The following is a 57671-nucleotide window of genomic DNA, read 5'->3' as shown; positions in this document are numbered from 1 at the left end:
GTCGGCGGTTTGCTCGCCGTTGCCGGCGATGATGGCCTGTACTATGCCGTCGTGCTCCTGAAAAGAGACCTTCAGGCGATCCCGCACCCTCAGCTGCAGGCGCCGGTAAGGCCGCAGCCGGCGTTGCAGCGAACGCGCCTGAGTGACCAGGAAGGCGTTGTGGCTGCCTTCATAGATGGCGTCATGGAAAGCTTCGTTTTTGTAGAAATAGCTGTCCGGATCCTGCGCGTCGCGGGCTTCCATGCAAGCCTGGTGCGCCGTCAGCAGATGTGCATGCTCCTCGCTGGACATTCTGCGCGCCGCCAGGCGTCCGCACATTGCTTCCAGTTCCGCCATTACCTCGAACATTTCTATCAGCTGGCGTGGGCCGATCTCTGCCACCACCGTGCCGCGCCGTGGGCGGGTTACGACGATGCCCATGGACGCCAGTTGGATCAAGGCTTCGCGCACCGGCGTGCGGGAGACGCCGAATTTGATGGCGAGGTCGGTTTCGTCCAGATGTTGACCCGGGCGTAGTTCCCCAACTGCGATCATCTCTTCGATGGTTTCGCGCAGGGATTCCGAGCGATTTTTTGTCGTCAGCATAATTAGACCGTTTCTGGGATTATGTGTATTCGAGATTTGATTGTAAGGCGTATTTATTCGTTGACATAAAAATGTTTTATGGAATACTGTGTATACAAGGAAATGAAAAAAGAATACATAGCATCTATCTTCAGCAATAACTGTATGAAATGTAGCTAAAATTGTATCGATAGTTTTTCCACCAGAGGAGAGGGGATATGTCTTTAGTCAGCAGAAGAACGGTGCTGGGTGCACTCGCGAGCACGCCGTTCTGGTCTATGTCGTCAGTCTGGGCGCAATCCAGCGCTCTTAAAATTTCCCACCAGTTTCCCGGCGGCAGTATCAGCGAAGGTGACTTCCGTGACCGCTTGACTCGCATGTTTGCGGCAGAAGTCGGCAAGCGCACCAACGGCAGCCTGAAATTCGAAATCTATCCCGGTTCTTCCCTGATGAAGACCAACTCACAGTTCTCCGCGCTGCGCAAAGGCGCACTGGATTTCTCTCTGGTGCCGCTCAACTATGCCGGCGGCGAAGTGCCGGAGGTTAACATCGGTCTGATGCCAGGTCTGGTGACTTCCTATGAGCAGGGCGCAGCTTGGAAGAATGCCGAAGTCGGCAAGGAATTGTCGCGCATCCTGCTGGAAAAGGGCGTGATTATCGTCAGCTGGATCTGGCAGGCCGGCGGCGTTGCTTCACGCACCAAGCCGATTGTCGATCCGTCGGACGCCAAGGGGCTGAAGGTGCGCGGCGGTTCGCGCGAGATGGACATGATTTTGAAGGAAGCCGGCGCCGCCGTGGTGACGCTGCCATCCAATGAAATCTATGCCGCGATGCAGACCGGCGCGATGGACGCGGCCATGACTTCCTCGACTTCGCTGATTTCCTTCCGTCTGGAAGAAGTGTCGAAGAGCCTGACCAGCGGCCGCGATAAAGCCTACTGGTACATGCTTGAGCCGCTGATGATTTCCAAGGCGACTTTCGATCGCCTGACCAAGGAGCAGCAAGTAGCGGTCATGGCGGTCGGTGCAGATATGGAAAAATTTGCCGAGAACGCCGCGCGGCTGGATGATTCCGGCGTCGCCGCGGTCTATCAAAAGGCTGGCGCCAAGGTAGTCGATCTGAACGCCGCCACCGTCAAGAAGTGGCAGGATATCGCGCGCAACACGGCGTGGAAGGACTATGCGGCAAGAAACGATAATTGCGCCAAGTTGCTGAAACTGGCTGAGAAACTCCTATGAGCCACGGCTTCGATACGAAGCCGACCGCAGGGCCTGCATTACCCGCCACGCCGGACAATCCGGTGGTGGCAGGGCTGGCCGGCGTACTTGACCGCTTCAATAAATTCGCTTTGTACCTGTCGATGGTAGCGCTAATGCTGACTGCGCTGATCATGACCTATTCGGTGGTGGCGCGCTATTTTTTCCATACGCCGACCGATTGGCAAGATGACGCCACCGTTTTTATGCTGGTCGGCGTGATCTTCCTCTGCGCCGGCTACGCGCAATCGTATCGCGGCCATATCGGCATCGAAGCCCTGTCTTCGATATTGCCTGCCGCGGTGAACGCAGTACGCCTGCTGCTGGTCGACGTGGTTTCCTTTTTGTTCTGCGCTTTCTTTTCCTGGAAATCGTGGACTCTGTTTCATGAAGCCTGGTCCGAAGGCCAGACTACCTCATCCACTTTTGCACCGCCGCTGTGGATTCCTTATTCTCTGATGGCGCTCGGCATGACCGTGCTGACCTTGCAAATCCTGGTGCAGGTGCTGACGCGCCTGACTGACCGCAAGCAAGCCGTCACTCAACAAACTGTCACGGGAGTGTAATGAGTCCGCTTGCCCTTGGTGCCCTGTATGGCATCGTCACTATCGTCGTGATGTGTTCAGGCATGCCGATTGCCTTTGCGCTCGGTGTGGTGGCTACCAGCTTCATGTATTTCTTCATGCCCGCTTCTTCGCTCGATACCGTGACGCAGAACGTCTACGAGGAAATCGCTTCCGTCACCTTGCTGTCGATTCCCTTGTTTATCCTTAAGGGTGCGGCCATCGGCAAATCGCCGGCGGGGCGTGACTTGTATTCCGCCATTCATGCCTGGCTGAGCCGGGTTCCGGGCGGTCTCGGGATCGCCAATGTCTTTGCCTGCGCCTTGTTTGCCGCCATGGCCGGTTCATCGCCGGCGACTTGTTCTGCGATCGGTTCCGCCGGTATCCCGGAAATGCGTCGCCGTGGCTACTCTCCTGGCTTTGCGGCAGGCATAATCGCCGCCGGCGGCACTTTGGGGATTCTGCTGCCGCCTTCGATCACCATGATCCTGTACGCGGTGGCCTCGGAGCAATCGCTGGGCCGCTTGTTCCTGGCCGGCATCGGCCCGGGTATGTTGCTGGTGTTCCTGTTCGCCGGCTACGCCGTGTACCGCGCCCGCAAAGAATATCGCATTGCGCATGCGATCTACAGCCAGGGCGGCGTCAAGTCGGCTTATCTGGATGACGAGCATTTCACCCTCGCGCAAAAGGTGGAAATGCTGCCGCGCGTGCTGCCTTTCCTGGTGCTGCTGATTGGCGTGATGATTGCCTTGTACGGCGGCTTTGCCACGCCGTCGGAAACCGCCGGCCTCGGCGCTTTGCTGGCGATCGTGCTGATTGCCGTGGTGTACCGCATGTGGCGGCCGCGCGACCTGATGCCTTTCCTGAATTCGACCATCAAGGAATCCTGCATGCTGTTGCTGATTATCGGCATGTCCTTGCTGTATTCGTACGTGATGAGTTACTTGCACATCAGCCAGTCGGCGGCGCAATGGGTAGTTGCCCTGCATCTGTCTAAATGGCTGCTGCTGGCGATGATCTTGCTGATGGTGATCGTGCTCGGCTTCTTCCTGCCGCCGGTGTCGATCATCCTGATGACCGCGCCGATCATCCTGCCGCCTTTGCGTGAAGCCGGTTTCGACCTGATCTGGTTCGGCGTGGTGATGACTGTGGTGATGGAGATGGGCCTGATTCATCCGCCGGTCGGCCTGAACCTGTTCGTCATCAAGAACATTGCGCCCGACATTCCGCTTAGCGATGTCATCAAGGGTACGCTGCCATTCCTGTTGTTGATGTTTCTGGCGATTATTTTGCTGTGCCTGTTTCCTGGCATTGTCACTGGACTGCCGGATTTATTGATGGGAGCCCGCTGACATGGACAGCCGCCGTTGGGATGTGCGCAATACAAATCGCGAACAACGCCTGCGGCGGGTCGCCGAGACGCTCGGCAGCGCTTGCCAGGGCAAGCTGGTGGAAACAGGGCGGATCAGGGATCTGCTGCATAGCGTGCTCGAATCCGGCGACAAGGTTTGCCTGGAAGGGAATAACCAGAAGCAAGCCGATTTCCTGGCCAAGGAACTGGCCAAGCTCGATCCGGCGCGCGTCAATGGCTTGCATATGCTGCTGTCGGTGCTGGCGTTGCCTGAGCATCTGGACATCTTTGAAACCGGCATCGCCACACGTCTGGACTTTTCTTTTTCGGGGCCGCAAGCGGTGCGCTTGGCCGGCCTGGTTGCGGCCGGCAAGCTCAATATCGGCGCGATCCATACCTATCTTGAATTATTCGGCCGTTACTTTATCGACCTGACGCCGCGCGTGGCGCTGGTGGCGGCGCAGGCAGCCGACCGCCACGGCAATTTGTATACCGGACCGAATACCGAGGACACGCCGGCGATTGTCGAAGCCACGGCTTTTAGCGGCGGCATCGTGATTGCGCAGGTCAATGAAATAGTCGATGTCCTGCCGCGTGTCGATATTCCGGCCGACTGGGTAGGCTTTGTGGTGAAGGCGCCGACGCCGCACTATATCGAACCGTTGTTTACGCGCGATCCGGCGCAGATCTCCGATATCCAGGTATTGATGGCGATGATGGCGATCAAGGGTATCTACGCAGAATACGACATACAACGGCTCAACCATGGCATCGGTTTCGACACCGCCGCAATTGAATTGCTGCTGCCGACCTACGCCGCTTCGCTTGGCCTGAAGGGCAAGATTTGCCGGCATTGGGCGCTCAATCCGCATCCGGCGCTGATTCCTGCGATTGAGGCCGGTTTTGTCGAATCGATCCATTCCTTTGGCTCAGAGCTTGGCATGGAAGACTACATCCGGGCGCGCTCGGATGTGTTTTTCGTTGGTCCGGACGGTTCGATGCGCAGCAACCGCGCCTTCAGTCAGATGGCCGGCCATTACGCTTGCGACATGTTCATCGGTTCAACCCTGCAGATCGATCTGCAAGGCAATTCATCCACCGCTACCGCCGACCGCATCGCCGGCTTCGGCGGCGCGCCTAACATGGGCGCCGATGCCCGCGGCCGGCGTCATGCCAGCCCGGCCTGGCTGAAAGCAGGCAAGCAGGCGCGGGACGGCAGGAACCTTATTCCGCGTGGTCAAAAGCTGGTGGTGCAAATGGTTGAAACCTTCCGCGAGCATATGCAGCCGGCTTTCGTCGAGCGGCTCGATGCCTGGGAACTTGCCGAGCAAGCCGGCATGGCGATTCCGCCGGTGATGATCTATGGTGAAGACGTTAGCCATATCCTGACCGAAGAAGGGCTGGCCAATCTGCTGTTGTGCCGCACCGACGAAGAGCGCGAGCAGGCGGTGCGCGGCGTGGCAGGCTATACCGCAATTGGCCTGGGACGGGACAAACGGATGGTCGAGAACCTGCGTGACCGCGGCATCATCCAGCGGCCGGAGGATCTGGGGATAGACAAGCGGCTCGCTACGCGCGATTTGCTGGCGGCCAAAAGCATGAAGGACCTGGTGCGCGCTTCAGGCGGCTTGTATCAGCCGCCAAAGCGCTTCAGGAACTGGTGAGTCACGCTGTAAAAGTGATGGGGTACTCCGATGGAAACCTTGAATTTTCGTTTTGAGCATGGCCAGCGCCCGCTGCCCGCGACGGCGCAACTCTCGGGAGTGGTCAGCTCCGGTAATCTGGAAGTGCTGATCGAATCGGCCGTGTTGAACGGTGCATGTGCGATTGAAGTCAGAACCGCCGCCCGCGGTTTCGGCAAGATATGGCAAGCGGTGCTGGACGATTTTCAGCAGCGCTGGCAGCTTGCCGATACGCGTATTGCGATCAACGACATGGGTGCGACGCCTGCGGTGGTCAGCCTGCGTCTGGACCAGGCGGTGCAGACGGCGCTGGGGAGTCCTTGATGAGCAGTTATCTGGAAGCGAATGCGCGCGAGCGCTTGCATGCGGTGCTTGATGCTGGCAGTTTCACAGAATTTTTGCCGCCCGAGTTGCGCATTGTCAGTCCTCATCTGGGGCAGCTGGATGCACCGGTCTCGTTCGATGATGGCATTGCGATTGGCGCAGCACGGTTGTTTGGAGAACCGGTACTGGTGGCGGCGCAAGAGGGCGGCTTCATGGGGGGCGCGGTGGGGGAGGTGCATGGCGCGAAGCTAACCGGGTTGTTGCAGCGCGCTTTGTTGGATCGACCTTATGCGGTGTTGTTGTTGCTGGAAAGCGGCGGGGTGCGTCTGCATGAAGCCAATGCCGGCTTGATTGCGGTATCCGAAGTGATGCGCGCCTTGCTCGACGTACGCACCGCCGGTATCCCGGTGATCGCGCTGGTCGGCGGCTCCAACGGCTGTTTCGGCGGCATGGGGATCGTCGCCTGCTGCGCCAACGCTATCGTGATGTCGGAAGAAGGGCGGCTGGCGATGTCCGGGCCGGAGGTGATCGAGACCGCCAATGGGGTCGAAGAATTCGATTCGCGCGACCGTGCGCTGGTGTGGCGCACCACTGGCGGCAAGCACCGCTATCTTCTGGGAGACTGTCAATTGCTGGTGGCGGACCATAGCGACGCCTTCCGGCAGGCAGCCCTCGATCTGGCGCAGGAATGCCATGCCAATGCAGGCGAGATTGCGCTGACCCTGGAAGCACTGGAAGCTGAACAACATTTTTTGCAGGATCGTGTCGACGCCTTTGGCGCTGCCGCCGATCCGCTCGATATCTGGCAGAAAATCGGCATTGCCGACGCCGCCAACCTGCCCATGCTGGAAGCCGACGCCTTTGTTGCCGCTACCGCACAACTGCGACGGAGGCCGTGAATGGACTGGATCACGTTAGCCGCACAGTTATTCCCAGGCGGCCACACCATTGTTGAACAGGATAATTTCCTGACGGGCACCGCGCAAGTTGACGGCGTCACGGTGAGCATTATCGGCAGTAGCGGTCATGCACCGATTGGCGTCGAAATTGCCTTGATGCAGGCGCAGACAATATTGACCACGTTGCGTAATTTTCCGCAGCGGCCTATCGTCATCCTGGTCGATACCCAGGGCCAGCGCTTGCGCCATCGTGACGAAATGCTGGGGATTAACAGCTATATGGCGCATCTGGGAAAATGCATCGCGCTGGCGCGCAGCAGCGGGTACAAGATCATCGGTCTGGTGTACGACCAGGCACTGTCGGGCGGTTTCATCACCAGCGGCCTGATGGCTGACGCTTGCTATGCACTGCCTGGAGCAACCATCCGCGTGATGGGCTTGCCGGCCATGGCACGGATTACCAAGGTGCCTTTGGAGCGCTTGACGGAACTGGCCAAGAGCAATCCGGTGTTTGCGCCGGGGCCGGTCAATTATCTGCAGATGGGTGGCATTGAAGCGATCTGGGATGGTGATCTTGCTGTGCAGCTGGCGCAAGCGCTACAGGATGCCAATCCTGTCGACCGGCGCAGTGCAGCGGGCTTGCAGCGTGGCGGCCGTAGCCAGGCCTTGCCGGTGGCGCAGGCGGTACGCGCAAATGATAGCCCGGCATAGCCTGGTCTGGCTCAACGCCAATGGCTGGCGGCGGGCAGCGCAGACAGCGGCTGCCGACTCAGTGGACACTGTGTGCGTCGCGCTAACGCGTTGGCAGCAGGAGGACTGGCCGCTGGTGTTGCGGCGGCGCGAAGCGGATACGTCCGACAATGAATTGTGCGTGGGCCTGGCGCTGCCGCCTGACGGCAATGGCGACAAGGCCAGGATTCCATTGCGAGTGCAACTTGCCGGTATCCAGAGGATTGAAGAACCGCTGACGCTGGAGAAAGCGTTGGCGCATATGCCGCCCGGCTGGAGCGGTCCCTTGCATGCATTTGCTGGCGATTGCCTGCATAGCGGTATCGTCTTGCGAGTTTACGGCTCCTGGGCCTGGCAAATCCTGACGCAACAAAATTATGTCACGGCCAGTTCGGATATCGATCTCTTGTTTACGCCCAGAAGCGAACCGGAATTTTCGCGTGGCATGGCATTGCTGGCGCAGCATGCGGCGCGTTTGCCGCTGGACGGCGAAGTGATTTTTCCGGACGGCCAGGCGGTAGCCTGGAAAGAGTGCTGGCAGGCGCTGCATGCCTCCAGTCAGCCACGGGTGCTGGTAAAGACGGAAACTATCGTGCAGTTGACGCCGTTGGCGCGCCTGATGTCTAGCCTGGAGCCTGCATGATAGCGGCGCCGCTTTGCCCCGATCCGCGGTTTCCGGTGTCACCGCAGATACGCCGTCACGGTCTGCCTCAACAGAGTCTCCGCCAGCAGCGGGCGTTTAGCCAGAAGGTGGCGCGGCTTGCCTTGCGCAGCCTGTATCGCGAATTGCAGCTGTATCCGAAGCCCGGCCTGGTGTCGCTGGTAGACAGCGGCAGTCATACGGATATGGATGCCGGTACTTTCATGCGCAGCCTGTTCTCGCTACGCCATTATTTCATTCAGATTACACGAGCCGGCATGGCAGGCAAGGACTTTGCCGTATTGCGACAGCTTGGCATCGCCGCTGAACAAACCATGCTGAAAGCTACGGCAGGTGTGAATACACACAGAGGCGCCATTTTTTGCCTCGGCATGTTGTGTGCGGCGACCGGCTATTGCCAAAGCCGCGACATGCCCTTGTCGCCAGCGGCGATTCGCGCCACGTTGTTGATCCAGTGGGGTGATGCCTTGACGCGGCATATGCAGGAACGGGCCGGGAGCGCGCATCCTTCGGACATGTCGCATGGCCGTCAGGTGGCGGAAACATACGCCGTCAGTGGCGCCAGCGAAGAAGCGGCGTTGGGATTTCCTTCCTTGTTCGAGATCGCTCTGCCGCGATTCCTGCTGACACTCAATGCCGGCCGTGGTTACGACGCTGCTGCAACGGATGCCTTGTTTGCCCTGATGGCCAGTATCAGCGACACCAATCTCTACCATCGGGGCGGTGCAACGGCCGCCGACAAGGTCAAAACTTGCGCCCGGCAATTCCTGGAAACGGGAGGCAGTGCGACAATTAATTGGCGTCAACAAGCAATTAGTTGCCATAAAGTATTTATTCAGGATAAGCTGTCGCCCGGTGGTGCTGCCGACTTGCTGGCAGCCACCTATTTACTCCATGGATTGAGCTACCTGCGATGACTTGCTCGCGGCTAGCGTTCCCATGTACACACCGTGTCGACGAATATATCTGGAGAACAAATGAAAGTGCATCAGAAGTTGTCTTTGGCAGTCAGTATCAGCTTGTTAGGTTTGTTTGGTTCGGCTGCGCCTGTTAGCGCTAACGCCGAACAGGGCATCACGAGCAACACCATCATCATCGGCCAGTCAGCGGGTTTTACCGGTACTGCCGCAGAAGAAGTGAAGCAAGCCACCGCCGGCGCGCAACTGTATTTCGATATCGTCAACAAGCAGGGCGGTGTGTTCGGCCGCAAGATCGTGCTGGAATCGCTGGATGACGGCTTTGAGCCAAAGCGCACCGTCGAAAACACCCGCAAGCTGCTGAATGAAAAAAATGCCTTCGCCCTGTTCCTGTATCGCGGCACTCCTACCACTGAATCGATCCTCAGCACCATTAATGACGCCAAGGTGCCCTTGATAGCACCGGTCTCCGGCGCTACCTCGCTGCACGAGCCTATGCAGCACTACCTGTTCAATGTGCGTTCCAAATACCGCGATGAAGTCGGCACCGCGATCGAGCAATTGTCGGGCATGGGCCTGCAACGCTACGCGGTGCTAGTCTCCAACGATTCGTTTGGCAATGACGCGCTGGAAGGCTTGAAACAGGCGATCAAGAAGCATAAGCTGCCAGAGCCGCTGATCGCCAGTTACGAACGCAACACGGTTGCGGTCGAAGGCGCAGTCAAGAAAATATTCGATGCCAAGCCGCAGGCTGTCCTGATGATTTGCACGGCCAAGCCATGCGCCGCTTTCATCAAACAGTATCGCGAAGCTGGCGGCCAGCAGCAATTGATCACCTTGTCGAACGTCAGCTCGCAGGTGTTCTTGCAAAGCTTGGGTAAAGATGCACGCGGCCTGGGTATGACGCAGGTGTTCCCGAATCCAAGAAGCTCAAGCACACCTATCTCCAAGGAGTTCATGACGGCGCTGAAGTCGCGCAGTGAATTGTCCGACTCTTATCCAACGCTGGAAGGCTTTATCTCCGCCAAGGTATTGGTGGAAGGTTTGCGCCGCGCTGGCAACAAGCCGACCCGTGAAAGCCTGGTCAGCGGCCTGGAAGGCATGGGCGGCTATGATGTAGGCGGCATGACGCTGAAATATGATCCGAACAGCCATGACGGTCTCAATTTCATTGAATTGACAGTGATAGGCAAGGATGGCTACGTACTGCGCTAAGTCGCACATACAGCAAGCACAGCAAGCACAGCAAGCCGGGGCGGATCAGCCATGATGCCGCGCCTGGCGATTCTGTGTCCGGGGCAGGGTGGCCAGCATGCGGCAATGTTCGATCTTGCCCGCTCTGACCCGGCAATTGCGCTAGCGCTGGAGCAATGGCTTGCGGCAGCGGGACTGGACAGGCCGCTGCAAGAAATCCTCTCTCAAGATAATCTGCTTTTCTCAAACCTGCTGGCGCAACCGCTGATTGTGGCTGCGACTGTCGCCACCTGGTCGGTATTGCAACCGCTGTTACCGATTCCCGAGTTGGTTGCCGGCTATAGCATTGGCGAGCTCGCCGCCTGGCATGTAGCCGGCGCGATTTCTGCGTCGCAAGTGATCGGGCTGGCGGCATCGCGGGCGCAACTGATGGACGCTTGTTTGCAGCCTGAGTCGCCGCAGGTCCTGTTTGCCGTCAGCGGCATCGCGTTGCGCCAGCTGGCCGTCCTGCTGGCGTCGCAGCGGCTTTATGTAGCGATTGAAACCGATGCCGACAGTTGCATCGTCGGGGGGCTGCAGCAAGATATGTTGACGGTGGCAGGCGAGATCAGGCGGCTGGGTGGAAAAATAACAGTGCTGCCAGTGACGGTGGCTTCGCATACCCCGTTGATGGCGACTGCCGCCGAGCCGTTTTTCGAACAGCTACGTCAGCAATTCCGCGACAATCCCGTATTACCGGTACTGTCCGGCGTGGACGGACATGTCCTGACCAAAAAAGAGCAAGCAATTACAGCATTGTCGCAGCAGATGACGCATACCATACGCTGGCACGCATGTATGGATGCTTGTGCTGAACGTGGCGTCACAGCGGCGCTGGAACTGGGGCCGGGTGCGGCCTTGTCGCGCATGCTGGCAGCACGCCATCCGCACATTGCCTGTCGTTCAGTGAGCGAATTCCGTTCGTTGCAGGGCGTCGCCGGCTGGCTGCAACGCCTCTAGGCACGAAGTTTTCCAAAATCTCAAATTTTTTCCGCCTGTGGCATCAATGCCAGAAATGCCGCGATAAAGCCGGCAATCATCGGCGATGCGTCGCGCCGGTAAATCACTGCAACGTCCGATTGCGCATCTTGCGGCGGCAGTTGCAAAAAACGGATGCCGGCCGGTGCAATTTCCTGCATGCTTTCCGGCACGATCGCAATCCCCAGATTGGCCTCGATCAGGTTCAGCAGCGAAGCCTTGCGCGACGTGGCGCGTGCGGCCTTGGGGAAAAAGTCATGGCGCATGCACAGTTCCGCAACCAGATAGCTGAGGCCGCCGCGATCCTTGTGCGGCACTGAAACAAAATGTTCATTGCGTAGATCTGCGATGCCGATATGACTTCTCTGGGCGAAGCGATGGTCCTTGGAGAGCGCCACTACCAGTTTTTCGGAAAACACTTTCTTGATCTGGATATTCGGAAATTTTCGCAGTATCGGCAGCCTCACCAATCCGAAATCGGCCCGGCCTTCATCGATATCCAGCGCCTGATGCTCGGACGGCGCGCGTGAGAAATCCAAAGATACGCCGGGGAACCTGAGCAGCAGCGTGTTGAAGATGTCGCCCATGGCCGCGGATAAGGTGACCGAACTCGAATGCAGCACCCGGATCCGGCCTTGTTCGCCTTTGCCAATCTGATGCGCCTGGACGATGGCGTCATCGATATCTTCCAAAATCCTTTTGGTTCGCGCGTAAAACAGCTGTCCGGCTTCGGTCAGTTCGACATGCCGTGAATCGCGCTGCAGCAGGTTGACCTGCATGTCGGTTTCCAATTCCTTCATCTGCCGACTCAACGCCGACTGGGCGACGAACAGATGTTCTGCGGCGCGTGTATAGCTGCCGGCGTCGACAATTTCGACGAAGTATTTGAGCTGTCTTAGTGAAATCATTGCTATGCCGTTTCGAGATAGGTATCCGCCATATTCGGTATTGGCGCTGGTCACCGGTGTGGCGCTACAGTGGGCGCATGTGCAGTCATTGGCGACGCCGGAAAATAGCGGCCACCGGATTGCCCGGCACAGTTTTACATTGGCTTTTTCAGGCGGTCAACAAATAATTCGCTGGCAATTTCGCCAGGACGATAAGGGGGAGTCATGCTCGAAATTTTACTGATTTGTATCGGTGTCATCGGGGTTGGAATCAGTATTATTGCCAATCTGTTTTTCTCGCCCAGCGAGTATGCGAATCCTGCAGATAGCGGATCACAGCAGAAGCCGGCCGCACTGTTTGGAAAGCCTGGTCGAGGTGCTGCCTGGCCGGATAGTGATCGATAACCGACGCGACATAAATCCATGAATGCATCATGGTTATCTTTGTGGGCCGAACATATTGCATATCACATCTGAACATACAGGTCTGTACATACATAATAGTAGCCCTTAAATGAATTTCACCGGGCTGGCTATCCTCACCTTGATTCCCTCGGGTTCTTTGCATATATTGATGTACGTCAATATTTATTGGCTGTTTCTCCTGCCGCTTTTCAATCCGTCGTAAATACATCTTGCACATGGCTGGCAGCCCGGCACAAGCGTAATCACTTGCGTTGCACCGGCGTCGGATCTTCTTTGATGGCGCGCAGCCGTCCGGGAAAGATTTGGTTGTTCGTTGCTGCAGTTTCGATGCCGCTGTTTTGATGCCGCTGTTTCGATGTCGCTGTTTCGATGTATATAACTCGCGAGGACTACATGTCGATTAAACGAAAGATATTGTTTGGTATTGCAGGTTCAGTACAATTGTTCGCGCTCGCATTCAGCGCCAATCCTGCGTTTTCCCAAGAGGCCCCGCAAAGCGAACTGGCTGCCGCGCGGCTGCCGGCGGACCAGCCTTATAACGATAAGACGCTGTATGGCTTTGGCGCCGGCGATGGCCTTGCCGCAGCGCAGGTGACGGAAAATGCAGCGATCACCCACAACAGGATTACGATCAACGGCAGGACCATCAATTACACCGCCACCGCCGGCCATCTGACGGCAACCGATCCCCAGACCGGCAAGCCGGAAGCGAGCGTATTTTATGTCGCCTACACTGCGGACAAACAACACGCCGGCAAACGTCCGGTCACTTTTTTCTATAACGGCGGCCCGGGTTCATCCTCGGTCTGGCTGCATCTCGGTTCTTTCAGCCCCAAACGCATCGTCACCGGCGATCCTGCTACCACTGAGCCATTGCCATTTCCGTTTGTCGACAACAAGCAAAGCCTGATCGATACCACCGACATGGTGTTCATTGACGCCGTCGGCACCGGATTTTCCGAGGCGATCAGTCCCAATACCAACCAGACGTTCTGGGGCGTGGATGCCGATGCCGCCGTGTTCCGAGATTTCATCACCCGTTATCTGAACGTCAACCAGCGGCAGGCGTCGCCGAAATACCTGTACGGCGAATCGTATGGCACGCCGCGCACCGATGTGCTGGCCAATCTGCTGGAAATCGGCGGCACCAAACTGACCGGCGTCGTGCTGCAATCGTCGGTTCTGAACTACAACTCCAATGCCGATATGAACGGTGGATCGTATGGGCCGTTCTTCCCAGGCTATGCCGCGGTCGGCGCCTATTTCAACCTGGTCACGCCACCGCCAGCCAATCTCACCGCATTCTCCAAACAGATGCGCGCATTCGTGGTGAGCAGTTATGAACCTGCCGTGGATGCTTTCCTGGCGTCGAACACGCCGCCTTCAGCTAATCTGCTGAGCCAGCTTTTCATGAATACCGGCTATCCGGTGGCGCAGTGGAAGGCAGATTTCAACCTGGATGAAACCACCTTCAGGCAGAACCTGATTCCTGGTTCGCTGGTCGGTCGCTACGATGGCCGGGTAGTCGCGGTCAACGGCAGCCCATTGGCGGCAGACGGCGATCCGTCCAGCACCCTGATCACCCAGCCGTTCACCGACCGGATGAATGATTACCTGCCGCATGGCTTGAAATATACCGCTGTCTCTACCTACAATATAGAAAACGGCGACACCATCCAGAATTGGGTCTGGACCCACGACGGCTTGTACCTGCCGGATACGATTCCCGACCTGGCGGCGGCGATTTATCAAAATCCCAAGCTCAAGGTGCTGTCAGAGAATGGCTATCACGATCTCGCCACGCCGTTCTACAACACCGAACTGGATCTGGGGCGTCTTGGAACAATCTCCAACCTGAAGATCACACATTATCGCGGCGGCCACATGATTTATCTCTTCGATCCTTCGCGTTTGCTGATGAAGGGCGATCTGGTCAGGTACTACGACAGCCGCTCATGATTTTCTTTCGCCTCTCAATCTATTTCAAGCATTGGAGTTGATATGAAACGTTTCCTGATTTTCTCTGCACTGGCGATGCCCATGCTGGCCGCTGCTTTACCTGCTCTGGCGCAGGCGCCAGCCGCCGATATGCAATCTGCAACGACATCGCGCCAGGGGATGGCGCAGCTGGGCGATCCTTATGTGCCGCCGCGCGTCAAGGCTGCGGCACGGGCAGCAGCTCTCGGGCCTTCCACCACAACGACGGGAGTTTCGGTGCAAGACCGGGCCTTGAAAAAACTGCAAACGAAATTCAATGAAGCGGATACCGATGGCACGGGCTCAGTAACCAAGAGTCAGGCGCAAAAGGCGGGATTCGGCTTTGTAGCGAATAATTTCGAGCAGATCGATGTGGGTCACGCTGGCAGGGTGACGTTTGAAAATGTGAAGAGCTTCATGCGCTCAAACGGCGCGGCATTTTAATTCGTCTTTAGACTTATCCCGGCATCAAGCCTGACGCAGGCGATCTTGATGCCGTCTCCCGACAAACCGGATCGTGTCCAAAAGAGGGCGCGATCCGGCGTATTCGTTTACCACATGATGATGCGCTGTTCCGGTGGCAGGTACATCTTGTCGCCAGGCTTGACGCCGAAAGCACTGTAGAAGCCGGGCTGGTTGACGACAGTGCCATTGCCCCGGAAACGTGGTGGAGAATGCGGGTCTGTTTTCACGTAAACGATCGCTTGTGCATCACGCACCTTGCCGCGCCACACTTGCGCCCAGCCCAGATACAGGCGCTGGTCGCCGGTGAAGCCATCGATCACCGGCGGCGTTTTTCCGTCCAGCGACAGGTGATAGGCCTTGTAGGCAATCGCCAGGCCGGAGTTGTCGGCAATGTTTTCGCCCAGGGTCAACTCGCCGTTTACTTTATAGCCAGATATCGCGCTATACGCCCCGTACTGCTTCACCAGGGCCTTGGTCTTGACCGCGAAATTCTGATGGTCTTGCTTGCTCATCCAGTCGCGCAAATTGCCAATTTCATCGTACTGGCTGCCCTGGTCATCGAAGCCGTGGCTGATTTCATGGCCGATCACGGCACCGATGCCACCGTAGTTGACCGCATCGTCGGCGTTGGCGTTGAAGAACGGCGCTTGCAGGATCGCAGCCGGGAACACGATTTCGTTGAACTCAGGGTTGTAGTAGGCGTTCACTGTTTGCGGCGTATCGCCCCATTCGCTGCGGTCTACAGGTTTGCCGAGTTTGTTGATATTGCGCGTGTATTCGAATGCATTGGAGCGCATGACGTTGCCGACCAGGTCGTCGTGCTTGATGACGAGGGTGGAATAGTCGCGCCATTTGTCCGGATAGCCGATCTTCAGCATCAGCGTCGACAGTTTTTTCTGCGCCTCTTTCTTGCTGTCTGCGCTCATCCAATCTAGATTGTCGATGCTTTGATGGTAGGCGGCGATCAGGTTGGCTACCAGTTTTTCCATACGCGCCTTGTTCTCGGGCGGGAAAAACTGTTCGACATAGAGCTGGCCCAAGCCTTCGCCCATGCTGTTTTCTATGACACTGATGCCGCGTTTCCAGCGCGGCTCATTTTGCGGTACGCCGCGCAGCACGGTGCCCTTGAACGAGAAATTCTGGTCGACGTATTCGTTGGATAGATCGGAGGCATAACTACTCAGTACATGCCATTTGAAATACGCTTTCCAGACCGACAGCGGGGTGTCTTGCAGAACCTTGTCCAGGCCTTTGATGAAGCTGGGCTGGCTAACCACCAGATAAGTGACCTTGTCTTTCAGGCCTGCATCGTCCAGATAGCCGGCCCAGTTGACATGCGGCGCCAGCGCAGGCAACTGCGCAAGCGGGACCGGGTTGTAGACCTTGATCGGATCGCGGTTTTGTACTTCGGTCCATTGCACCTTGGCCAGCCGGGTTTCCAGGGCGACGATGGCGGCGGCGTTTTTGTTCGCCGCCTTGTCTCCGGTCAGTGTCAGCATGGCTGCAACGTGGGTCTGATATTTGACCAGGGTGTTTTTTAGCTTGGCGTCGCCCGCTTTCAGGTAGTAATCACGGTCAGGCAAGCCGAGGCCGCTCTGGCCGATGTCGGCGATGACTTTGCTGGAGTCCTTGGCATCCTGGTGTATGCTCAGCGCATAAGGCGCAGTGACACCGATGCTGTTCAGATGTGCAATCAGGCCGGGGATCTGCTGCTTTTCTGTCAAGGCGTCGACCCGGGCGAACTCCGCATCCAGCGGTTTTATGCCCAAGGTTTCCAGCACCGGTTCATTCATATAACTGGCGTACAGATCGGCGATCTTTTGCTGGTTCGATCCTGGCGCGAGATTTTTATCGGCGCTGACGGCGTCGACAATGGAATGCAACTGGTCAAGGGTATGTTCAACAACCTCATAGAAGGCGTCCCATGACGATTTGTCGGCCGGGATTTCAGTTTTCTTGAGCCATGCGCCATTCACATAGCTGTAGAAATCGTCCTGGGGGCGAACGGCCAGGTCGGCGTTGTGCGTGTCGATGCCGCTGACTTGCGGCGCGGACGCTACGGCGCCGACGGCAGGCTGGGGTGTTTGAGCAAGACTGGAGGTGGAACAGGTAGCGCTTGCAGCCAGTGTCAATACTGCTGCACAAATGAGAGAACGTTTCACGCGGAAATAATCCTTATAAAAAAAATCTTGTACAACACACGCAGTCCGTGCCTGCCCCTATTGCATTCCACTATTGAGCGGAAATGGCGGGGTAGAGACGATGCGCTGTGGAATGATCATGGCAGTGTAAATATTGTTTGTTTTTTTGCAGCTTAAACCTAGCATGCAGCGTGACGATTTTAGCCGATATGTTGTCATTGGGAATGTTCTTATAGGCAGGGATAGCAATGAATGCCATGTTGACCAGGAAATGCAGCAGATGAGTTCCAGATTCGACTATTTTCTGAGGAAGACATGTTCGCGCCGGCGGGCTAAGCCGGCAGCGCTGCGAACGGTTTTTTTGCCGGCCATGCCCATGTGGCTACTGATCGGTTTTCCGGTACACTACAAAGGCCATCAGGCTGTAAGTAGCTGTCTGACTGGATCAGTGCGCTGCAGCACGTAGCGTGGTTGTACTACGGTGGTTGTGCTGCGGTTTGCGACCGGATTGGGCCATATGTGCGTTGCCGCACAGAATTCGTGCAGCAGCGAGGCTATCGTGGATTTAGGACCTGTTATCAATTAACTGGAGCCCAGCATGAAAGCAAAAACCATTGTTTCCGCCATTATGGCAATGTCGTTGGCCGCAGGAGGATTTGCATTTGGCCAGGGACTCGATATTCCCGTCCAGCATAACGGCCAGCAGCGCAATGACAGGCCTGATCGCCGCGACGACAGGTCCGACCGCCGTGACGACCAGGGTCGCCGTGATGATCAGGGCCGCCGCGACGACCAAGGTCGCCAGCCAGACCGTGGCAATTACAACGATCAGCGTCGTGACGAGCGTGGCGCGGGTCCTGATCACGCCTTTTATCGCGGCCAGCGCCTGCCGCCTGAATACCGCAACCGGCAATATGTCGTCGATGACTGGCGCGGCCACCACCTGAATGCGCCGCCGCGTGGCTACCATTGGGTGCAAACCGGCGGCGATTATGTGCTGGTGGCGATATCGACCGGCATCATCATGCAGCTTTTGTTGGGTAACTGACAAATAGCGCGTCAACTCCTGGCGTAACTGGCGCCAGGCGGACACCAGACCTCTTCTGACCGGACGGTCGGGAGAGGCTTTTGTTGTTGCTGCGAGATCTCGTGTTGAGGTCAGAGTTACGCTTTCCCATTTTCTGAATGTGCTGCAGTTCCCGCTGCAACTGTTTACAGTGGCGAAGAATGGGCAGATGTGATCTGATCGGAAGCATCCGGGGCATCCGCAGAGTGACCTCTCGGACGGATATTGCGCCGCGTGTTTTTTTCAATGATTTGCTTCGATCATCCTTGCGACCTTATGGAGACTGCCATGCAATCAGAAACTATTGGTGAGTACGAAATCGAATGTTCCGGGTTGCAATTGCCTGATAGCGAAGGTTGGGTCGCCAACCTGGCGATCTATGCGCCTTCCTGCAATCCCATGCACAGAAACGATATTTTTCCGTTGCAGCGGGTGGCCGTCGACACCGTCTTCGCCAGCGAAAAAGAGGCGGAAGCCGAAGCTCGCACTTATGCCATTACGCTGATAGAAAAAAGCCGCAAGAAAGAAATGCATTGAAGAGGATTGGCGACGACCCACAGTAAGAAGAGGTAACAATCGACAGAATAAAAGACATGGGAAACGGCAGCGGGTAACATGGCTACCGTCGTCATATTTATTCAGCGAGGAGAGCAGGATGCAACTAGGCATGATTGGTTTAGGGCGCATGGGCGCCAACATGGCCAGGCGTTTGACCAGAGGCGACCACCAGTGCGTGGTATATGACTTGCACCCGGATGCCGTCAAGGCGGCAGTACACCCCGGCGCGGTTGGCGCTTCATCGTTGCAGGATCTTGTCAGCCAGCTGAAAGCACCGCGCGTGCTGTGGCTGATGCTACCGGCGGCCGTGGTTGATGAAAACCTGGCGTTGCTGGTGCCATTGCTGGAAGCTGGGGACATCGTGATCGATGGCGGTAATTCTTACTATCATGACGACATTCGCCGCGGCGCTGAACTGAAAGCCAAACAGATTCATTATGTCGATGTCGGCACCAGCGGCGGCGTGGCCGGCTTTGACCGCGGCTATTGCCTGATGATCGGCGGCGAGACGGAAACGGTGCAACATCTGGCGCCAATTTTCAAGACGCTGGCGCCTGGCGCCGATGCCGCCACACCTACGTCCGGCCGCAACAAGAGCGGCAGCAGCGCCGAGCAGGGTTATCTGCACTGCGGACCACAAGGCGCCGGACATTTTGTCAAGATGGTGCATAACGGTATCGAGTACGGCATCATGGGCGCCTATGCCGAAGGCCTGAATATTTTGCGGCACGCCAACGTCGGCAAGCAGAAGAGCGTGGCCGACGCCGAAACCACGCCGCTACGTCATCCGGAGCACTATCAGTACGACCTCGATTTGCCGGAGATCACCGAATTGTGGCGGCGCGGCAGCGTGATCGGCTCCTGGCTGCTGGACCTGACCGCCGGTGCGCTGCTGAAAGATCCGACGCTGGAAAACTACGCCGGCCATGTCTCCGATTCGGGCGAGGGCAGATGGACCATCAATGCCGCGGTCGACGAAGCCGTGCCGGTGCCGATCCTGAGCGCCGCATTGTTTTCCCGTTTCAGTTCGCGTGGCGAAGACGAGTTTTCCAACAAGGTGTTGTCAGCCATGCGGCAAGGTTTCGGCGGCCATGTCGAGAAGCCCGCCAAGCCCGATTGATGACAGCATGCAGGCTGGAACGACGCAGCGCAATTTGGCGAGTGGCAGTCTAGGCGCCATCCGTCCGGGGCCAAGGTCTGGCCTGTGGATCGCGCTGCGTTAATCCGACATTCCAGGAATTACATCATGAAAATCAGTCCCCTGGCCGGCAAGCCGGCCCCCATGGCGTTACTGGTGGATGTGCCAAAGCTGGTCTCCGCCTACTATACGAATATCCCCGATCCTGAGGTGGTGGAGCAGCGTGTAGCGTTCGGGACTTCCGGTCACCGCGGATCGTCGTTCGATAGCAGCTTTAACGAAGCCCATGTTCTGGCCATCAGCCAGGCGATTTGCACCTATCGCAGCAAGCATGGCATCAACGGTCCGTTGTTTGTCGGTGCAGATACCCACGCACTGTCGGTATCTGCCTGCGCCAGCGCGGTCGAAGTGCTGGCGGCCAATGGTGTCGACATCATGCTGGCGGAAGGTGACGAATACACGCCGACGCCGGCCGTCTCGCACGCCATCATCAACTATAACCGTGGCCGCAGCAGCGGCCTGGCGGATGGCATCGTTATCACGCCTTCGCATAATCCACCGGAAGACGGCGGCTTCAAGTACAACCCGCCCAATGGCGGCGCTGCCGATACCGATGTCACCGGCTGGATCGAAGCCGCCGCCAATGCGTTTCTCAAGGGTGGTCTCAAGGATGTCAAAAGAATGCCGCTGCAAAAGGCTTTGCGGCTGGACACTACACATCGTTATGATTTTCTGAATACCTATGTCAGCGAACTCGGCCTGGTGATCGACATGGGAGTGATTCGCGACGCTGGCATCCATCTGGGCGTGGACCCGTTGGGCGGAGCGGGCGTTCATTACTGGCAGCGGATCGGCGAGCATTACAAGCTGAACCTGAGTGTGATAAGCGAAGAGGTCGATCCGACCTTCCGTTTCATGGCGCTTGATTGGGATGGTCGCATCCGCATGGATCCGTCATCGTCCTACGCCATGCAGCGCCTGCTGGGAATGAGGGATCGTTACGATATTGCATTCGCCTGCGACACCGATCATGACCGCCACGGCATCGTCACCAGAAGCGTCGGTCTGATGCCGGCCAATCATTATCTGGCGGTGGCCATTGAATATCTTTTCCAGCACCGCAGCCAGTGGCCGCAGACTGCGGGCGTTGGCAAGACTGTGGTCAGCAGCCAGATCATCGACCGCATCTGCGCCCGTCTGAAGCGCAAGCTGGTAGAGGTGCCGGCCGGCTTCAAATGGTTTGCCGACGGCCTGAGCGACGGTTCGCTCGGCTTTGGCGGCGAGGAGAGCGCGGGCGCCACGTTCTTGCGGCTGGATGGATCGGCCTGGACCACTGACAAGGATGGCCTGGTGCCGGGGTTGCTGGCGGCGGAGATTACTGCACGCAGCGGCCGCGATCCGGGCGACGCGTATCGCCTGCTGGCCAGCGAGTTCGGCGATCCGGTGGCTACCAGGGTCGAAGCGAGCGCAACGCCGGCGCAAAAGAAAATGCTGGCCGCCTTGTCGCCGCAGAAAATTCAAAGCACTGAATTGGCCGGTGAGAAAATCCAAAGCGTCATCAGCAAGGCGCCCGGTAACGACGCACCTGTCGGCGGCGTGCGTGTGGCTACAGCCGGTGGCTGGTTTGCAGCGCGGCCATCAGGTACGGAGAATATCTACAAGATCTACGCTGAGAGTTTTCATGGCGAGGATCACTTGCAACGTATCGTCAAAGAGGCGCAGGCAATTGTCGACGCTGCGCTGGCCGGCGCTTCCCAATCACAACCGCCGCCGGCAGCCACAAAATGAATTAAAAAAAACTGCACCCGTTTCAGATCATTCATCGGGTGCGGTCTTTGTAGAGGTTGTTGCGAACACAGATGGCTAGGCGCTCCGACGAAGACAGTACGAGTAGTACGGCTAGGAGGGTGTAGCAGGGGTTTCAGACGACACTGTCGTCTGCCTGCAGGGGCAACAATGCCAGTGTGTTTGCAACAGCCTCTTATTGTCGTGCTCAGGATTTTGCGCGGAATAGCGCGAGCTCTTCTGTCAGCGCCTGCGCAATGCTGGGGCGCTGCAACTGCCGGCCATAGTATTCCTTGACCCGTGGCCATTGCGCCAGATCGATGCCGCCATGGGAGGCCCAGTTAAGCACGGTGAACAGATAGGCATCGGCCACGCTGAAGCGGTCCAGAAGGAATTCGCGGTCAGCCAGATGCGTCTGCAAATGGCCAAGGCGCAGACCTGCCTTGTTGCGGGCATAGGTCTTCACCGGTTCCGAAGCGTGGGGATCGAGTAGCGGCACAAACAAGGCCTTGTGCAGCTCCGTGCTGATGAAGCCCAGCCATTGCTGCATTCTGGCGCGCTGCAGACGGTCTGCGGGCGCCAGCGCCGCTTGCGGGAACAGGTCCGCGACGTAGGGCAGGATGGCGGTGTTTTCAGTCAATAAATCGCCATCATCCGTGCGCAATACCGGCACTTGGCCCAATGCGTTGATCGGATAGAAATCCGTACCATCATGCAACTGCTTGAGCTTGGTATTGACCTGGATATAGTCTGCCTTGGCGTCAGCCTCATACAGGGCAATGCGGGTTGCCAGCGAACAGGCCAGCGGGGAAAAATACAGTTCCATGTGAGATCTCCGTGAGCGATTTGTTTTTGTACTATAATGTACAAAAATATCTCGGTCAACATTTTTATACTGTATGGAACAAAAAGAAAACAAGCGCGCCCGTGGGCGGCCTCGGGCTTACGATCCGGAGCAGGCGCTGACCAATGCGCGCGACGTATTCTGGCGCCTGGGCTATGGCGGCAGTTCGCTTGACGACCTCAGCGCAGCCACCGGCATGAACCGGCCCAGCCTGTACGCGGCGTTCGGTGACAAGCACGCGCTTTATCTGCAAACGCTGGATCGCTATATAGCGCTGGGGCGCGAGGCAATGACGGCGGCCTGCGCCAGCGATTTGCCGCTGGCGCAGGCGCTGTTGCGTGTATATCAACTGGCGCTTGGCATGTATCTGCCACTCGACAGCGCTGCGCGTGGTTGTCTGTTGATCGGCACCGCGGCTACCCAGGCCGTGGTGGATGCCGAGGTGCGCGACCGGCTGGCGGATGGCTTGCGTAGTTTTGACCAGGTATTCGAGTCACGCTTCCAGCGTGCGCTGGAGCAGGGCGAATCGACTGCAGCACTGGAGCCGGCGCTGCTGGCGAAGATGGCATCGGCGATCTTGCACACGTTGGCCTTGCGTTCGCGCGCCGGTGATCCAAGGGAATCGCTGGAAGCGACGGCTGCTGCTGGCATCAAGCTGATGTGCGGCATCGGGAAAGAATGCCGTTAACAGGAGAGTGCCCGGTCACGGGGATGCGCTGAATGTGCACCCCCTTTTTCCCGCCAAGTTGTCATAGAATCTCATTTCGTGAACCTGAGGGGAATTGCATGAACCGGACTCAACCGCAGCTGATCAGCGTCAAGATCGAAAAGCTTCACCCTACGCAAATTACCGTTGGCAAGGAGGAGGTGGCGCTCAAGCGCAAAGAATGGAGCAAGCTGAGCAAGAAGGCGCGCGACACATCGCTCCACCAGCATTGGTTCCCCGCCGTGACCGGTCCCGATGGAAAACACTATATAGTCGACCACCATCATTTCGGCCTGGCCTTGCTGGAGGAGGAGGTCAAGACCGGCTGGCTGTTACTGCTCAAAGACCTTTCCTCCCTGAATCCTGCCAATTTCTGGACTGTGATGGATCACCATCAATGGGTGCATCCTTATGACAACGACGGCATACGCCGGGATTTCGCTGCCTTGCCGGCCCGGCTTGAATCCCTGCAGGACGATCCTTACCGCAGCCTGGCCGGAGAATTGCGCCGCGCCGGCGGTTATGCCAAGGACGTGACGCCGTTCAGCGAATTCCTCTGGGCCGACTTCTTGCGCTCGCGTATTTCTATCGGCAGCGTGCAAAAGGATTTCGCCAAAGCCCTGGTCAAAGCCAAGAAACTGGCCGCCACCCAGGATGCGCACTATCTGCCCGGCTGGAGCGGCGTAATCACCCCTGCATAAAATTGCAATGTCTTCGCTTTGGAAGAATATCCGGCCTTTCCGCCTGATCGGAGAGGCCGTATTTTTTTGCGTCCAAAAAGGAATGTTTACCCCATGACTACAGTCATCAAATCTGATTCTGCCAAGCCGAACGGCCGCGCCGGCGTCTCCGTACTGGGATTGTCGGCGCTCGGTATCGTTTTTGGCGATATCGGCACCAGCCCCTTGTATACGCTCAAGACTGTGCTGGGCATGACTGGCGGGGCGGCTACGCATGATGTGGTACTTGGCGTGCTGTCCCTGATTGTCTGGACGCTGATCATGATCACGTCGGTAAAGTATGTCATCTTTGCCATGAGTATCGATAACGATGGCGAAGGCGGCATTCTGGCGCTGATGTCTTTGCTGGGAATTAAAAAGCACAAACGACCGCTTATCGTGGCTCTTGGTTTGTTTGGCGCTGCGCTGATCTATGGCGATGGCGCGATTACGCCGGCAATCTCGGTGCTCTCTGCGCTGGAAGGATTGAAAATTGTCACGCCGGATGTCGAGCCTTATATATTGCCGGCTGCAGTGGCGATATTGGTAGCACTGTTCGCGATTCAGCCGCTGGGTACGGCGCGCATCGGCAAAGCTTTTGGTCCGATCATGCTGCTATGGTTCGTCGCGATGGCCGTCATGGGTGTAATCGGTATTGCGCGTCATCCGGCTGTGCTGGCCGCCCTCAATCCGCTCTATGGTTTGCATTACCTGTTCTCCAGCGGCTATGCCAGTTTCCTGATCCTGGGCGGCGTCTTTCTGTGTGTTACCGGGGCAGAAGCCCTGTACGCCGACATGGGGCATTTCGGCGCGCGCCCGATCCGTCTTGCATGGTCCGCCGTGGTGCTCCCCAGCCTGTTGCTTAACTATGCCGGCCAGACCGCCTTGGTGCTGGAAGGAACGCCGACCACCGACAACATCTTCTTCCGCCTGTGCCCGGATTTCTTGCTGATCCCGTTTATCGTGCTGGCCACGGTGGCGACGATTATTGCCAGCCAGTCGATCATTACCGGTGCGTTTTCGATGACGCGCCAGGCAATCCAGCTAGGCTGGTTGCCGCGTTTGCGCATCAAGCAAACTTCCGAGGAAGGCTACGGTCAGATTTATGTCGGTATCGTGAACTGGTTGCTGATGATCGTGACGGTTGGTCTTACGCTGGCGTTCCGTAAATCCGACAATCTGGCTTCTGCGTATGGCATTGCCGTCGCGGCAACTATGCTGCTCACATCCGGATTGCTGTTCATCGCCATGCGCGAGGTGTGGGGCTGGGGGATCGTCAAGAGCGGCGTCGTTGCCGGGGCTTTCGTTTGTATCGATGCGTCGTTTTTCCTTGCCAACCTGACCAAGGTGGCCGATGGCGGCTATGTGCCGCTGCTGTTGGCGAGTATCGTTTTCGGCACGATGCTGGTATGGCATCGCGGCTCGAACGCCGTGCTGCAAAACCTTGACCAGCAGGCGGTTCCGGTTGAAGAGTTCATGGCTTCGCTGGTGTCGCGAAATATTCCCCGCGTACCGGGCACGGCAGTTTTCCTGTCGCGCACCGATAGCGATACGCCGCCGGTCATGGTGTGGGACGTGAAGCACAATCGGGCGTTGCATGAAAACCTGTTTGTGGTGAACGCGGTGTCCGAAGCGATTCCCTGGATTAAGGAGTCGGAACGCCTGACGATTTCCCAGGTCCAGCCCAATTACTGGCGCGCCAAGGCAAGATTCGGCTTTATGGAAAAACCGGATATTCCTGCCGTGTTGAAGAGGGCTTGCCAGCAAATCCCAAGCCTGGATTTTGACGATGCCGTCTACTACGTGGGTTATGTCGACGTTATCCAGCGCGAGGATGGACAAGGACTGACGGCTTGGCAAGGGAACATGTTTGCCCTGATGGAGCGTAACTCGATGCACGTCAGCGATTTCTTCCGGCTGCCGAAGGACAGCGTTATCCTGATCGGACGCCAGGTAGCTATCTGATGGCGTATCGTCCGCAGGGGGAGTGTGTTCAGTGCGCCGGCCATGCGTCGATCTGCGGCATGACAATGGAGCCTCGCAGCCACGCATGATCGGCGAGCGCAAGCATTTCACGGTCGCCACGGCTGTCGCCGTACGCGTATAACGAATGCGGCGGGTTGTCGCCAAACCACTGTTGCAGCCGCTGCACTTTTTGCGGCCCCCAGCAATTCGGCGAGGCCAGGCGTCCGGTGAAACGGCCATCGCGAAACTCCAGTTCGGTGGCGAGTACGGTATCGAAGCCTGCGCTCGATGCCCAATATTTCAGATACAGCGCCGGCGATGCGCTGACCAGGACCAGCCGGTGGCCGCGCTGTCGATGCTCGCGAATTCTTGCCGCCATGTCAGGGCGGACCAGCAAGGGCAATCTTGTTTCTGCATAGTGTCTTGCCATCTCTTCCAGCGCCGGTTGCGTGGTGCCGGCCAGCGTCACGGCAAGGAAACGGGCTTTGGCGGAGGCCCGGTCGCATAGGCCCAGCAGCATCCCTAGCAACCAGGGAGAGGCGCTGATCAGTCCGAGGGTAAAGCGGCCAGGGCCGACTGCATGGCGCACAAAATCGCGCAAGCTGTCCGACGTGCTGATGGTGCCGTCAAAATCAAAGGCGACGACAATATCTTGGGATTGGGCTGGTGGCTGGAATTGCTTGCTTGATACTGGCATTGTAGGATTCCGCAGTTTTTTGCGATTATCGCCGCATTGGCGGACCGTGGCTAGGGTGGGCGCGATCAATACCACTGAAGGATTGCGCCAGCGCCGCTGCGGCGTCCTTGACCAAAAATCAAAACCACTTGCAATTCCCCGCGCTTTATTCCAATGTTGCCTACTACAATCCAAGGCAACCCGGAGAGAATTCATGGCGCAGCTCAAGCGCAGTGCAAGCATCATCAACGACGACTGGCGGCGGTGGATAGGAGAAAATCTCGCGCTCGACGCCAATCCGCAAGATTTGTTCAACGTCCTGGTCTCGCAAGGCGTGGCTGCGCAAGAGGCCCAAAGCGAAGTGCAAGCGGCGCTGGCCAATCCCTACCTGCTGGGCGCGCGCCAGGCAGGCCAACGTCTCAAGAGCCGCCTGAAGAAACATGACTGGGTGCTCGACATTTACCGCACTCTCAATCGGCAAACTGCCGGCAGCAGCGTGGTGGAGCGCCGCCATCGCTTGTCGCGCGACGAATTCTATCGCCAGTATTATCTGTTAAACAAACCGGTGATCATTACCGGCATGCTGGACGACTGGCCGGCGCTGACGAAATGGAATTTCGATTTCTTTCGCGCGCATTTCGGAGAGCGTGAAGTCGAAGTGCAGACCGGGCGTTCGCAAGACGCCAACTACGAAATCAATTCCACTCAGCACAAGTCGAAGATGCCTTTGGGCGACTATCTGGACATGATTCAACATGCGCCGGAGAGTAACGATTTCTACATGACGGCCAATAATTCTTCTGCCAATCGCCAGGCCTTGGCGGAATTGTGGCAAGACATCGGACGCCTGCCGGAATATCTCAATCCGGAATCGGCGGATGACGGGTTTCTCTGGTTAGGCCCGAAAGGCACGCGTACTCCATTTCATCACGACCTGACCAATAACTTCATGGCGCAGGTGATCGGCCGCAAGCGCATCAAGCTGATTCCCGCCTGCGAACTGGCCTACGTATATAACCACCATCATTGCTATACGGCGGTCGACGGCAGCGCCATCGACTACGAGCGTTTTCCGCTGATGCGCAACGTGCAGTTGCTCGAGTGCGAACTGGATGCAGGCGAATTGCTGTTTCTCCCTGTAGGCTGCTGGCACTATGTAGAAGGAATGGAGGCAGGCGTCACGGTGTCGCTGATTAACTTCCAGCCGGATAACAATTTCAGCGCTTTCTATTCAACCTACGACGAGTTGTAAGCTTGTATCGGCAATCATGCCGTCTGGCTTGACGCTATGGCGGTTACGGCCGGTTTGCGCAATCGTCGCCTGAGATCGTGAAAACATCTTGTCGAGCGTCGTTCTGGCGTTGTCCCTGGCCTAATCTGTTTTTTCCGCTTGTTTTTCGTTTGTTTTTCGTTTTTTTTTGCAAATTTGCGCAGCGAATTAGCAAAAATGGTTTTTGCATATCTAAGACCACATACATACATCTGTAAAAGTGGTATCGCACCGATTGTCACACTTTTTTCTGCGGATTTGCTGTGTGTGCCGAACTGCACTTTCCGTGAATGGAAGAAGAGGCAGTTTTTGAGTGATTTATATTGCCGAATGGAATTAAAATCTGCGTGAAATTTTCTTTCTGATTTCAAAAATCATAGAATTTCCCGATCTGAAATTCCGCGCCTGATGCAACTGGTATTGCTTCCCGGGGAATACTTTTAAACCACTTGACGTTGATTTTTCAGGACTCCATTCTCAGTTCAGCCGCGAGTTTGAACATGATCGGACTCGGCTTAGGGAGTGCGCAGGCACAGGTCGGATCGACTTGCTTTTCGCACATTATCAATTGATAGAGGAGAAGTGGCGCATGAGAACAAAATTATGTAGTGCCTTGTTGCTGGGAATGATCGGTGGCTTGTTGGCCGGCTGTAGCGATGGCGGTTCATCGGGCGCTGCTGCTTCCAGCCTGAAGCAGGTATCCGCTTCGTCGAAATCGAGCGTGCCGGTTTGCGCCGCAGCGTGGAGCGCCTCGGCTGTCTACACCGGTGGCAATATCGCCAGCTACAGCAGTGTGAACTACACGGCAAACTGGTGGACGCAAGGGAATAACCCATCCACCAATAATGGCGGCAGCGGCAGCGGACAACCGTGGACCTCCGACGGCGCCTGTACTCCGACGCCAACGCCGACGCCGACGCCGACGCCGACTCCAACACCGACCCCAACGCCAACACCGACTCCAACTCCAACTCCAACTCCAACGCCTACACCTACACCCACACCGACTCCAACGCCAGGATTTGTGTTCAGCGCCTACAAGGACGTCACAGCCGACGCCAACTGGAACACCGGCGCCATGCAAAGCACGGCAACCGGGACCTCTTTGCCAGTCACGACCGCCATGCCAGCGAAAAACAACGTGCTGACATGGGCGTTTGCCACCGGCGACTGCAGCAACGAGACCTGGGCTGGCATCACGCCGGCGATGATTGCGACCAACGTGCAGTCTTTCGTTTCTGCCGGCAAGAAATACATCATTTCCACCGGCGGGGCGGCGGGCTCGTTCACCTGTACGTCGGATGCCAGCTTCGACGCTTTCATCAACCGCTATAGCTCGGCCAACCTGGTCGGCATCGATTTCGATATCGAGAACGGCCAAAGCCAATCCGACATCAACAATCTGATCGCCCGGGTCCAGGCTGCACAGGTCAAGTATCCAAACCTGCGCTTCAGCTTCACCATTGCGACGCTGGCCACCAGCCAGAGCGGTTCGTCGGTTGCGGTGGACATGGGATCGGCGTCGCCTAATCCGCTCGGTTCAATGGGAATCACGGTGATGCAGGCGATTCAAGCCGCCGGCCTCAAGAACTACTACGTCAACCTGATGACGATGGACTACGGCGCAGCCACAGCCGCCAATTGCGTGATCAGCGGCGGCGTTTGCGAAATGGGGCAGTCGGCTATCCAGGCCGCAATGGACTTCCGCGGCTTTTACAATGTGCCATATAGCCAGATCGAGTTGACGCCAATGATCGGCGCCAACGATACCCCAGGCGAAACCTTCACCGTTGCCGACACCGATACCTTGTCGGCCTGGAGCAAGGCCAACGGCATCGCCGGTCTGCATCACTGGTCGTTTGACCGCGATACCGGCCTGACCTATACCAACCGTTTCATCTCGGATCTCGGTCTCTGATCCGCTGTTGATCGCGCGGTAAGAAAGCCGGCTCTTGCGAGCCGGCTTTTTTCGTTGCGTTTGCTGCACGCGGTGCTACCTAGCTTGCTTGATGGTCCGGGGGGCGTCATCGCGAGGAAAGCACTTTCAAGGCTGGTCGCAAAAAGCTGCCGCAGAAAAGTCCGCCAATATCAGCGTTTTTGCGTGCGCCGCGAATCTGCCCTGATGCCGATTATCGAATCAAATTCTGCGCAACGATTTTGTCCGCCAATGCATCGGCTTCTTGCATCGGCTGATGCAGGGCGAGCGTGGAGTATACCGGCTGGCCCGGCATGGCCTCGCCCAGGATGACGCCATTGCGGTTATGGGTATCTACAGTCACCGTTGTCGACAGGCCGATGCGCAAGGGATGGGCCTTCAGTTCATCGGGGTTGAGCGCGATTCGCACCGGCAGGCGTTGCACCACCTTGATCCAGTTGCCGTTGGCGTTCTGCGCCGGCAGCAGCGAGAAGGCGCTGCCGGTGCCAGCCGAGAGGCCAACCACCTTGCCGTGGTAGGTTACCTTGCCGCCATAGATATCCGCTTCGATCGTTGCGGCCTGGCCGAGGCGGATGTTTTTCAGCTCCGATTCCTTGAAGTTGGCGTCGACCCACAATTGATCAAGCGGTACGATCGACATCAGCGCCATGCCGGGGGTTATCCTGGCGCCGACCTGTACGCTGCGTTTGGCGACATAACCCGAGACCGGCGCCAGGATCGCGTTGCGTCGTACTGCTAGCCACGCCTCGCTGAAATCAGCCTTGGCCGCGAGGATTGCCGGATTCTTCGCGATGACCACGCCGGCAGTCGCTGCACGGGCGGCCTCAGCTTGCCTGGCCGCGACTTCGGCGGCGGCCTTGGCGTCTGCCAGCGTTTGCCTGGCATGGTCGACGTCTTCTCCCGACAGCGTGTGGTCGGTCGCCAGCGGCAGGCGACGCGCCAGGTCGTCGGCAGCGCGCGTCACGGCCAATTGGCGTTGGCTTACCAGCGCATCATATTGAGCAACGTCGGCATAGTGCTCACGCTGCTGGCGCACGATATTGCCCAACCGCGCTTCAGCCTGCTGCAAGTTCAGTTGCGCATCGGTGGGATCGAGCGTCACCACCTGCGCGCCGGCTTGCACCAGTTGCGTTTCATCAGCGCCGATCTGTTGCACGTTGCCGGTGACTTGCGCCGCCAGCGTCACCTGGTTGCCGCCAACATAGGCATTGTCGGTTTCCTCGCGTTGCGATAGCACCAGGAAATAATAGAGTGAATAAGCAATGACGCCAACCACGAACAGCACGCTGATAGCCATCAGGGCCAGTGTGCGTTTGTTGCGTAAGCGATTGATTTCTGGTTCGGTGGTCATGATAGGTCCGGTCTGGGAAAAGGCAAATAAATTGAAAGCCGCATCATTGCGTCTGCGTCTGGCCTGGCGCCAGCGGTGTTGCTAACGCTGTCACTGGAGGCTGCGACGGCTCCTGGCGAAAGCCCCCGCCCAGCGCCTTGGTCAGCGCTATTTCGGTCTGCAGCTGTCGTCCGCGCAGTTGCAAGCCGGACTCTTGCTGGCGCAACAGTCCGGTTTGCGCGTCGAGTACGCTGGCGCGGTCCGTCAAGCCATGGTCGAACTTGCGTTGGGCGCTGCCAAGCAATGCGCTGGCGGCCTGTTCCATCTGTGCTTGCTGCGTTAGCTGGTGCTCCAGACCCTGAAGGGTGGCGCCTTCCTGCGCGACATCGCGCACGGCATTGACCACAGCCTGGTTGTAGTCGGCAATCATGCCATCGTGCGCCACCCGTTCCGCACCAAGCCGCGCTTGCAGCCGGCCGCTGTCAAACAAGGGTAGGCTCAGTGCGGGACCGACGAAAAAGGTGCGGCTGCCGGCCGTCAGCAGATCACCCAAGGCGAGGCTGTCGACGCCAAAAAACGCTTTCAGGTTGATATCGGGATAGAACGCAGCCCGCGCGGCATCGATGCGGCTGAGCGAGGCTTCTACCCGCCAGCGCGCAGCTTGCAGGTCTGCGCGTCGTGCCAGCAATTCCATTCCCAGCGTCGACGGCAGGCTGGCCGCCACGTCGGGCAGCGGGCGTGGTTTCAGGTCGGCGAGGGCGTCGCCATTGTCGCCTAACAACGCCCGCAGGGCCTCGCGCTCGCGACTGGCTTGCGCATCCAGGTCGGCCGCAAGCCGCCTGCTGTCGGCCAGCGACGCATCTGCCCGATGTTGCAGGTCGATAGACGCCAGTCCCTGTGCGACGCGGCGCTTGCTGTCTTGCAGCAGTGTTTCTTGCACGCCGATCAGTTTGCGCACGCTATCCAGGCGCGCCCATTCATCCTGTAAATTGAAATAGCTCCCCGCCACGGCCGCACTCAGACTGCGTTCGGCCTGGGCGTAGTCGGCTTTGCGGGCGTTGACTTCACCCAATGCTGCTGCGATCTGAGCGCGATGCAAGCCCCACCAGTCGAAGTCGTAGCTGGCTTGCGCCTGCAGCGTAGTTTCGTTGTAGATGCTGCCGCCGATCGGAGCGGGGAACAGGCCGTTGCTTGAGTAACGTTGACGATTCGTCGCGGCGTTCAGATCGACCCCGAAGCCATCTGCGGCATGCTGCTGTTGCAAGGTCGATCGCGCGGCATCGATGCGGCTCGCCGCCACCTGCAAGGTAGGCGCCGCTTGCAATGCTTGCGCCATCAAGGCGTCGAGTTGCGGATCGCCGAAAGCTGACCACCATCTTGCATCTGGCCAGCCTTCTCGCGCCAGATGAATCGAGGCAGACAATTGGGCGCCTGCCAGGTCGCGTTGCGGCAACGGTTGCTGCGCCGGGGGCATTGGCGCACAGCCGGCCAGACAAGCCAGCAGCGCGACGGCGCAGGCGGTAAGGCGCGATGGAGATGAAGGAAACATGGTTGGCCTGTTAATTCTGGTTGACTGTATTGATTGAGAATGTGGCAAGTGGCATGGCAAATGAAGTGACAAATAAGAGGCGGACAGACGCCTCACCTATTCCATCGCCGCATGGTCGACTTCGATCTTCTTGTTCTTGCCTGGCGGGCGGAGCAGCAACAGCAACGGGATTACCGCCAGCGTCAGGATCAGCATCAGCTTGAAGTCGTCCAGATAAGCCATCATCGATGCCTGCCGCGTGACTTCCACATTGAGTGCGGCAATGCCGCTGTCGAGATTGAGGTTGTAAGCGGATTGCACAGCGGCGTCCTGCAGCGCCGGATTGGCATTGTTGATCTGTTCGCCAATCGCCGCATGGGCGATCTGGGTGTTCCGCACCAGCAGGGTTTGCACCAGCGAAATGCCGATGCTGCTGCCGATATTGCGCACCAGGCTATAGATCGCCGTGCCGTCGGCGCGCATGGATGGCTCCAGCGTGGCGAACGATGCCGCGCTCAACGGCACGAAGATCAGGCCGAGGCCGACGCCCTGGATCAGGCCGGGCCAGATGATGTCGGATTCGCCGAGCACCAGTGTGTATCGGGTCATTTGCCAGAGTGAAAACGCCGCCACCAGAAAGCCGGTCAGCAACAGCAGGCGCAAATCGACTTTGCCTACCATGCGCCCCACCAGCAGCATCGCCACCATGGTGCCGATGCCGCTGGGCGCTGTCACCAGGCCGGTGGTGGCGACCGGATAGCCCATCAGGTTTTGCAGCATCGGCGGCGTCAATGCCCGGGTGGCGTACAGCACGGCGCCGACGATGAAGATGAACAACAGGCCGCCGACGAAATTCGAATTTTTGAGAAGGCGATAGTTGAAGAACGATTTTCCGGCTGGAGAGAATGCCGTATGCGCCACGAAGTAGGCCAGGCTGAGTCCGAAAACGATGGCCTCGATCCAGGTTTCGAGGGAATTGAACCAGTCGTTTTGCGCGCCACGGTCTAGCAGCAGCTGCAAGGCGCCGATCGCCAGGCTGAGGGTGCCGAAGCCGAACATGTCAAAGCGCAGCGAGCGCGCGCCGGGTATGTTGCGGATATAACGCCAGACGCCGTAGAACGCCAGCGCCCCGATCGGCATGTTGATGAAAAACACCCAGCGCCAGTTGTAGCTATCGGTCAGCCATCCGCCCAGCGTTGGCCCCAGGATCGGGCCGACCATCACGCCCATGCCCCACACCGCCATCGCAGACCCTTGTTTTTCCCGCGGGTTGATATCCAGCAGGACCGCCTGCGACAGCGGCACCAAGGCAGCGCCGAACACGCCTTGCAACAGACGCGCGGCGACGATTTCGGTCAGCGACATCGACATCCCGCAAAAGGCGGAAGCCAGGGTAAAGCCAAGAATCGATGTAAGAAACACATTACGCTGGCCGAAACGGTCGCATAGCCAGCCGGTCAGCGGCGTGGCGATGGCGGCCGCGACGATATAGGAAGTGAGGACCCAGGTGATCTGGTCCTGCGAGGCAGACAGGCTGCCCTGCATATGCGGCAGTGCAACGTTGGCGATAGTGCTGTCCAGCGTCTGCATGATGGTCGCTACCATGATCGCCAGAGTGATCATGGTGCGGTTGATTACCGGCGGCGACGTATTATCGGCGCCGGCGGCAGCGGCAGCTGTCATGCCTCGGACTCCAGTACAGCCTGCAAGCGCTCAAGCAGGCTGGTTGCCAGAAGCAATTGATCCGGATCGATATCGCGCAGCAGTTCGGTGCGCAGAGCCGTGGCCTTGCTGTTGACTTGCCGGTACAGGGCGTGACCGTCCTCGGTCAGCACCACTAGCTTGATGCGGCGGTCGGTGGGCGAGGGCTCGCGCGTGATCAGACCGGCCTTCACTAGCCGATCCAGCATCGCCACCATGCTAGGCCCCTCGATGCCGAGGTCGTTGGCAAGACTGATTTGCGATTGCGGCTGCTTGGCCTTGGCGACCATGGCGACGGTCATCCATCCCGCCTGACTGATGCCAAGATCCTTCATGCGCCGGTCTAGCACCTGGCGCCAACTACGTGCGGTACTGTGCAGCGCCACGGAAAAGCGTTCTTCCAGAGTTTTCATAAGATAGCCATCTAATCATTCGATAGCTAACGATATTATCCGAAAGTAAAATGCGGCGCAACAAGCGAACAAATTGGATTGCCTTGGCGGTAGGCTTTGGTTCGGCCTGAACGGCCTTTTCTCCCCCCATGACGCCCGACAAAGCAGGAGCCTTGGCATGTTTAATGCTTGTCTACTTTATTGTATACATTGATGTGGACTTGCGACATGATGGTTTCTTCACGTCGCATCGTCGCCCCCTTGACCGAGGATGAAGAATGAACAAACGTCTGCCGTTACAGATCTTTTCCGCACTCGTGGCCGGCGTCAGCTGCTCCGCCATGGCCATGACCATCAACATCTCGCTGGACAACGATCCCGGCAAGCTCGATCCGGTACAGTCGTCGATGATCGCCGAGCGCATGGTGTACCAGAGCATTTTCGACAAGTTGCTCGATCTCGACGAAAACGGCAAGATTGTCCCCATGCTGGCCGAGCGCTGGACAGTTTCGGATGACCAGAAGACCTACACGCTGTTCCTGCGTAAAGGCGTCAAGTTCCAGGACGGCACGCCATTCAACGCCAAGGCAGTGGAGTTCAACTTGTTGCGCGGGCAGGAAAAGAATTCATTACGCCGTAACGATCTCAAGTACATCAAGCACATCAGCGTAGTCGATGACGCCACGCTGAAGATCGAGTTGTCGACGCCGTTTGCGCCTTTCCTGTCGATCCTGACCGACCGCGCCGGGATGATTTCTTCGCCGTCTGCGGTCAAGAAATTCGGCGACGATTATGTCAATAACCCGGTCGGTACCGGCCCCTTCATCTACAAGGGGCGCTTGAAAGGCGCCAGCCTGACGCTCGACAAGAATCCCAATTATTGGCAGGCCGGCTTGCCCAAGGCCGATCAGGTCGTCTACAAGATCATGAATGACGTCAATGTCGCCTTCAATAACCTGCGCAGCGGCCAGGTCGATATCACTAACCGCTTTCCCTACAAGGAGTTGGGCAATCCTGCCCCCGGTGGCAAGTACAGCGTGATCAACAAGCCTTCGATGGGCTTTCTGGGTTTCTATTTCAATACCGGCAAAGCGCCATTTGACAAGAAAGAAGTGCGTGAAGCGATCGATATCCTGATCAACCGCGACGCCATCGCCAGGGTGGTCTACAACGGCGCTGTCTCGGTCGGGCATTCACCGTTCAGCAAGGCGCAGTTTGCCCATGGCGTCGCCGACACGCCGCCCAAGGTCGATCTGGCGCGCGCCAAGACGTTGCTGAAGGCGGCGGGCAAAGAGGGTGGCTTCAGTTTTCGCCTGACCTTGCCAACCACGCCGGATGCATTGCAGGTCGGGCAGATGGTGCAGGGCATGCTGCGTTCGGCCGGCATCAACGTGAGCCTGGACAAGGCGGAACTGGCAGCGCAGATTGAAGCGGGCAAGGCCGGCAGCTATGACGCCCTGATGGTGGGCTGGAGCGGCCGTCCCGATCCTGATCAAAACATCTACGACTTCGTCGTCACCAACGGTTCACTGAATTACTCCCGATACGGCAACAAAGATGTCGATGCGTTGCTGATGCAAGCCAGGATCGAAAGCGATGTCGCCAAGCGCAAGGCATTCTACGACCAGGCCATGCAGATCCTGGTGCAAGACGTGCCCTACGTTTATCTCAATCATGACAATGTCCTGTTCGGCATTTCTAAGGCGGTAACCGGCTTCCGCTTCGTACCAGACGGCGTGATCCGGACCGCAACGCTGGCAAAGTAAGCGCGTCTCAACATGTTATATGTGCCCAAACCATGCCTAAACTGCTAAAGCGCATCCTGCTGGTGCTGCCGACTCTGCTGCTGGTGAGCATCGTCATTTTTTCCCTGCTGGCGATCTTGCCGGGCGATCCGGTCAGCGCCATTCTTGGCCAGGAAGCGACGCCTGAAGCTGCGCTGGCTTTGCGCGCCCAGCTTGGCCTCGACGATCCGCTTTATGTGCAATACGGTCATTGGCTGTGGGCGGCGCTGCATGGCGACCTGGGCCGTTCGTTCGTTGACCGTACGCCGGTGGTCGATGCCTTGCTGCAGCGGTTGCCGGTAACGATTGAGCTGGCGCTCGGCAGCTTCGTCATCGCAGTGCTGATTGCGGTGCCGGCCGGCATCCTGGCGGCAGCGCGTCCGCGCGGGATTGCCAATTACTTTTGTTCGCTGCTGGCCTTGTTCGGCATGTCGGTGCCGCCGTTCTGGCTGGGCATGATGTTCATCGTCCTGTTTGCGGTCAAGCTGGAGTGGTTGCCGGCTTCCGGCTATGTGCCGTTCACCGAGGACTGGCGCGGCAACCTGCTGGCGATGCTGCTGCCGATGCTGGCCACCGGCCTGCGCGAATCGGCGATTCTGATGCGCATGGTGCGCAGCAGTTTGCTGGAAGTGCTGAACGAAGACTATATCCGCACCGCTTTCTCCAAAGGCTTGAGCGACTGGCGCGTGGTCATCGGCCATGCCCTGCGCAATGCCATGATTCCCGTGGTGACCGCCAGCGGCCTGATGGTGTCCGGCATGTTAGGCGGACTGGTGATTACAGAGACCATCTTCAGTATTCCGGGCATGGGCAAGATGATCGTCGACGCGATTTTCCAGCGCGATTACGTGACCGTGCAAGCCGGCGTGCTGGCGGCGGCGCTGATGGTGGTGATCGTCAATCTTGCGGTGGATCTGCTATACGGCGTGATCGATCCGCGCATCGCGAGGGAGCAGGCATGAACCAGCAGTCTTCAGCCGCTTCGTCAGCTGCTTCGTCAACCGCTGCACCAGCCATTGCGGAAACATTGCCGCAACGCCGCCGCTTCCTCGCTGTGCGGCGATTTGCCGCTAACCGTTTGGCGGCAGCGGGTGCACTGATCATCCTGTTGCTGGTCCTGGTGGCGATCTTTGCGCCATTGCTGGCGGGCTACGATCCGGTGTTTGACCAGGATTACGGCAATATCCTGGCGGGACCGAGCGGCTTGCACTGGATGGGGACGGACGATCTTGGGCGCGATATCTTTTCACGCATGGTGTTCGGCGCCCGGATCTCCTTGCAGGCAGCGTTGATTGCAGTTGGCCTGGCGTTTTGCGTCGGCGTGCCGATTGGCATTGCCAGCGGCTATTTCCGTGGCATCTGGGATGAGTGGATCGTGATGCGCGTCGTCGACGCCTTGCAGGCGTTTCCTTCGCTGATCCTGGCGCTGGCCTTGTCGGCGGCGCTCGGTGGCGGCTTCTACAACGCCATGGTCGCGGTCGGCATCGGTTTCACGCCAGCCTTCATCCGGCTGGCGCGCGGACAGGCCATGATGATCCGCAACCTGGACTATGTGATGGCGGCGCGTTCGGTCGGCGCCGGCCATCTGCGCATCATGTGGCGCTACGTGCTGCCGAACGCGATGGCGCCGCTGGTGATCCAGGCTACCCTGGCGATGGGCTCCGCCATCATCGCCGAAGCTGGCTTGTCGTATCTGGGCCTGGGGGCGAAGCCGGAAGATCCCAGCTGGGGCTCGATGTTGCATATCGCCCAAGGCTACCTGAGCTCGAATCCGATCCTGGCCTTGTGGCCGGGGATGGCGATTTTCGTGGTGGTGCTGGGTTTTAATTTTCTTGGCGATGGCATCCGGGAAGTATTCGATCCCAAACTGAAGCGTTGATTGATGTTGATTGGCGTGGACAAGCAAGGAAGAAGCGTCATGCTGGAAGTGAATAATCTCAAGGTCGAATTCCTTAGCAACGGCAAGAGCATCGCGCCGGTGGATGGCGTGTCGTTTACGGTGGGCGCCAATGAAACCGTGGGGCTGCTGGGTGAATCCGGCTGCGGCAAGAGCGTCACCGCCTTGTCGATCCTGCGGCTGTTTCCGCTGGCCAGCAAGGCTCGTCTGAGTGGTGAAGTGCGTTACGACGGCCATGACTTGCTGACGCTGGACGATGCCGGCATGCGGGCAGTCCGCGGCAAGCAGATCGCGATGATTTTCCAGGAACCGATGACATCGCTGAATCCGCTGCACAAGATCGGTGCGCAACTGGGCGAGATGCTGCGCATGCATACCACGCTGGTGCGGCGTGAAATCGACTACATGGTGATCGCCATGCTGCAGCGGGTCGGGTTGTCGCGCGCCGAGCAGCTGGTCAACGAGTATCCGCACAGTCTCTCGGGTGGCATGCGTCAGCGTGTGATGATCGCGATGGCTTTGCTGTGCGACCCTGGCGTATTGATTTGCGACGAGCCGACTACCGCGCTGGATGTCACGATCCAGGCCCAGATCCTCGACCTGATGCGGCAGCTCAAGCAGGAGCAAGGCACATCGATCCTGATGATCACCCATGATCTCGGCGTGGTCGCCGAAATGTGTGAACGGGTGGTGGTGATGTATGCGGGACAGGTGGTGGAGCAGAGCAGCGTACACGAGCTGTTCGACGCGCCAGCCCATCCTTATACCCGGGCCTTGATGCGCGCCAGGCCTGCGCTTGACGCCAAGCCAGGTCAGCCTTTGAACGCGATTCCCGGTTCGGTTCCGCTGCCAGGTACGGCCGGCGCCGGTTGCCGCTTTGCTGCGCGTTGCACCAAAGCCGACGATCTTTGCCGTAGCAAGATGCCGGAACTGGCCGCAGTCACACCCGGCCATCTGGTGCGTTGCTGGCATCCCAACTGAACCTCGACCATAGATATCATGAATACTCCTTTGCTGAGCGTAAGCGGACTCAAGAAACAATTTTCCTCGGAACGGCGCGGTGCAGCGCCGGTCAAGGCGGTGGACGATGTCTCTTTCGATATCGAAGAGGGGCAGACCATGGGCCTGGTCGGCGAATCCGGCTGCGGCAAGTCGACCACCGGCCGTAGCGTGTTGCGGCTGATCGAGCCGACCGCCGGCAAGATCGAATTCATGGGGGAAGATTTGACCGCGTTGTCATCCGCGCCGTTGCGGGCGATGCGGCGCAATATGCAAATGGTGTTCCAGGACCCGTTCGCCTCGCTTAATCCGCGCATGACGATAGGCGAGGTGCTGGAAGAGCCGTTGATCGTGCATAAGCTGTTCGATCGCGCCAGCCGCAAGCGCAAGGTCGCCGAAATCCTGGATGTGGTCGGCCTCAGCCCGAGCTATGCGGATCGTCATCCGCATGAATTTTCTGGTGGACAGCGACAGCGGGTCGGCATCGCCCGCGCCATCATCACACGGCCGAAGCTAGTGGTCGCCGATGAAGCTGTATCGGCGCTGGATGTCTCGATCCAGGCACAAATATTGAATTTGCTGCAGGACTTGCAACGGGAACTGAACCTGACCTATCTGTTCGTCTCGCACGACCTGGCGGTGATCCGTCATGTCAGCGACCGTATCGGCGTCATGTATCTGGGGCGCATGGTGGAAGCGGGTAGCTGTGAAAGCGTGTACAGCGCACCGAAACACCCGTACACCCGGGCCTTGTTATCGGCAATTCCGCGCGAGCATCCGGACCAGGTGCGCGAGCGCATCATTCTGCAAGGGAGTATTCCGAATCCGGCAGCGCCGCCTTCTGGCTGTCATTTCCATCCGCGCTGCCCGTCCTGCATGGACATCTGTAAAACCCAGGCGCCGCCGACCACTGCCGTCGCCGTCGGTGAATACGTTACTTGTCATCTTTATCGCTAAGAGAGAAACCATGTTTAATTTCGATCCCAATCATTATCCCTACGCTTCCCGCCGCAGCGCACTCTACGCCAGGCGCGGCATGGTGGCGACCTCGCAGCCGCTGGCCGCGCAAGCCGGGTTGGACGTATTGCAGGCCGGCGGCAACGCCATCGATGCAGCGATCGCCACCGCTGCGGCGCTGACCGTGGTGGAGCCAACCGCCAACGGCATCGGGGGCGACGCCTTTGCGCTGATCTGGCACAAAGGAAAGCTGCATGGCTTGAACGCCAGCGGCGCTGCGCCGCAAGCAATTTCCATTGCCAAGCTGAACGCTGCCGGCCATCAAAGCATGCCGAAGTACGGCGCGCTGCCGGTCACTGTGCCGGGCACCCCGGGCGCATGGGCCAGCATGGCCGAACGTTTTGGCAGTTTACCCTTGCAGCGCTCCATGGCTGGCGCCATTGCGTTGGCGCAGGACGGTTATCCGGTATCGCCGATGATCGCTTTTTCCTGGAAACAGGCTTACGCTCTATTTAAGAACGAGTTCAAGGAGCCGCACTTCCAGTCCTGGTTCGATACCTTCAGCATCGATGGCCGCGCGCCGTCCGCTGGCCAGATCTGGCGCTCGCAAGGGCATGCCGATACCTTGCGCGCCATCGCCGCCGACAATGCTGCCAGCTTTTATCGCGGCGCGCTGGCGGAAAAGACGGCGGCTTTTGTACGTGCTGCCGGCGGCTATCTCGACGTTGCCGATCTAGCCGCTTACCAGCCGCAATGGGTCGATCCGATCAGCTGCAATTATCGCGGCTACGACGTCTGGGAAATTCCGCCTAACGGCCACGGCCTGGTGGCCTTGCTGGCCTTGAATATCCTGAAGGGCTTCGCGTTCAGCGAGCGCGACAGCCTGCAAACCTATCACCGCCAGATCGAAGCGATCAAATTGGCCTATGCCGACGGCCTGGCGCATATCGCCGATAGCGGCCACATGCGGGTTTCGGTCGAGGATTTGCTGTCCGAAGCGTATGCCGACGAACGCCGCCAGCTAATCGGTGCGCGGGCCGCATTGCCGTTGCCGGGGCAGCCATCGCGTGGTGGTACCGTTTACCTCAGCACAGCCGATGGCGAAGGTAATATGGTGTCCTTCATCCAGAGTAACTACATGGGTTTCGGTTCAGGGCTGGTGGTGCCGGGCACCGGCATCGCGCTGCATAACCGCGGCAACAATTTCACGCTCGATGCCGCCCATCCGAACTGCCTGGCGCCGGGTAAGCGGCCCTATCACACCATCATTCCCGGTTTCCTGACAAAAAATGGCCAGGCGGTCGGCCCGTTTGGCGTGATGGGCGGTTTCATGCAACCGCAAGGGCATGTGCAGATGGTCATGAACACGGTAGACTTCGGCCTCAATCCGCAATCGTCGCTGGATGCGCCGCGCTGGGAATGGGAGAGCGGCAACCTTGTCAGCATCGAACATGGCAACGCCGAGCATTTGTTCCGTGGCTTGCGCGGGCTCGGGCATGAGGCGTCATGGTCGGCCAACCAACTGGGTTTCGGCCGTGGCCAGATCATCTGGCGCGACCAGCACGGCGTATTATGCGGCGGCACAGAACCGCGCACCGATGGCTGCGTGGCGGCCTGGTAACCAATCATTGATCATATGAAAACTGCCTCAAGCACAGATTCGATAGCAGACATGCCGGCCACTACCGGTGACGGCGGCATGCCGCCCAAGGGCGTTTCTTTGCCCGAATACGTGTATGGCCGTTTGCGCGAAGATATTTTCGACATGCGCCTGCTGCCCGGCGACCAGATCACCGAAACTGAAATCGCTGCCTACTTCAATGTCTCGCGCACTCCCGTGCGTGAGGCCTTGCAGCGCCTGCAAAGCGATGGCCTGATGCAGGGCTATGTGCGCGGGGGCTGGGAAGTGGTGCCTATCGATTTCAAGCGCTTCGAAGAGCTGTATGAAATGCGCCGCCTGATCGAAAACTTCGCCGTCAGCAAATTATGCGCAGGCCTGGCAGGAGCGGGGGGCGTCGACGCCGCGTTGATCGAACAGCAGAAAGCAATCTGGTGCGTGAAACCTTCAAGGCGCGTAAGCGATGGCCGTCTGGTGGCGACCATGGACGAGCAATTCCATCTGGCGCTGGTGCGCGCCAGCGGCAACCAGGAAATCGCCAGCGCCTTTGAACGCCTGACCGATCGTATCCGTATCGTGCGCAGGCTGGATTTCGTGTATGGCGATTGCGTGCAATCCACCTATGAGGAACATGCGGCGATCCTGCTGGAAATCAGCGCGCATGATGCCGATGCCGCAGTCCGGCTGATGACGACACATATCGAGGACGGCCATGTCGACGTGACTCAGATCACCTTGCATCGGCTGCACAGCGCACGGCAATCGAATGGCGCGCAACGGCTGCCTTACGTGCAAGTCAAGGTAATGCGTCAGGCCTAGGCGAGACCTGTATGCGCAGTCGGCCAGGTAATGCAGGCCGGGTTAATGTAACCCGGCCTGCGTCCGTTCCAGTGTTACAGCTGTGCGCTGGTGGTGGCGCTGAACTTGGTGTTCAGATTGGTTTCAAGATTGCCGATCGCAGTTTCCAATATGCTGAAGATCTGCGCGCGGTTAGCGCCGTTGCTCAAGTCCAGCGTGGCGCTGCCGGCGACGCCGACGCTTGCCAGTGCGCTGTTAAACGCGGTTTGCGCCTGGGCTGCCGAAATGTATACCGATGTCCCTGAGCTGTTCACGTAAGCGAGCGTCTGGAATACATTGGAGAACACGGTTTCCAGCGCCGGGATGTTGAAGGCCACATGGTTGGCCGGTGTAGTGAAGGTGGTGGCGCTGGTGGTCGGGATCGGGTTGCCATATAGCTGGTCGAGGTAGTAACGCACCTGGTACGGATACTGCTGGTAGGTATCGGTCACACCCCATACCGAGCTGTAGGCATTGACGCTGGCAACCGTCGCCGCAGTCGCCGTCGCGCCCAGTTTGCTGTAGCTGGTCATCAGGGTACCGTAGTAACCTTGGTTGTAAGCCACATTCAGCAAGACATCGAGGAAGTTGTTAGGCAGCTTGGTAAAGTTGGCCAGCGCATTGTCGTAGTAGGGTTCCCATGGTGTTGTCCAGCCGCCGGTGCCTTTGCCGGTGAGGATCAGCGCGACAAAATCGTTGTAGTGGAAATACGCGGTCAGCATCGGGCCGTAGTATTTGTTGTTGAACGAGGGTGGCGTCACCTTGGTGTATTGCTGGGCTGCGGTAGCCATCGTGTAGCCGATGTTTTTCTGGATGGCGACGTAGTTGATCAGCGAATGGCCGGCCGGTGCGTAAGAGCCGGAAACCATGTCGGCGGCGTAATTGTTGATTTGGTACGGGCCGCCTTGGCCTGCGCCCATCACGGCTTGCTGGTCTGGCGACGGATCGATCAGGTCGCTGCTGCTGGCGTACAAGCTTGTCTCGATGTTTTCCTGCAGCAGCTGGCCCATGATCGAACCGTACAGGTAGTCTTTCTGGAATTGCATTCCCGGATAGTACTGCTGCACCAGGTGGCCGTACATGACGCCGGCAATGATGTTCGACATGATCAGGTCATTGTAGTTGCCGCCATCCAGCACCATCTGGTCCTGGGCGCTGCCTGCGCCCAGCAGCAAGTGATAGTTGATGGTGCCGGTAGTCGTGCCTGGCATTGCCGGTGGAGGATTAACGGGTGGGGGTGTGACAGGCGGAGGCGCGACGGGCGGCGGAGTGGGTGTGCCGCTGCCGCAGGCGCCGGTGGAAGTCCATGGCTTGCCGCTACCGCTGCCGCCGCTATCGGTGACCGGGTTGTTCCCTTGTGTCCACCAGTTTGCCGTGTAATTGGTGCTGTTGGCGCTGGCGCTGTTGCCGCCGACATAGATGGTGTTGGCGTCCCAGGCAGCGGCGCATGCCGTCACGCTGGCTTTAGCGGTGGCTACAAGTTGTTTCTGGCTGGCGCCTGCAGCATCCGTCGATCCGCCGCCGTCGCCGCAACCTGCCAGCAGGCTGCCGACCAGTCCCAGCATCAAGGCTCCGCCTATTTTTACGCCTGCTTTTGTTCGCATGTCTCTCTCCTCGGTCAAATGAAGTACAGGAAACAAATATGTTTCCATGTGTCAACTAAATGGGCTGAGGATGCGGTCAGCGAAAATGAGCGTCAAGTGGTTTGCAAGATTTGCCGATGGCGCCATACCAGTTGCCGCCTATCGTTGATACGCATTCGTAAAGGCAGCGAATTTAAAGAAAGGACAGCAAATCTGGGATTATGAAATAATTTTCTTAAGGCAATGAGAGTGCCGTTCGAAGCGAATTGCCTTTGGCAAGCAATAGGGTGAATTCGGCATCGCCAAAGAATGCGAGAAAAAGAGTTATAGCAGATAGGTGCAATACCACTTTTCGAATTTTCTGCAAGTGGTATTGGTGCTGACAGGGCGGAGCCAAGGCGGATCAAAGGGGGGTATAAATGTCACGCAACTGATGTTCGTATTGAAAGCAGTCCCGCAATCAAAGAATGTGGCAATATGCCAAATATTTTCCTGCGGCATGATTTTTTAACTTTTGCCCCATCGTCGACAATGTCGTGCGTTATTCAAGGTTCACTTATGCGATCAGCTTCCCTCCTGCGTCATCTGCTTTGCACGATCTTCCTGTTGGCCAGTGGTACGGCGTCGGCGGAAAGCAGTTATCACACGTCCGGGACCTGTGACGGTTTTCCGCGTCTTGATGTGAAAGTGGCCAAGGGCATGTGCATGGGCCTGGTAGCCGATCATATCGGTTTCGTGCGCGGGGTGGCTGCGATTGGCTCCAGCGTCTACGTGCTCGACATGGGTGGCTGGGCCAGCAAACGCGGCCGCTTGCTACGCATCGACATCGGCAAGAAGGGCGCTCCCGAAGTGTTGCTGAGCAAGCTCGATATGCCGAATGCGATCATCGTCACGCCGGACAAGAAACTGCTGATCGCCATGCATGGCCGCATCGTCCGTATCGATCCGGCGGCCAAGGATCTGCTCGGCAGCGCACAAGACATCGTCGTCAATCTGCCTACTACCGGTCGCCACCCGCTGACGGCCATGGTGCTTGGCGCCGACGGAGCGCTGTACATCAATGTCGGTTCCGCGACCGATAATTGCGAAAGCCAGCCCGGCAAGTCGGATTCGCCGTGTCCTGAAATCCAGGAAACACCGCCGCGCGCCAGCGTGCTGCGCGCAAATCTGACCGCAGGGCATTTGCCGCTGGACGCACGCACCTTGCCAGTCCATGCGCGCGGCTTGCGCAACAGCATGGCGCTGGCGCTCGCCCCCAACGGTACGCTGATCGCCGCCACCAATTCGCGCGACGCCATCAATGCCGCCGATCCCAAGCTGTCCGACGAAGAACTGCCGCACGACACCCTCAGCTGGCTGGTTGCCGGCGCCGATTACGGCTGGCCCTACTGCTTCGACAAGCTCCGGGTGAGCCCTGAATATACGGGATTCGATTGCCGCAGCAAGACCCCGCCAGGCCGGCTGTTGCCGGCGCACGCCGCGCCGCTAGGCATGCTGATCTACAACGGAAAAAGCATGCCGGCGTTGAGCGGTAGCCTGATCATCGGCTATCACGGCTACCGCGCCGCCGGCCATCGGCTAGTCAGCCAAACCTTGAATGCCGCTTACCAGCCGGTGGGCGAGCCGCGCGATCTGGTGGCGGGATGGAATTACCGGCATGGCGGCTATCCGATGGGCGCGCCGGTGGCGCTGGCAGTGCTGGATGACGGGAGCATTGTGATCACTGAGGATCGGAACGGTACTTTGTTGCGGCTGGCTCCCAACTGACGTCGGGATTCAAATAGCTTGTTGCCCGGCGAGTTTTATCGTTATGTGCTTAAGGTAAGTAAAGGTACGCAAAGGTAAGCGAAGGTAGGCAAAGCACATCAGCAGTCAGTCAAAAACAATCACCTGCCGCACCGCCTCGCCGGTATGCAGGCGGTCAAAGCCTTCATTGATGTCATCCAGCCGCAAGCGATGCGACAACAACAGGTTTATCGGCAAACGTCCTCCCCGGTACAAGCTCACATAACGTGGAAGATCCCTGGCCGGGACACATGTGCCGATATAGCTGCCTTTGACGGTGCGTTCCTCTGCCACCAGATTGACGATCGGCAGTCCGAACTGGGCCGCTGCCGGCGGCAAGCCGGCGGTGGTGGTGGTGCCGCCGCGGCGGGTGATGCGGTAGGCGGTCTCGAAAGCGCGGATCGCGCCGGCGAATTCAAATACCTGGTCGACGCCGCCGTTGGTGGCGGCTCTGACTGCTTCGACGCAGTCCGGATCGCCGCCATCGAAGGTACGTGTCGCGCCAAGCTTGGTGGCAAGTTCGCGCTTGGCGGCGGAGAGGTCGATTGCAATTACTTCGCATGCGCCGGCAGCCAGCGCGCCGATCACCGCAGCCAGGCCGACGCCGCCCAAACCGACCACGGCCACCGACTGGCCGGCGCGCACCTGAGCCGTGTTGACCACTGCGCCGACGCCAGTCAGCACCGCGCAGCCGAATAACGCGGCTTCGTCGAAGGGCAGTGCGGGGTCGAGTTTCACCAGCGAGCGGCGCGAAACCACGGCGTACTCTGCAAACGCTGAACAGCCAAGATGATGGTTAACCGCTTCGCCATGCTCACTTACCAGCAAGCGTGAGCCGGAAAGCAGCGTGCCGTTGCCGTTGGCTTGCGCGCCCGGTTCGCACAGGGCAGGGCGGCCTTCGCAGCAGGGCAGGCAATGACCGCAGCTGGGGACGAACACCAGCGCGACATGGTCGCCGATATGCAGGTCGGTCACGCCTGCGCCTAGCTCAGCGACTTCTCCGGCGGCTTCATGGCCCAGCGCCATCGGCAATGGCCGCGGCCGGTCGCCGTTGATGACCGACAGGTCCGAATGGCACAGCCCGGCGGCACGGATGCGCACCAGTACTTCGTCGCGTCCAGGCGGCGCCAGCTCGAGTTCTTCGATGATTAGCGGCCGCGAATCCTTGTAGGGATAGGGCAAACCTGTCTGGCGTAGGACGGCGGCGCGGATTTTCATCGTTTTTCCTTGGTAGATTTCAAGCACCAATCGGAGAAATGGAAAGCATGGTTATTTTAGCTGGCGCTGCGCTGCTCCCGGGAGAAACAGGGTGACGCGCAATCCTGCCTGTGTTTGCGCATCGGCGGGACCAAGCCTGACTTGCGCGCCGATCCGGCTGGCGATGGTCTGGACGATGGATAGACCCAGTCCCGAACCGACGGCATCGTTGCCGAGTACGCGGTAGAAGGGATCGAACACGCGCGCATGTTCCTCATGCGGAATGCCGGGGCCGGAATCGTCCACTTGCAAGGTGACGCCATCTGCGCCGCCGCGCATGCTCAGGTTGATGCGTCCACCCGGCGGCGTATAGCGGATGGCGTTGTCGACCAGATTCCTGATGATGGTGACCAGATCGACTTCTGTCGCCCGCACTTGCAGATCGGTTTCACCTTCGACGCCGAGGTCGATCTGCTTGGCGTCGGCCAGCGGCATCAGGTCTTCCAGCACGCGCCGGTAAACTTGCGATACCGATATTGTGCCGCCTGCCGCAGCGGGAGAGGATTGCGCCCTGGCCAGCGCCAGCAACTGGTCGAGCAAGAGCCGCCCGCGTTCGATTCCTTGCCGCAGCGTTACCAGCCGCTGGCGGGCAGTATCGGGCATTTCGGCATCGGCTAGCCGTTCCGCCTGCAGCGACAGGGCTGTGAGCGGCGAGCGCAACTCGTGGGCAGCATCGGCGACGAAGCGCCGTTGCGCATCCATGGCTTGCGCAACGCGATCCAGCAAACGATTGATAGCCACGATGAAGGGACGGATCTCGGCCGGCAGCGGTTCGGGCGCAAGCGGATGCAGTTCTTGCTCGTTACGGCCGTCAATCTCCGCCGAAAGGCGGGCAATCGGTTTGAACATGGTGCGCACCAGATGCGCCACCAGCAGCAGCAAGAGCGGAATCAGGATCAAGAAGGGCATCAGCGTATGTACAGCGCTGTGACGCGCGAGTTCATCCCGTACAGCGGTTTCTTGGGCGACGGCGATGCGCTGCTGCGATGCCAGGGTTCTGACGAGAACACGATAATGCTCGTGCCCGATCTGCAACGTCTGGAAACCTTCCCGCAGGGTTGCCGGCAACGCCAAAGCGGATTCCCCGGATTTGCCCGCACTATCGTCTTGTGCGGAGGGCAAATATTGCACGATCACGCGCGATTCTTCATCGCCGATCTCTGCTTTGGCGGCATTGCCCTGTTGCGCCACCGGCATATGCTGCTGGTCGAACAAGGCCGCCACCTGACGCAGCATGTCGTCCTGGAATTCATGTGCTTCATCGAAGGCGGAGATGAACGCAAACACACCCGCCAACAGCGCTACCGCCAGGATAGCCAGCGACAGCCAGAGCGAGAGCCGGAACTGGATCGAATCCTTCAACTTCCTTTTGATACCATCCATCCGACTCCCCTGACATTTTTGATGGCTTTGCTGCCGAGTTTTTTACGCAAGGCGTGGATCAGGAATTCAACAGCGTTGCTTTCGACTTCCTCGCCCCAGCCGTAGATTCTTTCCTCCAGCTCGCTGCGCGACAAGATCGCTCCCGGCCTGAGCATCAGGGCTTGCAGCAGAGCGAATTCGCGGTTTGACAGTTGCTGGGCCGGTTGTTCCTGGTTGGTGGCCTGGCGTGTGGCGGGATCGAGGGAGAGCAGGCCATTGCTCAATAATGGCGCGGCGTTGCCGCCTTTGCGGCGTAACACGGCGCGTGCGCGCGCCAGAAGCTCCGCCATCTCGAACGGCTTGAGGACATAGTCGTCGGCGCCGCCGTCCAGTCCGCGCAAGCGATGTTCCAAACCGTCGCGCGCCGTGATGATCAGCAGAGGCACCGGATTATCCCGGCGTCGGATCGTCTCCAGTACCTCGAAGCCGTCTTTGCCGGGCAAACCGAGATCCAGCAGCACCAGGTCATAGTGCTGGCACGAGATCGTATCCAGTGCGGTTTTACCGTTTCTTACCCAGTCGACGGCGTAAGAAGCGTCTTTCAGCGCCGCCTGGATGGCTTCTCCGATCATCAGATCGTCTTCAACCAGCAGTACCCGCATGTATTCTCCCGTATTAATTGCTGATGTCGTTCATCTCATGTTTGCGCGAGCTGACCGCCGGCCTTGCCGACGCTATGCCCTCATGTTTTACACCTTGCGCCGCGCGCTGACGAAACAACAGGATGCAGGCAACGATGAAGAACAGGAGCGCCGCCGAAGCGGAATAGCGGCTCAACGCCAGCCCGCCTGCATTTAATGGCTTGTCGAGAAAGTCGCCTACCACAGCACCGAGCGGCCGGGTCAGGATGAAAGCGGCCCAGAATAGCAGCGTTCTCGATATCTTGGTGAGGTAAAAGGCCAGCGCCACCAACCCCAGCAGAGCGCCGAACAGGATGGCGCCGCCGCCATAGCCGAGACCGGCGGTATCCGCCGCCCAATCGCCGAGCGCGGTGCCCAGTGTTTGCGAAAACATGATCGTGACCCAATAGAATATTTCGGCTTTTGGTGAGCTGACAGTATCGACAGCGACAGATCCGAGCGTGCGGTGCCACACCAGCAGGGAAACCAGCAGCAGCGTCAGCAGCAAGGTTGAACCGCCGGCATAGCCAATGCCCAGCGAGCGGTCGGCGAAATCGGCCAGCGTGGTGCCGACCGTGGTGGTGGCGATGACGGTGGTCCAGTACAGGAACGGGTGGAAGTGCTTGGCCCTGATCTGGGCCGTGACGGCGGCCAGGAAGATCACGCCGAAGATGGCGGTGCCGACCAGGTAGCCCAGGTTCATCGACATGGTCACCGCATCGCCGCCGGTTTCGCCGAGCGTGGTGGCGGCGATCTTGATGATCCAGAAGACCAAGGTGACTTCCGGGATTTTGCTCAAGGTGAATTCTGTAGTTTTATTCATCATTGTTTCTTTTTCTATAAGGCGCGTTGCAGCGCCGGGCGTTTTTGCGTGAAGGACAGATAGCTGACAAGGCTCACAATGACTGCCAGGAACAGGAGACTGGTCATTATCGTACCAAAACCGAGGCCGCCGCTAGTAGCAGGTTGCGACAGCAGGTCGCCGCAGGATGCGCCGAAAGGGCGCGTCAATACATAGGCCAGCCAGAAGCAGGCGGTAGCGTTGACTTTGAAAGCATAGCGGGCCACGGCGACCAGCGCGATCAGGCTGCCAAACAGCAGGGCGGAATTAGCGTAGCCGAGATTGAGACCTTCTGCGACCCAGTCCCCGGCTGCGGTGCCGAGCGCGAACGTAAACAGGATGACGGCCCAGTAAAAGCGCTCACGCCCCGGGCTGTCGATGGCGTCGATAGACAACGTCTTCTCCCTGACGTACCAGACTGCAAATGTGGCAATCATGGCGATGCTGAATGCTGCAGTCGACACCGCTAGCGGCACGCCCAGCAAGTCGCTCAGGGTATCCGTGATGAGCGTGCCGAATATGCTGACGAGCACCACGCAGATCCAGTACAGTGCAGGCACGTAGCGATTGGCGCGTAACTGGAACAGCAGTGCACACGCCAGCAGGAACCCAGTCACAGCCGATGTGCCAATCAGGCCAAAGTGCAGATCCACCGCCAGATAATCTGCAGCGGTCTCGCCCACCGTGGTGGACATCATTTTGATGATCCAGAACAGCAGCGTGGCTTGCGGCACCTTGTTGAGCCAGTCCGGATATGATCTCGTAGCAGAAATAGTCATGGGAACTCCAGTGTGAATCTGTGGGAATGTGTTGAAGATCGCATTCCTGACGAGGTATCAGGGAAAGCGAAAGCGATCTATTGCAGGCAAGCTTAACGAGCAAGACTTAGCTGGTACTGAGCAGTGGCTTTGTTGTGCAAATCGCCACCGTCGTCATCTGAAGCGAGGTCCGGGTGGTCGATGATGTGAGTGCACCAGCCCGATTGAAGTGTTGAACGGGAGATTGAACGGGCGATTGGAAGGCGTACAACGCGGCTTTCAAGATACGCAGCTTATTTGTGCGTCTGGCTGGGTCAGGAGGGGCGTTGGCAGGGCGGAGCGAGCGACAGGGTGCCCGCAGTCCGACATATGGTGCGGCGGTGATTCAAAGCCGCCCGACCGCAGTTTCAAAAAACAAGGCGCACGCTAAGGCCTTTTCCCTGTGGCCCGTCGTGCAGGCTGACCCGGGCGCCATGCTGAGCCGCGACATTCTTTACAATGGCTAATCCCAGGCCGCTGCCGGATTCCTGCGCAACTTCGCGCCGATAGAAGCGATCGAATACGCGCTCACGCTCCTCTTCGGGGATACCTGCCCCGGTATCATCCACTTGCAGGCAAGGACGTCCGTCCAGACTCAATACCCGCACATCCACTTTGCCGGACGAAGGCGTGTAGCGAATCGCGTTGCCGACCACATTACCCAGCATTATCCTCATGGATTCTATATTGCCATCCACGGTAAGTACCTGTTCCGCCGCCTCTACGCCAAGATCAATCTTTTTGCTTTCGGCCAGCGGCGCATAGTCGGACACTACTCCGGCTGCAAGCCGCTGCAGGTTCACCGTCTCCCTGTTGGAGGCGCTATTCTCACCGCCATGTCTTGCCAGCGCCAACAATTGCTGCACCTGGTGGGTTGCACGATTCAAGCGCTCATGCAGTTTCTTGATGGCTGCCGAACGCTCCTCGTCGTCGTCAGCCATTTCGACCAGCTGCAATTGCAACTTCAGTGCCGCCAGCGGGGTGCGCAGCTCATGCGCGGCGTCAGCTACAAATCGTTTTTGCAATTGCATGGCCTGATAAAGGCGTGCAAACAAGTCATTGAGCGCATCGACGATAGGAATAATTTCCTGCGTATATCCCTGGCTGTCCAAGCGCTGCAAATCATCGGCCGAGCGCTGGCGCAGAGATCCGGTCAGGCGATGTAGCGGCTGCAGGCTTCTGCCTACCCCCAGCCATATCAATACCGCCAGCACCGGTAGCAGACTTAAAATAGGAATCAGGCAACGCCATAGCAATTTCTCTTGTATCGTTTCCCTGTCCCTGACCAATTGTGCGGTCTGCACCAACTGTCCCGAATTTTCCTCACTATAAACGCGCCAACGTTCGCCATGGGTGGTGACATCGATGAAGCCTCGACGCTCGTAACGCGGTAATTCACGCGCTGCGTTTGTGATGAAGACCTGCTCGCCTTCCTTGTTCCAGACCTGCACTACAATTTTTTTTCCGGGATGCGTATCGAGCGTAGCAATATTCTGCCGCGACATCTGCGATGGAAAAGACCGCACGATTTGTTTCAACTGATAATCGAAAAGCTCATCTGTTTCATGCTGGATTTTCAGGTAAACGGAAAAGCCGGCGACGATGAAGGCGATGACCGTCCCCGACAGCATCCACAGCAATAAATACTGGCGTATCGTCAATCTTGCTCTCATAGCGGATTCGCCACTTTATAGCCCACGCCGCGCACGTTCTTGATGAATTCGGTACCCAGTTTTTTTCTCAGCGAATGGATGTAAACCTCGACTGTATTGCTCTCGATTTCCGCGTCCCAGGAGTACATTTTTTCTTCCAGATCAGTTCTTGACAAGACCTTTCCCGGCACATCCAGCAATGCCTGCAACAACTTGAATTCACGCAGGGAAAAATGCATGGAGTTACCTTGATATAAGGCCTCGTGGGTATCAAGACGCAAGACCAGGCCCTGATGGGACAACTCTGCAGGTTGTACAACCTGGCTGCGCCGCAGCAATGCGCGCAGGCGTGCGAACAGCTCTTCGAGATCAAATGGCTTGATCAGGTAGTCGTCGGCACCGGCATCAAGACCTTCGACCTTGTCGTTACGTGTGTCTCTGGCAGTAATGATCAGTACGGCCGATTTACCCTGCGCCTGCCGGTAATTTTTCAACAGATGCAGCCCCTGCAGCCTCGGCAACCCTAGGTCCAGCAATATCAGCGCATAGTTTTCCCTTGATAGCGCGGCCTCGGCTGCAACGCCGTCACGCACCCAGTCAACTTCATACTTCTGCTTGCGTAAACCCTGCTCCAGGCTTTCGCCGATCATGACGTCATCTTCCACGAGCAACAAGCGTATTGCCGACATTTTTCTTGTTCTTTCTTCAAAAAATTTTCCAAAAATCCAGCTTCAATATCAATGCAGCTTGCACGCCACGCCGAGGCTGATTCTTGCAAATCATCCGTATTCAAGGGTACGTAGGATGCATATATTTCTCCTCGAAATGTTAAAGAATCCTTAAATTCAAATAAAAACCACATAAAAGCCATCAATTTCCTGATGTCTTTTTCCTGTAACAAATGCTGAATAAGATTCGTCGCGTTTGATCTTTCGCTGTTCCCGGCATCATAACTTGCTGGCGTCCGTAGTACAGGACGCATTTAATTTCTTTAACTGAAAGTACGCGATGAAAAGCCCAAGACTGAAACCGATGACGCAATGTATCGTCGGCGCCTTTACCTGCACCTTCCTTGCAATTCCTGTCACTTCTTACGCGGACATGCAGTCCGGCGCTATCGATGCAGCGTCGGCATCAGGCGATAGCGGGGTAGCGACGGTAGTCGTATCGGGTTACAAAGAAACTGCAACGAAAAATGCGCTGTCGCAGGGCTCGCTCGATGCGCGTTCGGCACAGTCCATCGTAGGCGATAGTTATGTACGCAATTTCACTTCGCCGGTCGCCGACTTCAGCCAAGTGTTCCAGATTACTCCAGGTGCGTTCAGCTACAGCCCGAACGGCGTCGGCATGGGCAATGCGGGCACTACCGTGCGCGGCTTGACTGACAGCCAATATCTGGTGACTTTCGACGGCATTCCATTCAACGACACCAACGGCGTCAGCCATCACTCTTACGTATTTTTCCCAAACATGACGGTGGGCGGCGCCGTAGTTGATCGCAGCCCGGGCTCAGCTGCAACTATCGGCCAAGCAACCTTCGGCGGCTCGCTCAACCTGCTGTCACGTGAATTAGAACCTAACCAGCGCACCAGCGTTACAGGAAGCTATGGCACCTGGGATACTCGCATGCTGGTGCTGGAGCACGAAACAGGCCAGTTCGGACAAGACGGCGATCAAAACCTGATGATCAACGCCCAGCAAATGAAGTCAGACGGTTACCAGACTTACAACAATCAGGATCGCAAGGCATTTTCGGCCAAGTACCAATACAACTTGACGCCAAATACAGTGTTCACCGCGTTTACATCCGTGATGGAGGTAAAGAACAACCAGCTTGATGCAGGCGCACCGACCCGCGCGCAAATCGCCAAGTTCGGCGACAATTACTTGAATAGCAACGATCCGACGCAATCGAACTATTTTGGCTACAACCTGTATGACGTAACGACCAATTTCCAATATGTCGGTATTACTTCCAATCTGGGTAACGGCTGGAAAGTCGACGACAAACTGTATAACTACGGTTATATGAACCGGCAAAAAATTGGCGGCGCACCGGTGTCTAGCGCAATGACTGCGGCGGCCGAGACTGGCATTGACAAGTTCAACTCCTACCATACCACCGGCAATTTGCTGCGTTTCAGCCAGGATTCCTCGATGGGCACTTTGCGCACCGGCCTCTGGCTTGAATACGCCAACAGCGACCGTCATCAAATTTCATCGAACGAATTGAATGGCTGGCAAGATGCACCCGCGCCGAGATTCAGCGAAACCTACCAGACAATCACTGCGCAACCCTATATCGAGTACGAGTTCAAGGTCAACGATGACCTGAAAATCACTCCCGGCCTGAAATATTCCCACTACAAGCAAGACTATGACCATTTGCAGGATTTGAAAAAAGTCGGCCCGCTGGGAGGAACCATCAACAAGTCGAACAACTCGATCACCGGCGGCCTGCCTAGCATTTCCAATTCGGTCAACTATAGCGATTTCTTGCCGACCCTCGATGTCCATTACATGTTGCGTCCCAACTGGTCTACCTACGCACAATTCGCCGCTGGCGACCTGATTCCACCGACCAGCGTGTATGATGCCCCGAATGCAAAAGTAGCGACCCCGCCCAAGGCGCAAAAATCCAGCACCTTCCAGATTGGCACGGACTGGAAATCGGATGAATTCACTTTTGACGCCAATATTTACCATGTCAAGCTGGACAACAGCTATACCTGCAATACTGATCCGGCCGACCCGACCACGCAAATCTGCGTAGCCAGCGGAACCGAAATCACCCAAGGTGTCGAAGTTGAGGGCACCGCATTGCTCGGCAACGGTTTTAGCGTGTATGCCAATGGCACCTTAGGTACCACCAAGTACAGCGGCGGCGCCCTGGATGGCAAGTGGGTTGCGGGCGCACCGGGAAATACCGAAACGCTGGGTCTGATTTATGCAAAAGGCACCTGGAATTCTGCGGTATATGCAAAACGCGTTGGCAAACTGTATAACGACGGCATTACGACCGGCTCCTATGTCATCAACCCGGTGGTGTTGACCAATCTGTTTGTTAATTACACGATCAAGAAGCCGACGTTCTTTTCCAAGCAAGCGAAAGTGCAACTGGCGGTGAACAACCTGTTTGATAAACACAGCATTACCGGCATTTCGGGAAATGCATCTACCGCCAATCCGTCGCCCGACGATTTGCTTACATTGCTCCCTGCACGTAGTGTAACGCTGTCGGTGACCCTGGATTTCTAATCCTGCAGTCCGGACCATCGGGAGAGCTCTGCTCTCCCGTTTATTCGAATCCACATTCGAATCCACATTGAGAATATTTCAAATTGTTCTCTATCAATTCGCTTTTCTGATCTGAAAGTCCTCTTTATGCGCAAGTTCATCGCTTCCCTCCTGGTCATGTCTTTTGTCGGTTGCAGCGCATCTGTGCTGGCGAAAGAAGAAAATCCTTTCATCACCTCCAGGGAAATCGACCTGATCAAGCTGTTGCCTCCACCACCGGCCAACGACTCGCTCCAGACCAAGGAAGAGCTGAGGGAAATTCTCGCCCTGCAAGCTTCGCGCACACCGGAAATGGTGGCGCGCTCCCAAGCGGATGCGACAGAAAATATCTGGCGTTTTGCCGATGTGATGGGCGTCAGGTTCAAGCGGGAACAACTGCCGGCATTTGCGAAATTCTTCGAGCGCGTGGAAGCATCGGAAGGCGCCGTTGTCGATACATACAAGGATGTCTGGAAGCGCCCGCGCCCATACCTGTATAGCAGCGAGGTCAAGCCAGTGGTCAAGATGTCCCATTCCGGCTCTTATCCCTCGGGGCACGCGACAGGCGGCACGTTGATGGGTATCGTGCTGGCCAACATGGTGCCGGAGAAGCGCGCGGAAATCATGGCGCGTGCCGCAGAATATGCCAACAACCGCGTCATTGGTGGCGTGCACTATCGTTCCGATATCGAGGCAGGACGGATTGCCGGTACCGTCATCGCCGCCAGGTTGCAGGCACGCGACGATTTCAACATGTCCTTCGAAGCTGCCAGGAAAGAGTTGCGGAATGTGCTGGAACTGAGTCCGGAGCCGGTGGGAAGCAAATAAACTCTATCGGATCAAGATGAACTGACGCTGGTTCTGCTATTTATTGTATTTGATGGAGGAAACGGCGCTATCGCCGTTTCCTCTACCAGGGCATCGCTTCATACTCGCTTGATGCTCGTATCATGCCCGTACACCATTGCAATTCAATCCGGCTCAGTCATTGGCAACCAGCGTTACGCCGCTGAATGTCGCATAGGAATTGAGCAGAAGGTAGTAAGTCCCTGCCTTCGGAGTGCGGAAGGTGATGGACTCGGAAGTTGTCGAGCCGTCCGATACCTTTTGATAAGAACTGGTAGTCGGTGCGGAACCGAAACTTGCATAGATATCGCAATCGCCGCTGCCGCCGGAAGTCTTGAACGTCAGGCTGGTACGGCCGGCAGGAACTACGATGGTGAAGACTTTGCTGGAGCCGCTAGGCAGGCCGAGACCTGTCACTGGCACGCCACTTTTCAGGACATTGCCTGGTGGTGGTGGTGGTGGCGTTGTGCCGCCGGAGCCGATGACCGACGCAAAGTTGGCGACGTTCAGGCTGCCGTAACCGCTGGCATAGTCCCATCCTGGTGCAGCAGCATAGCCTTGGTTACCCGAAGTGATGTCGTGGAACATGCTTGGGTTGGCGGCGGCTTTTTGATAGATCGCTGCGGCAGGGAACGGCAGGCTGTTATTGTTTTGCGACTGGACGCGGGCCCAGAAGCCAGTGAACAACGGTGCTGCCAGGCTGGTGCCGCCGATTTGGTTCTGGGAACCATTGATCAGCACCAAAGCGCCGCTTGATGGATCGGCATCGAGTGAGATATCAGGAACGCCGCGGTTGGAAGATGAACCGAGCACGCCTGCGCTGACTTGCCAGC

51 protein-coding genes and 1 pseudogene (2 of these 52 cut by a window edge) are annotated in these 57671 nt (G+C 57.9%); 33 read left to right on the top strand and 19 right to left on the bottom strand.

Features of this window, described 5'->3' with window-relative positions; translation table 11 throughout:
* On the bottom strand, window positions 1-585 hold the 5' portion of the coding sequence (locus tag LT85_RS14960; protein WP_038490152.1) for a GntR family transcriptional regulator. It extends 105 nt beyond the left edge of the window; 585 of the gene's 690 nt are visible here — the first part of the coding sequence; the start codon lies at window positions 583-585; its stop codon lies off the left edge, out of view.
* A 197-nt stretch (window positions 586-782) separates the two neighbouring features.
* Between LT85_RS14960 and dctP the strand changes: the two genes are divergently transcribed.
* The 11 genes from dctP to LT85_RS14905 are packed head-to-tail and all read left to right on the top strand — an operon-like array spanning window position 783 to window position 11139.
* Window positions 783-1802 (top strand): TRAP transporter substrate-binding protein DctP, encoded by a 1020-nt coding sequence (gene dctP / locus LT85_RS14955; protein ID WP_038490149.1) that lies wholly within the window; start codon window positions 783-785, stop codon window positions 1800-1802.
* Window positions 1799-2386 (top strand): TRAP transporter small permease, encoded by a 588-nt coding sequence (locus LT85_RS14950; protein WP_038490146.1) that lies wholly within the window; start codon window positions 1799-1801, stop codon window positions 2384-2386. Before dctP ends, LT85_RS14950 begins: the two co-directional genes overlap by 4 nt.
* A complete protein-coding gene (locus tag LT85_RS14945) occupies window positions 2386-3735 on the top strand; it encodes a TRAP transporter large permease (RefSeq protein WP_038490143.1) in 1350 nt (449 codons plus the stop codon). The genes LT85_RS14950 and LT85_RS14945 overlap by 1 nt, the downstream gene beginning before the upstream one ends.
* Window position 3736: 1 nt before the next feature.
* On the top strand, window positions 3737-5398 hold the full coding sequence (gene mdcA, locus LT85_RS14940; protein ID WP_038490140.1) for a malonate decarboxylase subunit alpha: 1662 nt from the start codon (window positions 3737-3739) through the stop codon (window positions 5396-5398).
* Window positions 5399-5428: 30 nt separating this feature from the next.
* Window positions 5429-5740 carry a malonate decarboxylase acyl carrier protein gene (gene mdcC, locus LT85_RS14935; RefSeq protein ID WP_038490138.1) on the top strand — a complete coding sequence of 104 codons (312 nt, stop codon included), beginning with the start codon at window positions 5429-5431 and terminating at the stop codon, window positions 5738-5740.
* Window positions 5740-6639, top strand: coding sequence for a biotin-independent malonate decarboxylase subunit beta (locus LT85_RS14930; protein WP_172656986.1), 900 nt, complete (start codon window positions 5740-5742; stop codon window positions 6637-6639). Before mdcC ends, LT85_RS14930 begins: the two co-directional genes overlap by 1 nt.
* Window positions 6640-7350, top strand: coding sequence for a biotin-independent malonate decarboxylase subunit gamma (locus tag LT85_RS14925; RefSeq protein WP_038490133.1), 711 nt, complete (start codon window positions 6640-6642; stop codon window positions 7348-7350).
* Window positions 7334-8011 (top strand): malonate decarboxylase holo-[acyl-carrier-protein] synthase, encoded by a 678-nt coding sequence (gene mdcG / locus LT85_RS14920; protein ID WP_038490130.1) that lies wholly within the window; start codon window positions 7334-7336, stop codon window positions 8009-8011. Before LT85_RS14925 ends, mdcG begins: the two co-directional genes overlap by 17 nt.
* Window positions 8008-8946 (top strand): triphosphoribosyl-dephospho-CoA synthase MdcB, encoded by a 939-nt coding sequence (gene mdcB / locus LT85_RS14915; protein ID WP_052135209.1) that lies wholly within the window; start codon window positions 8008-8010, stop codon window positions 8944-8946. Before mdcG ends, mdcB begins: the two co-directional genes overlap by 4 nt.
* Window positions 8947-9006: 60 nt before the next feature.
* Window positions 9007-10161, top strand: coding sequence for an ABC transporter substrate-binding protein (locus tag LT85_RS14910; RefSeq protein WP_052135208.1), 1155 nt, complete (start codon window positions 9007-9009; stop codon window positions 10159-10161).
* Window positions 10162-10212: 51 nt separating this feature from the next.
* On the top strand, window positions 10213-11139 hold the full coding sequence (locus tag LT85_RS14905) for an ACP S-malonyltransferase (protein ID WP_038490126.1): 927 nt from the start codon (window positions 10213-10215) through the stop codon (window positions 11137-11139).
* Between the two features lie 20 nt (window positions 11140-11159).
* Here the strand turns inward: LT85_RS14905 and LT85_RS14900 are convergent, their stop codons facing one another.
* Complete coding sequence (locus LT85_RS14900) at window positions 11160-12065, bottom strand: LysR family transcriptional regulator (protein ID WP_038490121.1); 906 nt, start codon at window positions 12063-12065, stop codon at window positions 11160-11162.
* 204 nt (window positions 12066-12269) lie between these two features.
* Between LT85_RS14900 and LT85_RS26665 the strand changes: the two genes are divergently transcribed.
* The 3 genes from LT85_RS26665 (at window position 12270) to LT85_RS14885 (ending at window position 14891) form a co-directional block, all read left to right on the top strand.
* Window positions 12270-12449 carry a hypothetical protein gene (locus LT85_RS26665; RefSeq protein ID WP_156117544.1) on the top strand — a complete coding sequence of 60 codons (180 nt, stop codon included), beginning with the start codon at window positions 12270-12272 and terminating at the stop codon, window positions 12447-12449.
* A gap of 414 nt (window positions 12450-12863) precedes the next feature.
* The gene (locus LT85_RS14890) at window positions 12864-14429 is read left to right on the top strand and encodes a S10 family peptidase (RefSeq protein WP_081992407.1); all 1566 of its coding nucleotides are present in this window, start codon (window positions 12864-12866) and stop codon (window positions 14427-14429) included.
* Between the two features lie 42 nt (window positions 14430-14471).
* Window positions 14472-14891 (top strand): EF-hand domain-containing protein, encoded by a 420-nt coding sequence (locus LT85_RS14885; RefSeq protein ID WP_038490115.1) that lies wholly within the window; start codon window positions 14472-14474, stop codon window positions 14889-14891.
* Window positions 14892-14998: 107 nt separating this feature from the next.
* Here the strand turns inward: LT85_RS14885 and LT85_RS14880 are convergent, their stop codons facing one another.
* Window positions 14999-17074: a M13 family metallopeptidase gene (locus tag LT85_RS14880; RefSeq protein WP_038490114.1), complete on the bottom strand. Its 2076-nt coding sequence runs from the start codon at window positions 17072-17074 to the stop codon at window positions 14999-15001.
* 577 nt (window positions 17075-17651) lie between these two features.
* Between LT85_RS14880 and LT85_RS14875 the strand changes: the two genes are divergently transcribed.
* The 4 genes from LT85_RS14875 (at window position 17652) to pgm (ending at window position 21603) form a co-directional block, all read left to right on the top strand.
* A complete protein-coding gene (locus tag LT85_RS14875) occupies window positions 17652-18101 on the top strand; it encodes an RcnB family protein (RefSeq protein ID WP_038490110.1) in 450 nt (149 codons plus the stop codon).
* 306 nt (window positions 18102-18407) lie between these two features.
* Window positions 18408-18656: a hypothetical protein gene (locus LT85_RS14870; protein WP_038490108.1), complete on the top strand. Its 249-nt coding sequence runs from the start codon at window positions 18408-18410 to the stop codon at window positions 18654-18656.
* Between the two features lie 118 nt (window positions 18657-18774).
* Window positions 18775-19797, top strand: a complete 1023-nt coding sequence (gene gnd, locus LT85_RS14865; protein WP_038490105.1) for a phosphogluconate dehydrogenase (NAD(+)-dependent, decarboxylating) — start codon at window positions 18775-18777, stop codon at window positions 19795-19797.
* Between the two features lie 126 nt (window positions 19798-19923).
* Window positions 19924-21603 (top strand): phosphoglucomutase (alpha-D-glucose-1,6-bisphosphate-dependent), encoded by a 1680-nt coding sequence (gene pgm, locus LT85_RS14860; RefSeq protein ID WP_038490103.1) that lies wholly within the window; start codon window positions 19924-19926, stop codon window positions 21601-21603.
* Window positions 21604-21808: 205 nt separating this feature from the next.
* Here pgm and LT85_RS14855 read toward each other — a convergent pair whose 3' ends face one another.
* Window positions 21809-22426, bottom strand: coding sequence for a glutathione S-transferase C-terminal domain-containing protein (locus tag LT85_RS14855; RefSeq protein ID WP_038490101.1), 618 nt, complete (start codon window positions 22424-22426; stop codon window positions 21809-21811).
* A 73-nt stretch (window positions 22427-22499) separates the two neighbouring features.
* Here LT85_RS14855 and LT85_RS14850 point away from each other — a divergent pair, with 73 nt between their 5' ends.
* From LT85_RS14850 to LT85_RS14840, 3 genes are all read left to right on the top strand, one after another.
* Window positions 22500-23132 (top strand): TetR/AcrR family transcriptional regulator, encoded by a 633-nt coding sequence (locus LT85_RS14850; RefSeq protein ID WP_038490098.1) that lies wholly within the window; start codon window positions 22500-22502, stop codon window positions 23130-23132.
* Window positions 23133-23230: 98 nt separating this feature from the next.
* Window positions 23231-23851: a ParB-like protein gene (locus LT85_RS14845; protein WP_038490095.1), complete on the top strand. Its 621-nt coding sequence runs from the start codon at window positions 23231-23233 to the stop codon at window positions 23849-23851.
* Window positions 23852-23944: 93 nt separating this feature from the next.
* Window positions 23945-25834: a potassium transporter Kup gene (locus tag LT85_RS14840; RefSeq protein WP_038490091.1), complete on the top strand. Its 1890-nt coding sequence runs from the start codon at window positions 23945-23947 to the stop codon at window positions 25832-25834.
* Between the two features lie 28 nt (window positions 25835-25862).
* Here LT85_RS14840 and LT85_RS14835 read toward each other — a convergent pair whose 3' ends face one another.
* On the bottom strand, window positions 25863-26531 hold the full coding sequence (locus LT85_RS14835; RefSeq protein WP_052135207.1) for an HAD family hydrolase: 669 nt from the start codon (window positions 26529-26531) through the stop codon (window positions 25863-25865).
* A gap of 193 nt (window positions 26532-26724) precedes the next feature.
* Here LT85_RS14835 and LT85_RS14830 point away from each other — a divergent pair, with 193 nt between their 5' ends.
* Window positions 26725-27762 carry a cupin-like domain-containing protein gene (locus LT85_RS14830; protein WP_172656985.1) on the top strand — a complete coding sequence of 346 codons (1038 nt, stop codon included), beginning with the start codon at window positions 26725-26727 and terminating at the stop codon, window positions 27760-27762.
* Between the two features lie 607 nt (window positions 27763-28369).
* Entirely contained in the window at window positions 28370-29698 is a 1329-nt protein-coding gene (locus LT85_RS14825) for a carbohydrate-binding protein (protein WP_253273561.1), read from the top strand.
* Between the two features lie 211 nt (window positions 29699-29909).
* On the opposite strand, the gene LT85_RS14820 is transcribed toward LT85_RS14825, so the two are convergent.
* The 4 genes from LT85_RS14820 to LT85_RS14805 all read right to left on the bottom strand — a co-directional run bounded on the left by LT85_RS14820 (window position 29910) and on the right by LT85_RS14805 (window position 34688).
* The gene (locus LT85_RS14820; RefSeq protein ID WP_038490088.1) at window positions 29910-31067 is read right to left on the bottom strand and encodes an HlyD family secretion protein; all 1158 of its coding nucleotides are present in this window, start codon (window positions 31065-31067) and stop codon (window positions 29910-29912) included.
* Window positions 31068-31110: 43 nt separating this feature from the next.
* On the bottom strand, window positions 31111-32595 hold the full coding sequence (locus tag LT85_RS14815) for an efflux transporter outer membrane subunit (RefSeq protein WP_081992405.1): 1485 nt from the start codon (window positions 32593-32595) through the stop codon (window positions 31111-31113).
* 96 nt (window positions 32596-32691) lie between these two features.
* Complete coding sequence (locus tag LT85_RS14810) at window positions 32692-34257, bottom strand: MDR family MFS transporter (protein ID WP_038490086.1); 1566 nt, start codon at window positions 34255-34257, stop codon at window positions 32692-32694.
* Window positions 34254-34688 (bottom strand): MarR family winged helix-turn-helix transcriptional regulator, encoded by a 435-nt coding sequence (locus LT85_RS14805; RefSeq protein ID WP_038490083.1) that lies wholly within the window; start codon window positions 34686-34688, stop codon window positions 34254-34256. Before LT85_RS14805 ends, LT85_RS14810 begins: the two co-directional genes overlap by 4 nt.
* Before the next feature lie 257 nt (window positions 34689-34945).
* Between LT85_RS14805 and LT85_RS14800 the strand changes: the two genes are divergently transcribed.
* The 7 genes from LT85_RS14800 to LT85_RS14770 are packed head-to-tail and all read left to right on the top strand — an operon-like array spanning window position 34946 to window position 42741.
* A complete protein-coding gene (locus LT85_RS14800; RefSeq protein WP_038490080.1) occupies window positions 34946-36433 on the top strand; it encodes an ABC transporter substrate-binding protein in 1488 nt (495 codons plus the stop codon).
* Window positions 36434-36465: 32 nt separating this feature from the next.
* Window positions 36466-37413 carry an ABC transporter permease gene (locus tag LT85_RS14795; RefSeq protein WP_038490078.1) on the top strand — a complete coding sequence of 316 codons (948 nt, stop codon included), beginning with the start codon at window positions 36466-36468 and terminating at the stop codon, window positions 37411-37413.
* Window positions 37410-38330 carry an ABC transporter permease gene (locus LT85_RS14790; protein ID WP_081992403.1) on the top strand — a complete coding sequence of 307 codons (921 nt, stop codon included), beginning with the start codon at window positions 37410-37412 and terminating at the stop codon, window positions 38328-38330. Before LT85_RS14795 ends, LT85_RS14790 begins: the two co-directional genes overlap by 4 nt.
* Before the next feature lie 39 nt (window positions 38331-38369).
* Window positions 38370-39329 (top strand): ABC transporter ATP-binding protein, encoded by a 960-nt coding sequence (locus tag LT85_RS14785; protein ID WP_038496319.1) that lies wholly within the window; start codon window positions 38370-38372, stop codon window positions 39327-39329.
* An 18-nt stretch (window positions 39330-39347) separates the two neighbouring features.
* Window positions 39348-40304 carry an ABC transporter ATP-binding protein gene (locus LT85_RS14780; RefSeq protein ID WP_038490074.1) on the top strand — a complete coding sequence of 319 codons (957 nt, stop codon included), beginning with the start codon at window positions 39348-39350 and terminating at the stop codon, window positions 40302-40304.
* Between the two features lie 10 nt (window positions 40305-40314).
* Window positions 40315-41925, top strand: a complete 1611-nt coding sequence (locus LT85_RS14775) for a gamma-glutamyltransferase family protein (RefSeq protein ID WP_038490072.1) — start codon at window positions 40315-40317, stop codon at window positions 41923-41925.
* A gap of 15 nt (window positions 41926-41940) precedes the next feature.
* Window positions 41941-42741 carry a GntR family transcriptional regulator gene (locus LT85_RS14770; RefSeq protein ID WP_156117542.1) on the top strand — a complete coding sequence of 267 codons (801 nt, stop codon included), beginning with the start codon at window positions 41941-41943 and terminating at the stop codon, window positions 42739-42741.
* 74 nt (window positions 42742-42815) lie between these two features.
* On the opposite strand, the gene LT85_RS14765 is transcribed toward LT85_RS14770, so the two are convergent.
* A complete protein-coding gene (locus tag LT85_RS14765; protein ID WP_253273560.1) occupies window positions 42816-44363 on the bottom strand; it encodes a chitin-binding protein in 1548 nt (515 codons plus the stop codon).
* A gap of 537 nt (window positions 44364-44900) precedes the next feature.
* Between LT85_RS14765 and LT85_RS14760 the strand changes: the two genes are divergently transcribed.
* Window positions 44901-46109, top strand: a complete 1209-nt coding sequence (locus LT85_RS14760; RefSeq protein ID WP_052135205.1) for a PQQ-dependent sugar dehydrogenase — start codon at window positions 44901-44903, stop codon at window positions 46107-46109.
* A 105-nt stretch (window positions 46110-46214) separates the two neighbouring features.
* On the opposite strand, the gene LT85_RS14755 is transcribed toward LT85_RS14760, so the two are convergent.
* The 8 genes and pseudogenes from LT85_RS14755 to LT85_RS26660 form a co-directional block, all read right to left on the bottom strand.
* Window positions 46215-47345 carry a zinc-dependent alcohol dehydrogenase family protein gene (locus tag LT85_RS14755; RefSeq protein WP_038490062.1) on the bottom strand — a complete coding sequence of 377 codons (1131 nt, stop codon included), beginning with the start codon at window positions 47343-47345 and terminating at the stop codon, window positions 46215-46217.
* A gap of 51 nt (window positions 47346-47396) precedes the next feature.
* Window positions 47397-48767, bottom strand: coding sequence for an ATP-binding protein (locus tag LT85_RS14750; protein ID WP_038490060.1), 1371 nt, complete (start codon window positions 48765-48767; stop codon window positions 47397-47399).
* Entirely contained in the window at window positions 48743-49408 is a 666-nt protein-coding gene (locus LT85_RS14745) for a response regulator (RefSeq protein WP_038490058.1), read from the bottom strand. The genes LT85_RS14750 and LT85_RS14745 overlap by 25 nt, the downstream gene beginning before the upstream one ends.
* Window positions 49409-49502: 94 nt before the next feature.
* Window positions 49503-50249: pseudogene (locus LT85_RS14740) on the bottom strand (COG4705 family protein); the annotation flags it as partial.
* Between the two features lie 14 nt (window positions 50250-50263).
* Window positions 50264-51046 carry a COG4705 family protein gene (locus LT85_RS14735; protein WP_052135204.1) on the bottom strand — a complete coding sequence of 261 codons (783 nt, stop codon included), beginning with the start codon at window positions 51044-51046 and terminating at the stop codon, window positions 50264-50266.
* A gap of 386 nt (window positions 51047-51432) precedes the next feature.
* Window positions 51433-52737 (bottom strand): ATP-binding protein, encoded by a 1305-nt coding sequence (locus LT85_RS14730; protein ID WP_038490055.1) that lies wholly within the window; start codon window positions 52735-52737, stop codon window positions 51433-51435.
* Complete coding sequence (locus tag LT85_RS14725) at window positions 52734-53396, bottom strand: response regulator (protein WP_038496307.1); 663 nt, start codon at window positions 53394-53396, stop codon at window positions 52734-52736. Before LT85_RS14725 ends, LT85_RS14730 begins: the two co-directional genes overlap by 4 nt.
* Window positions 53363-53698, bottom strand: a complete 336-nt coding sequence (locus tag LT85_RS26660; RefSeq protein ID WP_156117541.1) for a hypothetical protein — start codon at window positions 53696-53698, stop codon at window positions 53363-53365. The genes LT85_RS14725 and LT85_RS26660 overlap by 34 nt, the downstream gene beginning before the upstream one ends.
* 26 nt (window positions 53699-53724) lie before the next feature.
* On the opposite strand from LT85_RS26660, the gene LT85_RS14720 reads away from it, so the two are divergent.
* Together LT85_RS14720 and LT85_RS14715 are read left to right on the top strand one after the other, a co-directional pair.
* Window positions 53725-55974, top strand: coding sequence for a TonB-dependent receptor (locus tag LT85_RS14720; protein ID WP_038490051.1), 2250 nt, complete (start codon window positions 53725-53727; stop codon window positions 55972-55974).
* A 126-nt stretch (window positions 55975-56100) separates the two neighbouring features.
* A complete protein-coding gene (locus LT85_RS14715; protein ID WP_038490046.1) occupies window positions 56101-56820 on the top strand; it encodes an acid phosphatase in 720 nt (239 codons plus the stop codon).
* A gap of 153 nt (window positions 56821-56973) precedes the next feature.
* On the opposite strand, the gene LT85_RS14710 is transcribed toward LT85_RS14715, so the two are convergent.
* Window positions 56974-57671, bottom strand: the final stretch of a protein-coding gene (locus tag LT85_RS14710) for a protease pro-enzyme activation domain-containing protein (protein WP_052135203.1). The gene runs 1300 nt beyond the window's last position; 698 of the gene's 1998 nt are visible here — the last part of the coding sequence; the start codon falls outside the window, past its right edge; the stop codon is at window positions 56974-56976.

The organism is Collimonas arenae (assembly GCF_000786695.1).
Taxonomy (GTDB): Bacteria; Pseudomonadota; Gammaproteobacteria; order Burkholderiales; family Burkholderiaceae_D; genus Collimonas; species Collimonas arenae_A.
This window is presented reverse-complemented; position numbering and strand designations above follow the sequence as displayed.

Bases quoted from the DNA above. Each gene is read 5' to 3' on its own strand.
- LT85_RS14780 (WP_038490074.1), top strand. From the start codon at position 39,348: ATGAATACTCCTTTGCTGAGCGTAAGCGGACTCAAGAAACAATTTTCC.
- LT85_RS14890 (WP_081992407.1), top strand. From the start codon at position 12,864: ATGTCGATTAAACGAAAGATATTGTTTGGTATTGCAGGTTCAGTACAA.
- LT85_RS14815 (WP_081992405.1), bottom strand. From the start codon at position 32,595: ATGTTTCCTTCATCTCCATCGCGCCTTACCGCCTGCGCCGTCGCGCTG.
- LT85_RS14745 (WP_038490058.1), bottom strand. From the start codon at position 49,408: ATGCGGGTACTGCTGGTTGAAGACGATCTGATGATCGGAGAAGCCATC.
- LT85_RS14930 (WP_172656986.1), top strand. From the start codon at position 5,740: ATGAGCAGTTATCTGGAAGCGAATGCGCGCGAGCGCTTGCATGCGGTG.
- LT85_RS14750 (WP_038490060.1), bottom strand. From the start codon at position 48,767: ATGGATGGTATCAAAAGGAAGTTGAAGGATTCGATCCAGTTCCGGCTC.
- LT85_RS14830 (WP_172656985.1), top strand. From the start codon at position 26,725: ATGGCGCAGCTCAAGCGCAGTGCAAGCATCATCAACGACGACTGGCGG.
- mdcB (WP_052135209.1), top strand. From the start codon at position 8,008: ATGATAGCGGCGCCGCTTTGCCCCGATCCGCGGTTTCCGGTGTCACCG.
- LT85_RS14810 (WP_038490086.1), bottom strand. From the start codon at position 34,257: ATGACAGCTGCCGCTGCCGCCGGCGCCGATAATACGTCGCCGCCGGTA.
- LT85_RS14715 (WP_038490046.1), top strand. From the start codon at position 56,101: ATGCGCAAGTTCATCGCTTCCCTCCTGGTCATGTCTTTTGTCGGTTGC.
- LT85_RS14950 (WP_038490146.1), top strand. From the start codon at position 1,799: ATGAGCCACGGCTTCGATACGAAGCCGACCGCAGGGCCTGCATTACCC.
- mdcC (WP_038490138.1), top strand. From the start codon at position 5,429: ATGGAAACCTTGAATTTTCGTTTTGAGCATGGCCAGCGCCCGCTGCCC.
- LT85_RS14805 (WP_038490083.1), bottom strand. From the start codon at position 34,688: ATGAAAACTCTGGAAGAACGCTTTTCCGTGGCGCTGCACAGTACCGCA.
- LT85_RS14760 (WP_052135205.1), top strand. From the start codon at position 44,901: ATGCGATCAGCTTCCCTCCTGCGTCATCTGCTTTGCACGATCTTCCTG.
- LT85_RS14795 (WP_038490078.1), top strand. From the start codon at position 36,466: ATGCCTAAACTGCTAAAGCGCATCCTGCTGGTGCTGCCGACTCTGCTG.
- LT85_RS14825 (WP_253273561.1), top strand. From the start codon at position 28,370: ATGAGAACAAAATTATGTAGTGCCTTGTTGCTGGGAATGATCGGTGGC.
- LT85_RS14755 (WP_038490062.1), bottom strand. From the start codon at position 47,345: ATGAAAATCCGCGCCGCCGTCCTACGCCAGACAGGTTTGCCCTATCCC.
- LT85_RS26660 (WP_156117541.1), bottom strand. From the start codon at position 53,698: ATGCGTCCTGTACTACGGACGCCAGCAAGTTATGATGCCGGGAACAGC.
- LT85_RS14910 (WP_052135208.1), top strand. From the start codon at position 9,007: ATGAAAGTGCATCAGAAGTTGTCTTTGGCAGTCAGTATCAGCTTGTTA.
- LT85_RS14835 (WP_052135207.1), bottom strand. From the start codon at position 26,531: ATGCCAGTATCAAGCAAGCAATTCCAGCCACCAGCCCAATCCCAAGAT.
- LT85_RS14765 (WP_253273560.1), bottom strand. From the start codon at position 44,363: ATGCGAACAAAAGCAGGCGTAAAAATAGGCGGAGCCTTGATGCTGGGA.
- LT85_RS14850 (WP_038490098.1), top strand. From the start codon at position 22,500: ATGGAACAAAAAGAAAACAAGCGCGCCCGTGGGCGGCCTCGGGCTTAC.
- LT85_RS14730 (WP_038490055.1), bottom strand. From the start codon at position 52,737: ATGAGAGCAAGATTGACGATACGCCAGTATTTATTGCTGTGGATGCTG.
- LT85_RS14790 (WP_081992403.1), top strand. From the start codon at position 37,410: ATGAACCAGCAGTCTTCAGCCGCTTCGTCAGCTGCTTCGTCAACCGCT.
- LT85_RS14800 (WP_038490080.1), top strand. From the start codon at position 34,946: ATGAACAAACGTCTGCCGTTACAGATCTTTTCCGCACTCGTGGCCGGC.
- LT85_RS14820 (WP_038490088.1), bottom strand. From the start codon at position 31,067: ATGACCACCGAACCAGAAATCAATCGCTTACGCAACAAACGCACACTG.
- mdcG (WP_038490130.1), top strand. From the start codon at position 7,334: ATGATAGCCCGGCATAGCCTGGTCTGGCTCAACGCCAATGGCTGGCGG.
- LT85_RS14785 (WP_038496319.1), top strand. From the start codon at position 38,370: ATGCTGGAAGTGAATAATCTCAAGGTCGAATTCCTTAGCAACGGCAAG.
- LT85_RS14770 (WP_156117542.1), top strand. From the start codon at position 41,941: ATGAAAACTGCCTCAAGCACAGATTCGATAGCAGACATGCCGGCCACT.
- LT85_RS14885 (WP_038490115.1), top strand. From the start codon at position 14,472: ATGAAACGTTTCCTGATTTTCTCTGCACTGGCGATGCCCATGCTGGCC.
- LT85_RS14735 (WP_052135204.1), bottom strand. From the start codon at position 51,046: ATGACTATTTCTGCTACGAGATCATATCCGGACTGGCTCAACAAGGTG.
- LT85_RS14845 (WP_038490095.1), top strand. From the start codon at position 23,231: ATGAACCGGACTCAACCGCAGCTGATCAGCGTCAAGATCGAAAAGCTT.
- LT85_RS14870 (WP_038490108.1), top strand. From the start codon at position 18,408: ATGCAATCAGAAACTATTGGTGAGTACGAAATCGAATGTTCCGGGTTG.
- LT85_RS14855 (WP_038490101.1), bottom strand. From the start codon at position 22,426: ATGGAACTGTATTTTTCCCCGCTGGCCTGTTCGCTGGCAACCCGCATT.
- LT85_RS14840 (WP_038490091.1), top strand. From the start codon at position 23,945: ATGACTACAGTCATCAAATCTGATTCTGCCAAGCCGAACGGCCGCGCC.
- LT85_RS14775 (WP_038490072.1), top strand. From the start codon at position 40,315: ATGTTTAATTTCGATCCCAATCATTATCCCTACGCTTCCCGCCGCAGC.
- LT85_RS26665 (WP_156117544.1), top strand. From the start codon at position 12,270: ATGCTCGAAATTTTACTGATTTGTATCGGTGTCATCGGGGTTGGAATC.
- LT85_RS14905 (WP_038490126.1), top strand. From the start codon at position 10,213: ATGATGCCGCGCCTGGCGATTCTGTGTCCGGGGCAGGGTGGCCAGCAT.
- pgm (WP_038490103.1), top strand. From the start codon at position 19,924: ATGAAAATCAGTCCCCTGGCCGGCAAGCCGGCCCCCATGGCGTTACTG.
- LT85_RS14875 (WP_038490110.1), top strand. From the start codon at position 17,652: ATGAAAGCAAAAACCATTGTTTCCGCCATTATGGCAATGTCGTTGGCC.
- LT85_RS14925 (WP_038490133.1), top strand. From the start codon at position 6,640: ATGGACTGGATCACGTTAGCCGCACAGTTATTCCCAGGCGGCCACACC.
- LT85_RS14720 (WP_038490051.1), top strand. From the start codon at position 53,725: ATGAAAAGCCCAAGACTGAAACCGATGACGCAATGTATCGTCGGCGCC.
- mdcA (WP_038490140.1), top strand. From the start codon at position 3,737: ATGGACAGCCGCCGTTGGGATGTGCGCAATACAAATCGCGAACAACGC.
- LT85_RS14945 (WP_038490143.1), top strand. From the start codon at position 2,386: ATGAGTCCGCTTGCCCTTGGTGCCCTGTATGGCATCGTCACTATCGTC.
- LT85_RS14900 (WP_038490121.1), bottom strand. From the start codon at position 12,065: ATGATTTCACTAAGACAGCTCAAATACTTCGTCGAAATTGTCGACGCC.
- dctP (WP_038490149.1), top strand. From the start codon at position 783: ATGTCTTTAGTCAGCAGAAGAACGGTGCTGGGTGCACTCGCGAGCACG.
- gnd (WP_038490105.1), top strand. From the start codon at position 18,775: ATGCAACTAGGCATGATTGGTTTAGGGCGCATGGGCGCCAACATGGCC.